Origin of the sequence: Shigella sp. FJ200513 (genome assembly GCF_040495915.1) — a bacterium.
Taxonomy (GTDB): Bacteria; Pseudomonadota; Gammaproteobacteria; order Enterobacterales; family Enterobacteriaceae; genus ECMA0423.
Genome location: NZ_JBDYCV010000020.1, coordinates 1 through 50,196 on the forward strand (window position 1 = coordinate 1; position 50,196 = coordinate 50,196).

The window sequence follows — 50,196 nt, forward strand, 5'->3', positions numbered from 1 at the left end:
TGCACGTCCGGTTCGGGGAGGAGAGGCAGGGAAATAGTCCGACTACGCCCTGCCTCTTACTCTACTCAGCACATGGCGGGGCTTCGTCTATGTGGCGTTCATCATTGATGTGTTTGCCGGATACATCGTGGGGTGGCGGGTCTCATCGTCCATGGAAACGACATTCGTGCTGGATGCACTGGAGCAGGCGTTATGGGCCCGTCGACCGTCCGGCACGGTCCATCACAGTGATAAAGGTTCTCAGTATGTATCGCTGGCCTACACACAGCGGCTTAAGGAAGCCGGATTACTGGCATCAACAGGAAGTACAGGCGACTCGTATGACAACGCGATGGCGGAGAGCATCAATGGTCTTTACAAAGCGGAGGTAATACACCGTAAGAGCTGGAAAAACCGTGCAGAAGTGGAACTGGCCACACTAACGTGGGTGGACTGGTATAACAATCGACGATTGCTGGAAAGGCTGGGCCACATCCCTCCGGCAGAAGCAGAAAAAGCTTATTATGCTTCCATCGGAAACGATGATCTGGCAGCCTGAGTTCACAGATAAAACACTCTCCAGGAAACCCGGGGCGGTTCAGCGGCAATCTACATAGCCTGCGAACGTGGATCAAAGAGCGCGGTCAGGATTACCCCGCCCAGACACTCACCACACATCTGTTTATTCCTCTGCGCCGACGGCTTCAGTGCCAACAACCGACTCTCCAGGCGCTGCTGGCGATCCTCGACGGCGTACTGATCAACTACATCGCCATTTGTCTGGCTTCGGCACGTAAAAAACAGGGTAAAGATGCGCTGGTGGTTGGCTGGAATATTCAGGATACCACCCGTCTGTGGCTGGAGGGCTGGATTGCCAGTCAACAAGGATGGCGCATTGATGTCCTCGCTCGCCCACTCGCTCAATCAACTACGCCCTGAACTATTCGAAGGCCGTACATTGCTGGTGTGGTGCGGTGAAAATCGAACCTCCGCCCAACAGCAGCAACTCACCAGTTGGCAAGAACAAGGCCATGATATTTTCCCACTCGGTATTTAATGATTCGTTAACAAATGCGCTTTACTGTACAATCCTTTCGTTAACATAAGGAGTGCATTATGCGCATAGCTAAAATTGGGGTCATCGCCCTGTTCCTGTTTATGGCGTTAGGCGGAATTGGTGGCGTCATGCTCGCAGGTTATACCTTTATTTTGCGTGCTGGCTAAGCGCCTGCACCAGCCTTTCAAACAGGCGGTCTGCGATGATCGCCGCCAGTGCCACCAGTAACGCCCCCTGGATCACATACGCGGTATTAAATCCGCTAAGCCCGATGATGATGGGCGTACCCAGCGTACTGGCCCCTACCGTTGAGGCGATCGTCGCCGTACCAATGTTGATAATCACCGAAGTTCGCACGCCCGCCAGAATCACCGGAGCCGCCAGCGGTAGCTCGACCTTACGCAGTCGCTGACCTCGACTCATTCCCATACCTTTCGCAACTTCTGTCACGCTGGGATCAATCGCTCCCAGCCCGGCAAGTGTCACCTGCAGGATGGGCAGCACACCGTAAAGGATCAAGGCGATAATCGCTGGTTGCAGACCAAAGCCGATCACCGGAACGGCAATCGCCAGCACTGCGACAGGCGGAAAAGTCTGTCCAACGGCGGCAATAGTTTCCACCAGTGGGCGAAATTCCGCGCCCCACGGGCGAGTAACAGCAATTCCGGCACCTGTGCCAATGATCACCGCAAACAAACTCGAAATTCCCACCAGCCAGAAATGAGCCAGTGCCAGAGCTGCAAAACTTTCTTGCTGATAAACGGGTCGTGGCAGTTGTGGGAACAAGGCAGCAAACAGCGGCTGGCTGTAAGGCAGCCAGAAAATCAGCGCCACAAAAAGAGCAATGAGCCAGAACAGCGGATCGCGCAACATCTTCATACGCTTACGCCTCCACCAGCAGATCCTGAAAATGCAGCGTGCCGCAAGGCTGGCCCTGCGTGTTCACCACCGGCAGCACCTCGCATCCCCGCGCGACAAACAGGGAGAGCGCATCGCGTAGCGTCATCTCTTCTGCCAGTGCCTCACCTTCTGCCCGTTCTTCGCGACGCACGTAATCCGCCACGCTACGTAACGAAAGCAGGTGCACCCCCAGTTCACTACGTCCAAAAAACTGGCGGACAAAATCATTCGCCGGACGAGTCAGCATCGTCAGCGGATTCCCCTGCTGCACCACTTCACCGTGATCCATCAATACCAGATGTTCTGCCAGCCGTAGCGCCTCATCAATATCATGAGTGACCAGCACAATAGTGCGCCCCAGCAAACGGTGAATGCGCGTCATCTCTTGTTGCAACGCGCCGCGCGTTACCGGGTCCAGTGCGCCAAAAGGTTCATCCATCAGTAAGACTTGCGGATCGGCAGCCAGTGCACGCGCCACTCCCACACGTTGCTGCTGACCACCGGAAAGCTGATGCGGATAACGCTCACGCAAATTTGACTCCAGCCCCAGTAGCGCCATTAATTCGTCGATACGATCGTCAATCCGCGCCCGCGACCATTTTTGTAATTGCGGCACGGTAGCGATGTTTTGCGCCACGCTCCAGTGGGGGAACAGGCCAATAGATTGAATGGCATAGCCCATCCGGCGGCGCAACTCCAGTACTGGCAGCGAGCGAATTTCTTCTCCGGCAAAGCGGATCACTCCGCTGTCATGCTCCACCAGGCGGTTAATCATTTTCAGGGTGGTGGATTTGCCGGAGCCAGATGTGCCAATCAGCACCGAAAAACTCCCTTCCTGAAAATTGAGATTGAGATCGTTAACGGCTTTTTGTGCGCCGAACAGTTTGCTGACATGGCTAAATTCAATCATTACGTTTCACCTTCAGCAGTGCGATAAGCAAATCGAACAGCGCGTCGGTAAGCACCGCCAGAACAATTACCGGGATCACCCCCAGCAACACTAAATCAATGGCGCTGCTTAGCAGCCCCTGGAAAACCAGCGCACCAAAACCGCCTGCGCCGATTAACGCCGCAATCACCGCCATACCTACAGTTTGCACCATCACCACCCGCAGGCTGCGCAGAAATACCGGTAACGCCAGCGGTAACTGAACATGCAGGAAACGCTGCGCCCCGCTCATCCCCATCGCTCTGGCGCTCTCCAGCACATCGCGCGGGATCTGGTTCAAACCGACTACCACGCCTCGCACCAGCGGCAGCAAGGCATAGAGCACCAGCGCAATCAGTGCGGGTGTCATTCCGGTTCCTGCTATGCCGAGCTTCCCCAGCCACGGAAAGGCCGTAACCAGCGCGGCAAGCGGCGCAATCAACAGGCCAAAGAGCGCCACCGAAGGCACGGTCTGAATGACATTGAGCAGAGAAAAAATTGCCCCCTGCCGCGCAGTGGAAAAGTAGCACCAGATGCCCAACGGCACACCAATCACTAACGCAGGCAGCACCGCACCAAACAGCAACGTCAGATGTTGTGCCAGCGCGTCGTCAAACACATCCTGACGGTTGGCGTATTCTTTCATTAGTGAGAGATCGTTAAGCGTGCCGGAGTACAGCAACCACAGCGGAATAATGGCAATCTGCATATGCAACAACCAGCGCCACAGCGGATGCGTGGAGATTCGGCGGATGGCATCGCTACAGGCCAGCAATGCCAGCGCCGCAGCCAGCCAGAAACCTCTGCCGAGGCTGGTACGCGCCAGCGCACTGCCATTTTGCGCCAGTTGGGTCGCCGCCTTTCCAGCTCCCCACACCAACAATACGAAGACGAATTGCGCCAGAATGAGTGCAAAAATGCTGCCTTTTTTAGCGGGGACAAAACAGGCTGTCAGCCAGGCGCAACCAACGCCCACCAGCATCCAGATCGTTTGCGGCCACAGTTGCCAGAGATGAAGCCCTTCACCCGAGACTAAACGATTAGGCGCGTAACTGATAAACGGCAGCGCCGCTGCGATTGCCGTCAGCAACAACAGCAGCGCCAGAACAGGATTAATACGTAGATAAGTCACGGGAAATTACTTCGCCCACCCTTTTTGTTTCAGGTAGTCGGCAGCCACTTTTTTGGCATCCAGTCCTTCCACTGCAATGCTGGCATTCAGTTGCTGCAATGTTTTTGCATCGAGGCTGGCGAAGACTGGCTGTAGCCACTGTGCCATTTGCGGATACTCCTTCAACACCGATTCACGCACCACTGGTGCAGGCGCGTAGATAGGTTGCACGCCTTGCGGATCGCTTAAGGTTTGCAGCCCCAGCGCCGCGACCGGACCGTCAGTGCCGTAAGCCATTGCGGCATTAACGCCAGAGGTTTGCTGGGCAGCGGCTTTAATCGTCACCGCCGTGTCGCCACCAGCCAGTGACAGCAACTGATCCTGACCGAGCTTAAAGCCATAGGCTTTTTCAAACGTGGGTAACGCATCGGCGCGTTCGATAAACTCTGCCGAGGCTGCCAGTTTGAAGGTGCCGCCCTCTTGCAGATAACGACTCAGGTCGGCAAGCGAAGTGAGTTTGTTTTTCTCTGCCACATCCTGACGCACGGCGATAGTCCAGGTGTTATTTGCAGGCGCGGGCGTCAGCCAGATTAACTTGTTGTGCTCCGCATCGAGCTTTTTGACTTTCTCGTAGCCCTGCCCGGCATTTTTCCACGCTGCATCGTTTTCATCTTTAAAGAAGAAAGCGCCATTGCCGGTATATTCCGGATAGATATCCAGTTCATCGGAAGTAATCGCCCCGCGCCCCACAGGAGTCGTTCCGAGTTGCACTTTATTCACCGTCGGTACGCCGTGGCTTTCGAGTACCTGCAAGATGATGTTGCCGAGCAGCGCGCCTTCGGTATCGATTTTTGAACCGACTTTAACGGGGGAAGCCGCCTGTAGCGGCAGGCTCACGGCTGCCAACATAACCAGTGAACCTGCCCAGAGCTTTAAGAGTGGCATGATGCTTTCCTCATTCTTTTACTGTTGTTTTCAGCGAATTAAGAGAAAAGCATAGTTGATAATGACAGAGTTAGCCTGAGCGGAAGGATTCAGTTGCAGAATCAGATAAATACTTAAGAGGCATATTCGGTCCGGCGTTTCCTGCCGGATGCGGCGCGAGCGCCTTATCCGGCCTACAAAGGGCGAAAATTCAGCAAGTTAAGATATGAACATCAGGCAAAGGGCGCAAACGTCGCGCCCTTACTAAAGCATTACAGCAACTCAAACTCGCCTTTCTTAACGCGTGCGGAATCAGTGCCGATAAATACATTGAACTTGCCAGGCTCGGCGTCATATTTCATCTGTTGATTCCAGAACTTCAGCGCCTCAATATCGATCGGGAAGCTGACAGTCTGAGTTTCGCCCGGTTTCAGGGTGATTTTCTCAAAGCCTTTCAGCTGTTTCACAGGGCGACTCATGGAAGCCGTCACATCCTGCAAGTACATCTGCACTACCGTGGCCCCCTCGCGCTTACCGGTGTTCGTCACCTGCACGCTGGCCGTCACTTTGCCGTCACGCTTCATGGTCGGCGCAGAAAGTTTCACATCAGAGACGGTGAAAGTGGTATAGCTCAGACCATAGCCGAACGGATAAAGCGCTCCGTTAGCTTCATCAAAATAACGCGAAGTATATTTGTTCGGCTTGTCGGCATTATACGGACGACCGGTGTTCAGATGGCTGTAGTACACCGGGATCTGCCCGACAGAACGCGGGAAGGAAATTGGCAGCTTGCCGGACGGGTTGTAATCGCCAAACAATACATCGGCAATTGCATTACCGCCTTCAGTCCCCGCAAACCAGGTTTCCAGAATCGCATCAGCCTGCTGATCTTCTTTCACCAGCGCCAGCGGACGCCCGTTCATCAGCACCAGCACCAGCGGTTTACCGGTGGCTTTCAGCGCCGCAATCAAGTCACGTTGGCCTTGCGGAATAGTGATATCGGTCCGGCTGGAGGCTTCGTGCGCCATCCCCTGTGCTTCACCGACTACAGCCACCACCACATCAGATTGTTTCGCCGTCTGCACCGCTTCATCAATCATCTCTTGCGGCGAACGCGGATCGACTTTGACCGCTTCTTCATACTGATTCAGGAAATCGATAATGCCTTTGTCACTGGTAACGTTCGCCCCTTTGGCATACAGCACTTTACCGTTTTCACCGACGGAATTTTTAATCCCGGTCAGTACGGTCACGGATTGATCGGCAACACCGGCTGCGGACCAGCTGCCCATCACGTCACGTTTACTGTCCGCCAGTGGCCCAACCACCGCAATGGTGGCCGATTTTTTCAGCGGTAACGTTTCGAGACGGTTTTTCAGCAACACCAGGCTTTCGCGCGCCACTTCACGCGCTTCTTTACGGTGCAGGCGGCTTTCGGCATTGGTATCCACCGGGTCAGACTCTTTCGGCCCCAAATGGCTGTATGGGTCGTTAAACAACCCCATATCATATTTAACGTTCAGTACATGGCGGGCAGCATCGTCCAGCTCTGCCATGGTCACTTTGCCGGATTTAATCAACCCAGGCAGATACTTCGAGTAGTACTCGTCGCTCATACTCATGTTGATTCCGGATTTCAGCGCCACGCGCACCGCATCTTCCGGGTCTGCCGCCGTGCCATGTTTAATCAGCTCTTTGATTGCACCGTGATCGGAAACGGTGATGCCTTTAAAGCCCCACTGGTCGCGCAGAACATCTTTCAGCAGCCAGGAATCGGAGGTGGCTGGCGTGCCGTTCAGCGAGTTCAGCGCCACCATCACCGCGCCGCTGCCTGCGTCCAGCCCCGCTTTGTACGGCGGCATATAATCATTAAACAGGCGCTGCGGACTCATATCGACGGTGTTGTACTCTTTACCGCCTTCTACCGCGCCGTATGCGGCAAAGTGTTTGACGCTGGTCATCACCGAGTAACGATCTGCCGGGCTTTTACCCTGCATCGCTTCCACCATGGTTTTACCCATTATTGAGGTGAGATACGTATCTTCGCCAAAACCTTCGGAAGCACGTCCCCAGCGCGGATCGCGCGAGACATCGACCATCGGTGCCCAGGTCATATTCAGGCCATCATCTGCCGCTTCATAAGCAGAGACACGCCCGACCGTTTTCACCGCATCGAGGTTAAAAGACGAGGCCAGACCGAGGCTAATCGGGAACACCGTGCGCTGACCGTGCAGCACGTCGTAAGCAAAGAAAAGAGGAATTTTCAGGCGGCTTAATTCCATCACCTGATCCTGCATGGCGCGGATATCCTGACGGGTTACGGTGTTGAAAATCGCCCCAACCTGACCGTCTTTGATCATCTCGCGGATCGCCTCTTTCGGATTATCCGGGCCTACGCTGATTAAGCGCAGCTGACCAATTTTCTCATCAACCGTCATTTTCTTGAGCAGATCGGTGACGAACGCATCCCGCGCTTCAGGCGTTAATGGATGGTTACCGAATAAATCATCCGCCAGTGCTGGCTGCAGGACCAGACTCACCGCGATTCCTACTGAACATAGCCATTTCATATGGATTTTTCTTCCTTTGTTGCCCGACGTGGCAGCGAAAATGGTGCAAAAACCGTAGTTTGCCATAAGCATGATGGAGAGAGAAAAAGAATGCTCAGTTTATTGTCTGAATTTTCAAAATATTCACTCGCTGAATTGTCATACAAGGCGCTATTCTAGTTTGTGATATTTTTTCGCCACCACAAGGAGTGGAAAATGTCTTCCATGACAACAACTGATAATAAAGCCTTTTTGAATGAACTTGCCCGTCTGGTCGGTCATTCACACCTGCTCACCGATCCCGCAAAAACGGCCCGCTATCGCAAGGGCTTCCGTTCTGGTCAGGGCGACGCGCTGGCTGTCGTTTTCCCTGGCTCACTACTGGAATTGTGGCGGGTGCTGAAAGCCTGCGTCACCGCCGACAAAATTATTCTGATGCAGGCTGCCAATACAGGCCTGACCGAAGGATCGACGCCAAACGGTAACGACTATGATCGCGATATCGTGATCATCAGCACCCTGCGTCTCGACAAGCTGCACGTTCTCGGCAAGGGCGAACAGGTGCTGGCCTATCCGGGCACCACGCTCTATTCGCTGGAAAAAGCCCTCAAACCGCTGGGACGCGAACCGCATTCGGTGATTGGATCATCGTGTATAGGCGCATCGGTCATCGGCGGTATTTGTAACAACTCCGGCGGCTCGCTGGTGCAACGTGGCCCGGCGTATACCGAAATGTCGTTATTCGCGCGTATAGATGAAGATGGCAAACTGACGCTGGTGAACCATCTGGGGATTGATCTGGGCGAAACGCCGGAGCAGATCCTTAGCAAGCTGGATGACGATCGCATCAAAGATGACGATGTGCGTCACGATGGTCGTCACGCCCACGATTATGACTATGTCCACCGCGTTCGTGATATTGAAGCCGACACGCCCGCACGTTATAACGCCGATCCGGATCGGTTATTTGAATCTTCTGGTTGCGCCGGGAAGCTGGCCGTCTTTGCGGTACGTCTTGATACCTTCGAAGCGGAAAAAAATCAGCAGGTGTTTTATATCGGCACCAACCAGCCGGAAGTGCTGACCGAAATCCGCCGTCATATTCTGGCTAACTTCGAAAATCTGCCGGTTGCCGGGGAATATATGCACCGGGATATCTACGATATTGCGGAAAAATACGGCAAAGACACCTTCCTGATGATTGATAAGTTAGGCACCGACAAGATGCCGTTCTTCTTTAATCTCAAGGGACGCACCGATGCGATGCTGGAGAAAGTGAAATTCTTCCGTCCGCATTTTACTGACCGTGCAATGCAAAAATTCGGTCACCTGTTCCCCAGCCATTTACCGCCGCGCATGAAAAACTGGCGCGATAAATACGAGCATCATCTGCTGTTAAAAATGGCAGGCGATGGCGTCGGTGAAGCCAAATCGTGGCTGGTGGATTATTTCAAACAGGCCGAGGGCGATTTCTTTGTCTGTACGCCGGAGGAAGGTAGCAAAGCGTTTTTACACCGTTTCGCCGCTGCGGGCGCAGCAATTCGTTATCAGGCGGTGCATTCCGATGAAGTCGAAGACATTCTGGCACTGGATATCGCTCTGCGGCGTAACGACACCGAGTGGTATGAGCATTTACCGCCGGAGATCGACAGCCAGCTGGTGCACAAGCTCTATTACGGCCATTTTATGTGCTATGTCTTCCATCAGGATTACATAGTGAAAAAAGGCGTGGATGTGCATGCGTTAAAAGAACAGATGCTGGAACTGCTACAGCAGCGCGGCGCGCAGTACCCTGCCGAGCATAACGTCGGTCATTTGTATAAAGCACCGGAGACGTTGCAGAAGTTCTATCGCGAGAATGATCCGACCAATAGCATGAATCCGGGGATCGGTAAAACCAGTAAACGGAAAAACTGGCAGGAAGTGGAGTAAAAATTACGGATGGCAGAGTATCGCCATCCGAATTCACTTAATCGTTCTGTGCCGTCTGCCCCGCCGCCGCCATTTGGGCGGCTTTTTGTTTTTTATAGCTCAACGCTGCTGCCGGCACAGGCATCACTTTACCGGTTTCAATCCAGGTACGCAGGCGGCTGGCATCGGCAAAATGGGTATATTTGCCAAACGCGTCCATCACTACCAGCGCCACCGGTTTATTATTGATAACCGTACGCATCACCAGACAATGGCCCGCCGCATTGGTAAAGCCGGTTTTGGTTAACTGAATATTCCAGTTATCGCGATACACCAGATGATTAGTATTGCGGAACGGCAGCGTATACGTCGGGTTAGAGAAGGTTGCCATATCTTCCCGGGTAGTACTTAACTGCCCGATCAACGGATATTGTTTGCTGGCAATGAGCAGTTTGGTTAAGTCACGGGCAGTTGAAACGTTATGCACCGACAATCCGGTAGGTTCAACAAAGCGCGTGTTGTTCATTCCGAGCGATTTCGCTTTCGCATTCATTGCCTTAATAAAGGCTTTGTAACCACCGGGATAATGGTGCGCAAGGCTTGCCGCCGCGCGGTTTTCTGAAGACATCAGCGCCAGCAACAGCATATCTTTACGGCTGATTTCGCTATTCAGTCGTACGCGCGAATAGACCCCTTTCATCTCCGGCGTCTGGCTGATATCCACTTTTAGTTTTTCATCCAGCGGCAGTCGTGCATCCAGCACAACCATCGCGGTCATTAATTTGCTGATAGACGCAATCGGACGCACCAGATCCGGGTGGTTCGAATAGATCACTTTGTTGGTATTCAGATCAACAATCATCGCGCTACCGGAGGCAATTTCCGGTTGTGAAGCGGTGGTAGCGGCTGCCGTTTTCGCAACGGCCTGCGGTGCAAAAGGCACAGCCAGCATCAGGGCCAAGCTAAATAAAGAAACTCGAAATTTCGGCATGATGAGCATTCAGATAGTGGTTCACGCGCACGGGTTGCGCACCGCCGGAGTAAGGATTTACTGAGGCTAGCGACGCCATCATAACGAGCAAAAAGTGCGATCGTCAAAGGAGAATCGTGAGTAAATGCTGCATTGCTGACATTTACGCCAGCAATGCAACGTCAAAGAACTTTCTAGAACAAACGATAACCGTAGCCCCATAGTATAACGGTTAGGGTGAGCAGCACTTCCAGTACCAGCACGCCAATCGCCAGCGTCGAACTGGAGAAGCTAAGGCCTTCCTCTTTGTTGATATTCAGGAAGCTCGGAATACCAAGGTAAAGCAGGTAGCCGGTGTAAAACAGCGCCACCGTGCCGACCAGCGCACACAACCAGACCAGTGGATAAAGCGCCACCAGACCGCTTAAAAACAGCGGAGTTGCAACGTAGCCCGCGAAGACCATGCAGTGCGCAAGAGACGGACGCTGCGGGTAATTGCGCGCCATCCACCAGATGACCCGCCCCATCACCGCAACCCCAGCCAGCATAACGCCGTAAAACAAGACAGCCAGCGCCAGTCCGGTAAACCAGGATAACTTCAGGATAGTGCCATCGCCAAAATTCCAGCCAATCTGTGTAGTGCCAATGAAGGCGCAAATCACCGGAATCGCCGCCATCAGCAAAACGTGGTGGGTGTAATGGTGAGAAATCGTTTCGTTTTCGCGATTAATCACCTGCATTTCACGATCGGGATGGGAAAACAGTCCCCAGACATGGCTCATACCGCCCCCTTGTTGTGAGTTCATGAACCTGACAGTTCAAGTATAAGCCAGCTTGTGATTATTTTTTGTTCATCCATGTAATTTGCACCGTCTGATGTATGTCCTTTTTCAGCGTGAATGATTCACAGGGTGTATGCTTACAGGCAACCAAAGGGAGACAAACTGGCCTATGGATCTCAATACACTCATCTCACAATATGGTTATGCCGCGCTGGTTATCGGTAGCCTGGCGGAAGGTGAAACCGTGACTTTGCTGGGAGGCGTTGCGGCACATCAGGGGCTATTAAAGTTCCCACTGGTGGTACTTTCTGTGGCGCTTGGTGGCATGATTGGCGACCAGGTGCTCTATCTGTGCGGGCGGCGGTTTGGCGGCAAGCTGTTACGCCGTTTCTCGAAACATCAGGATAAAATTGAGCGGGCACAGAAACTTATCCAACGCCATCCGTATCTGTTTGTCATTGGTACGCGCTTTATGTATGGCTTTCGGGTGATTGGCCCGACGCTGATTGGTGCCAGCCAGCTGCCGCCGAAAATCTTTCTGCCGCTGAATATTCTCGGCGCATTTGCCTGGGCGTTGATTTTTACCACTATTGGTTACGCTGGTGGTCAGGTGATTGCGCCGTGGTTGCACAATCTCGACCAGCATTTGAAGCACTGGGTCTGGTTGATTCTGGTCGTGGTTCTGGTGGTGGGCGTGCGCTGGTGGCTGAAACGGCGCGGGAAGAAAAAGCCGGATAATCAGGCGTAAAGCAGTTGCCACAGATAAGCATTCACTCCACATCCGGCACCGGGTGTTCCATGCCTGATGCGACGCTGGTGTCTTATCTGGCCTAACCCATTGAAATATCCACGCACCTCACTGCGCTATTCTGGGTTGAACTGCGGATTCGCCAACATAAAGCCGCCATCCACTATCAACGACTGCCCTGTCGTGTAATTTGCGCCCTCCGAACAAAGCCACACCACCAGGCTGGCAATCTCATGCGTTGCGCCAAAACGCCGTAGAGGAATCGAAGGCTCCGCGTCGGGCTTCACGTCGCTATCATCCATGCTGTTCATTGGCGTGGCTATCGCCCCAGGCGCGACTGCGTTCACCAAAATCTTATGCCTGACCAACTCCAGCGCCATCGTTTTGGTTAACCCGCCGAGCGCATGTTTAGCGGCTGTGTAGGCGCTGGCATCCGGCAGCGGCGTATGTTCATGTACCGACGTAATGTTGATGATGCGACCGCCCTGCCCTTATTTCACCATCTGACGAGCCGCAATTTGCGAGCATAAAAATGCACCATCAACATCAACGGTAAAAATCTTGCGCCACTCATCAAAAGCCATATCAAGAAACGGCGCTTTGGTCATTGCACCCGCATTATTCACCAGCACATCAATACGCCCAAATCGCTGGATGAGTGTCTCCAGCGCCTGCGCACCTTCTGGCAGATTGCCGAGATCCAGTTGCACGATCTCCGCACGTACGCCGTGGGTAACCACCTCACGCGCGGTATCTTTTGCCCCTTCTTCATCTGAGTGCCAGGTAATGCCAATATCAAACCCCTGCTGCGCCAGTAATAACGCGCACTCTTTGCCGATCCCCGAATCGGAAGCGGTAATTATCGCGACCTATGCCATCGAGTTCTCCACTTAACGCTGAATAAACGTTAAGTATAGAAGGCGCATATCATCAGCGTTTGTAACCCCCGCCCAGCGCACCGGTGAGTCGAATGGAGGCATCCAGCCACTGCCCTTGCAATAACAGGCCATTGGCCCGCTCACGCAGCGCCGGGATTCTGGCTTCGCTGACGCGGGAACCAGCAATGATGCCCGCGTTAAAGCGGGCCTGCGCAAGACCTACCACACGCAAGGCATCGCGCTCAATTTGCGCCTGATGCTGGTTTTTCTCCGCCAGTGTCTGAACCTGACTGGCTGCCCGCGCCACGTCATTCACTGCTTCAACCACCGCTTTGTTGTAGCTGGCGATAGACAAGTTGCTTTCGGCTTTTGCGATATCGAGATTGGCGTTAAGACGACCACTATCGAAAATAGGTAGCGTCAGGCCTGCCGTAACGCCCATTTGCTGCGCGGAATGACGGAACAGATCGCTTAAGTGCAACGCATCCTGTTGCAGGAAGGCCATCAGGTTGATGTCAGGATAAAATGCCGCTTTTGCCGCATCAATAGTGCTTAACGATGACTCAACGTACCAGTGCGCCGCCTGCAAATCTGCCCGCCGGGCCAGTAAGGAGTACCCCAGTTCATCAGGAAGCTGGCTTGCCACTTTCGGCAACGCGACCGGTTTAAGCTTCAATGACTTAGTCTGGTGATTTGTGAGTGCATTTAACCGTGCCTCAATAATTTTCATTTTCCCCGCGACATCGTTGAGCTGCTGCCGGGTTTTGCTGGCATTAATATCGGTTTCCACACCGTCAACTGAAGAAGTAATCCCGTTCTGATATAGCTGGCGATCGGTCGCGATAATGGTGTTCTGCTCTTTTTCTATTTGCTGCAAGACCGTGTTTAACGCCGCCTGGGTTTGCCACTCCCAGTACAGGCGGGCTACGCTGCCAGCCAGCAATTGGCGGGTTTGCTCGCGTTCCGCCGCCCGTGCTTTAACCGTACCCAGGCGGGCAGTAACCTCCGCCCGATTCTTTCCCCAGATATCGAGATGCCAGCCCGCCGTTAAGCCAAAAGTTCCGTTGGTGTACCACGGACCGGTCGTACCTGCGGCCGGATCGTTCAGAGCAAACGGCCCCATTAGCCCTTCTGCCGACATTTTTTGCCGCTCCATATCCGCCGAAAAGTCGATCTGCGGACCATCCTGAGTGGCAACTGCCTTCGCCTGGGCTTCAGCTAGCTAAATGCGCTGTTCAGCCACCTGCATATCCGGTGCGTTCTGTAGTGCATTGTTAATTAATGAAGTGAGCTGATTATCGTGATACTCCAGCCACCATTGGCTGTCTGGCCAACCATTTTTCAGCGCCGTGGGTAATGCGGTGTCAACTTGTGCAGCGGGCGTTTGCTGGCTTAACGCCTGGCGGGTTTCATGCATAGGCGCACACCCGGCCAGCATCAGTAACAGCGGAAAACAGGCGATGGCTGGATAAAAGGAATCACGATTCATGGGGGAATAATCAGGTAAGAAACGGTGCGCGGAGATTACCGTGTGTTGCGATATATTTTTTAGTTTCGCGTGGCAATACATCAGTAGCAATAAAACGACATACCCAGAAAAATATAGACTAAGTAAATGATATCTTCCGATTTATCTTAATCGTTTATGGATAACGGCAAAGGGCTTCGTTTTTTCCTATACTTATTCAGCACTCACAAATAAAGGAACGCCAATGAAAATTATACTCTGGGCTGTATTGATTATTTTCCTGATTGGGCTACTGGTGGTGACTGGCGTATTTAAGATGATATTTTAAAATTAATTAATGTCATCAGATCCGAAAATAACGAGAATATTTCAGTCTCTCATCCTGTTGCGCTCCTGTCATGTGCATTGCTTCATATAATCACTGGCGCAAGGAGCGCGCAGGGGGCGACCAATCGCCGCCGCCCCCTGCCCCCCCGGGCTCTGGCGAACAAAATCGCCGCTGCGCGGTGCCCTCGGCTTATCCCTTACGGCTACCGGGTCGGGCGCGAGGTAACATCCCTGTAAAACGCGCCCTCAGCCCACATCCATGTGGGCTGCCCCGGCCTTCAGGGAACGCCTCGGCGATTTTGACGCCACCAAACAACCGTGCGGCCTATTGATAAAGAGCTAACACATTGTCAAAAACATCACTATGGTTTTTAGAGTTTCTCGATATCAATTGCCTGAATAGCCCTTGCAATATCAGGGGAGTTATTCAACACCCGAACATGCTGAAATAATTCCGTTGCTTCATCGTATTCTTTACGCAAATAACTCAACCACTGTTTAATCCGCGCAACGTGATATAACCCGGTATCGCCCTGCTTTTCCAGACGGGTATATTTTTGCAGCAAAGCAACCACCTCCGGCCACGGCATTCGCGGTTCGTTATATTTTACCACCCGGCTCAGGTTGGGAATATTGAGCGCCCCGCGACCAATCATCACTGCGTCGCAGCCGCTGATCGCCATGCATTGTTGCGCGCTCTGCCAGTCCCAGATTTCACCGTTGGCAATCACCGGAATATTCAGCCGCTGGCGAATCTCGCCAATCGCCTGCCAGTCAATATGCTCCGCGCGGTAACCCTGCTCTTTCGTCCGCCCATGCACCACCAGCTCCGTAGCGCCAGCCTGTTGAACCGCATCGGCGATTTCAAATTTCTTCTCACCGCTGTCCCAGCCCAGACGCACTTTCACGCTGACAGGCAAATGCGCCGGTACAGCTTCACGCATCGCTTTTGCCCCCTGGTAGATGAGTTCAGGATCTTTGAGTAACGTCGCCCCGCCGCCGCTACCGTTAACCGTTTTCGACGGGCAGCCGCAATTGAGATCCACGCCCCAGAAACCTAACTCCACCGCACGGGCGGCGTTCTCTGCCAGCCATTGTGGGAACTGACCTAACAACTGCACGCGCACCAGCGTACCAGATGGTGTCCGGCTGGCGTTTTGTAGCTCAGGGCAAATGCGATGAAAGACTTTTACCGGCAGCAGTTGATCCACCACGCGGACAAACTCGGTGATGCACAGATCGTAGTCGTTAACTTCGGTCAGCAATTCACGCACCAGAGAGTCAAGCACTCCCTCCATCGGTGCCAGTAACACACGCATATCATCACCCGCAAAAAAATGAGGCGCTATGTTAGCGCCTATGGTCAGCGGATTAAAGGTCTGCAAAGAGGGATTGCTGCAAACTGCAATCCCTCTCTATGCTTGATGTATGCCTGAGTTCGCTGCTCATTGCGTAATACCGGGTAGCGAAAAAATAAGCGCTGATTTCTTAATGTGATCGGTAGCACGTTTTACGAATTAATTGTATGATGAATCCATCTCATCTGGGGTGTTGATTATGAGTAAGACACTGAACATTATCTGGCAATATTTACGCGCTTTCGTCCTGATTTATGCCTGCCTGTATGCAGGCATTTTCATTGCTTCCCTGCTACCGGTAACCATTCCGGGCAGCATCATCGGGATGCTGATCCTGTTTGTCCTGCTGGCCTTGCAAATTCTTCCGGCGAAATGGGTCAATCCGGGGTGCTACGTACTGATTCGCTATATGGCGCTATTGTTTGTGCCGATTGGCGTAGGCGTCATGCAATATTTTGATTTGCTCCGCGCGCAGTTTGGCCCGGTAGTGGTTTCCTGTGCTGTCAGTACGCTGGTGGTTTTTCTGGTGGTGAGCTGGAGTTCACAACTGGTACACGGTGAACGTAAAGTCGTAGGTCAGAAAGGATCAGAAGAATGATGGCGAATATCTGGTGGTCATTACCGCTGACGTTGATTGTCTTTTTTGCCGCCCGCAAACTGGCGGCACGGTATAAGTTTCCCCTGCTTAACCCGTTGCTGGTAGCAATGGTGGTGATCATTCCTTTTTTAATGCTGACCGGCATCTCTTACGACAGTTACTTTAAAGGTAGCGAAGTGCTAAACGATCTGCTGCAACCGGCGGTCGTCGCGCTGGCCTATCCTTTATATGAGCAGCTACACCAGATCCGCGCGCGCTGGAAATCGATCATCACCATCTGTTTTATCGGCAGCGTGGTTGCGATGGTGACGGGGACTTCCGTGGCATTGTTGATGGGCGCTTCACCGGAAATCGCCGCGTCAATCCTGCCGAAATCAGTCACCACGCCTATTGCAATGGCGGTTGGCGGCAGTATTGGCGGTATTCCGGCAATCAGCGCAGTTTGCGTGATTTTCGTCGGCATCCTCGGCGCGGTATTTGGCCATACATTGCTTAATGCGATGCGTATTCGTACCAAAGCTGCGCGCGGTCTGGCAATGGGGACTGCCTCGCACGCCCTCGGTACGGCGCGCTGCGCCGAGCTGGATTATCAGGAAGGTGCATTTAGTTCGCTAGCGCTGGTGTTATGCGGGATAATTACTTCGCTGATCGCACCGTTCCTTTTCCCGATTATTCTGGCAGTAATGGGCTAAAATTTGCGATACGTCGCGCATTTTTGATGTAAGTTTCACGTGTTGCATAATTAATGAGATTCAGATCACATATAAAGCCATAACGGGTTCGTAAACTGTTATCCCATTACATGATTATGAGGCAACGCCATGCATCCACGTTTTCAAACCGCTTTTGCCCAACTTGCGGATAACTTGCAATCTGCACTGGAACCTATTCTGGCAGACAAGTACTTCCCCGCTTTGTTGACCGGGGAGCAAGTCTCATCGCTGAAGAGCGCAACGGGACTGGACGAAGACGCGCTGGCATTCGCACTACTTCCGCTGGCGGCGGCCTGTGCGCGTACGCCATTGTCGAATTTTAATGTTGGCGCAATTGCGCGCGGTGTGAGCGGAACCTGGTATTTTGGTGCCAATATGGAATTTATTGGTGCAACAATGCAGCAAACCGTTCATGCCGAACAAAGCGCGATCAGCCACGCTTGGTTGAGTGGTGAAAAAGCGCTTGCAGCCATCACCGTTAACTATACGCCTTGTGGTCACTGCCGTCAGTTTATGAATGAACTGAACAGCGGTCTGGATCTGCGTATTCATTTGCCGGGCCGCGAGGCACACGCGCTGCGTGACTATCTGCCGGATGCCTTTGGGCCGAAAGATCTGGAGATTAAAACGCTGCTGATGGACGAGCAGGATCACGGCTATGCGCTGACTGGTGATGCGCTTTCTCAGGCGGCGATTGCAGCGGCAAACCGTTCGCACATGCCTTACAGTAAGTCACCAAGCGGTGTCGCGCTGGAATGTAAAGACGGTCGTATTTTCAGCGGCAGCTACGCTGAAAACGCCGCATTCAACCCGACTCTGCCGCCGTTGCAGGGGGCGTTAATTCTGTTGAATCTCAAGGGTTATGATTACCCGGATATCCAGCGCGCGGTTCTGGCAGAAAAAGCCGATGCGCCGTTGATTCAGTGGGATGCCACCTCCGCAACGCTGAAAGCTCTCGGCTGTCACAGTATCGACCGCGTGCTTCTCGCTTAAGCCTGGTGCCGGATGCGGCGTGAACGCCTTGTCCGGCTTGCCAGCCCTCTCCTGGTGTCGAAATTCCCGGCAAACAGTTTGCCGTTTCTTGCGCAAAACCAGCGGGTAAAGTAGCCTGATGGAAATTTTCCTTAGCTCGAGTCTCCTGCATGTTAAAGCGCGTGTTCCTCAGCCTGTTAGTCCTGATCGGCTTGCTGCTGTTGACTGTGCTCGGCCTCGATCGCTGGATGAGCTGGAAAACCGCGCCTTATATCTACGACGAATTGCAGGATCTCCCCTACCGCCAGGTCGGCGTGGTGCTCGGCACAGCAAAATATTATCGTACCGGCGTTATTAATCAGTATTATCGCTACCGCATTCAAGGAGCGATTAATGCCTATAACAGCGGTAAGGTAAATTATCTATTACTGAGCGGCGATAACGCATTGCAAAGTTATAACGAGCCGATGACCATGCGCAAAGATTTAATCGCTGCTGGTGTCGACCCATCAGATATTGTTCTCGATTACGCAGGCTTTCGTACGCTGGATTCCATCGTGCGTACACGCAAAGTTTTCGATACTAATGATTTCATTATTATCACCCAACGTTTCCACTGTGAGCGAGCATTATTTATTGCGCTGCATATGGGGATTCAGGCTCAGTGTTATGCCGTACCGTCACCGAAAGATATGCTGTCAGTACGTATTCGCGAATTTGCCGCCCGTTTCGGTGCGCTGGCTGACCTTTATATTTTTAAACGTGAACCGCGTTTTTTAGGGCCGCTGGTCCCTATTCCGGCTATGCACCAGGTGCCGGAAGATGCGCAGGGGTATCCCGCCGTTACACCCGAACAGTTACTTGAATTACAAAAGAAACAAGGAAAGTAGTTATGGATGTACAGCAGTTTTTTGTCGTTGCCGTTTTTTTCCTTATCCCGATATTTTGTTTCCGCGAAGCATGGAAAGGCTGGCGCGCAGGCGCGATTGATAAACGGGTTAAAAATGCACCGGAACCGGTGTATGTCTGGCGAGCAAAAAATCCCGGACTCTTCTTCGCTTATATGGTGGCATATATTGGCTTCGGAATTTTATCTATCGGCATGATTGTTTATCTTATTTTCTATCGTTAATATTTTCTCTTTTCTGTTAATTATTGAGAATAATTATTACTTCACTCAATAAGCTGCGGATATAACATTCTGAACCGCAGCTATTTGTGAATCCTTTCACAGCTTAAATTTCCCCACGCGCATAGCCTTAATATCAGCACGCAATATTTATTTAGCGTTCGCCATAATTACTCATAGCATTAAGGAAGATCACATGCCGCAACAAAATTATCTGGATGAACTCACTCCGGCTTTTACGCCGTTACTGGCGATTAAAGAAGCCTCTCGCTGTTTATTATGTCACGACGCTCCCTGTAGTCAGGCTTGCCCGGCACAGACCGATCCGGGGAAATTTATTCGCTCAATCTACTTTCGTAATTTTAAAGGCGCTGCCGAGACAATTCGCGAAAATAATGCCCTCGGTGCCGTTTGTGCCAGAGTGTGCCCGACGGAGAAATTATGCCAAAGCGGTTGTACCCGTGCCGGTGTTGATGCTCCCATTGATATCGGCCGCTTACAGCGTTTTGTTACTGATTTTGAACAACAAACCGGGATGGAAATTTATCAGCCCGGTACTAAAACGCTCGGCAAAGTCGCGATTATTGGCGCAGGTCCTGCCGGATTGCAGGCCAGTGTGACACTGACAAACCAGGGTTATGACGTCACGATTTATGAGAAAGAAGCGCACCCCGGTGGCTGGTTGCGTAACGGTATTCCGCAATTCCGGTTACCGCAATCAGTGCTGGATGCAGAGATCGCCCGTATTGAAAAAATGGGCGTGACCATTAAGTGCAATAACGAAATCGGTAAAACACTCACCCTGGAGCAACTGAAAGCGGAAAACCGCGCGGTACTGGTCACCGTGGGGTTATCAAGCGGTTCCGGGCTACCGCTGTTTGAGCATAGCGACGTTGAGATTGCCGTCGACTTCCTGCAACGTGTACGACAGGCGCAAGGCGATATCAGCATTCCACAAAGCGCATTAATTATCGGCGGCGGTGATGTCGCGATGGACGTAGCCAGCACGCTGAAAGTTCTCGGCTGTCAGGCGGTAACTTGCGTAGCACGTGAAGAGTTAGATGAGTTTCCGGCAAGCGAAAAAGAGTTTGCCAGCGCCCGGGAGCTGGGCGTTTCGATCATCGATGGATTCACGCCAGTAGCCGTGGAAGGCAATAAAGTCACGTTTAAGCATGTACGGTTATCAGGCGAACTGACGATGGCGGCAGATAAAATTATTCTCGCCGTCGGTCAGCATGCCAGACTGGATGCCTTTGCGGAGTTAGAGCAGCAGCGTAACACCATCAAAACACAAAATTATCAGATCCGCGATCCGCAAGTCTTTGCTGCTGGCGATATTGTTGAGGGTGACAAAACCGTGGTCTATGCCGTGAAAACCGGGAAAGAAGCCGCCGAGGCGATTCATCACTATTTAGAGGGAGCTTGCTCATGTTAACGAAAGATCTTTCGATTACTTTTTGCGGCGTGAACTTTCCCAACCCGTTCTGCCTCTCTTCTTCGCCGGTAGGCAACTGCTATGAGATGTGTGCCAAAGCCTACGACACAGGTTGGGGCGGTGTGGTGTTTAAAACGATCGGCTTTTTTATCGCCAACGAAGTCTCGCCGCGTTTTGATCATCTGGTGAAAGAAGATACCGGTTTTATCGGCTTCAAAAATATGGAGCAGATTGCTGAACATCCGTTGGAAGAGAATCTGACCGCCCTGCGTCGGCTGAAGGAAGATTACCCGGACAAAGTATTGATCGCTTCGATCATGGGGGAAAATGAGCAGCAATGGGAGCAGCTGGCGCGGATATGATCGAGTGTAACTTCTCCTGTCCGCAAATGACTTCTCATGCGATGGGTAGCGATGTCGGGCAAAGCCCGGAGCTGGTAGAAAAATATTGTCGGGCAGTGAAACGGGGTTCCACGCTGCCAATGCTGGCGAAGATGACGCCGAATATCGGTGATATGTGCGAAGTGGCGCTGGCGGCGAAGCGCGGCGGCGCAGATGGCATTGCGGCAATTAACACCGTTAAATCCATCACCAATATCGATCTTAATCAGAAAATCGGTATGCCGATCGTTAACGGTAAATCGAGTATTTCCGGATATTCCGGTAAAGCGGTAAAACCGATCGCCCTGCGCTTCATTCAGCAAATGCGCACCCATCCAGAACTGCGCGATTTCCCAATCAGCGGTATCGGCGGCATTGAAACCTGGGAAGATGCGGCGGAGTTTTTATTGCTCGGCGCAGCAACGTTACAGGTCACCACCGGCATTATGCAGTACGGCTATCGCATCGTAGAAGATATGGCGAGCGGGTTATCGCATTATCTCGCCGATCAGGGATTTGATTCGTTGCAGGAGATGGTAGGTCTGGCGAATAACAATATTGTCCCGGCGGAAGATTTAGACCGCAGTTATATTGTCTATCCCCGTATCAATCTTGACAAATGTGTTGGCTGTGGACGCTGTTATATTTCCTGTTACGACGGCGGTCACCAGGCGATGGAATGGAGCGAGAAAACCCGCACACCGCATTGTAATACCGAGAAATGTGTGGGTTGTCTGCTTTGTGGTCACGTCTGCCCGGTGGGTTGTATTGAGCTCGGGGAAGTGAAGTTTAAGAAAGGCGAGAAAGAACACCCGGTAACGTTGTAAAACCAGAGACGCATCCGGCAATATCCGCAATCACATCACTTCTTACGCGCGTATTTCAGTGAATCCAGCGCTACGGCGAAGATAATAATCGCCCCTTTGATGATGTACTGCCAGTATGGGTTTACGCCGATATACGTCAGGCCATAGTTGATGACGGTAAAAATAATTACCCCGGTCACCACGCCAATCACCGTCCCCACACCGCCGCTGAACGATACACCGCCTACCACGCACGCCGCGATAGCATCCAGCTCATACATAAAGCCGAGGTTGTTGGTGGCAGAGCCGATACGTCCGGCTTCTAACATCCCGCCAAAGGCATAGAACACGCCAGACAACGCGTAGATCATCAGCAGGTTCAGGCCGACGTTGACACCAGATATTTTTGCCGCTTCCGGGTTACCGCCAATGGCAAAAATGTTCTTACCGAAGCGGGTTTTGTTCCACAACACCCAGACGAACGCCACCGCAATCAACGCGTAGAAGGTGATGTAAGAGAGACGGAAACTCCCCAGCGCGACAAAGCCCTGAGCAAAGGTAGAGAAGCCACTGTCAAAACCAGAAATTGGCGACGCCCCGACAAAGTCGTAATAGAGCGAGTTGATGCCATAGACGATGATCATCGTGCCGAGCGTGGTAATGAACGGCGTCACGTTGAGATAAGCGATAATCAGACCGTTGATCAAACCGATCACCGCACCAATGGCACAGACAATCAGAATAACCAGCGCAATCGGCATCGTCGCCATTTCCGGGAACACTTTGTTGGCGTTATCCATGGACTGCAATAATGTCGCAGCCACCACTGCCGCCAGCCCTACCTGACGACCAGCAGAAAGATCGGTCCCCTGGGTGACAATTAACCCTGCCACACCGAGCGCGATAATAATACGCACCGATGACTGGGTGAGAATATTACTTAAGTTCAACAGACTTAAAAATGTTGGGTCCTGGAAAATAATAATCGCCAGCAAAACTAAAAGAACGACGTAAATACCGCCCTCTTTCAGGTAAGTAAGAAAACTTTTCTTATTTAACGCACTCATGGGAAGCCCCTAATCTTAAAGGTGCAAAGACGCAAGACGCAGAATTTCGTTTTGCGTTGTTGTTTTTGTATCGACAATTCCGGAAACGAGACCATTGCTCATGACCAGAATACGGTCTGTTATCCCTAACAACTCAGGCATTTCAGAGGAGATAATAATAATCCCCTTGCCTTTCTTCGCCAGTTCGGCAATTAACTGATAAATTTCAAACTTCGCCCCGACATCAATACCGCGCGTCGGTTCATCGAGCATTAATATTTCTGGTTGCGTTAGTAGCCAGCGACCAATAATCACCTTTTGCTGATTACCACCGGAGAGCGAACCAATTTGCGTCCGATGACCCGGCGTTTTTACCCGCATCGAATCAATCACCCACTGGGTATCGCTTTTCATCCGCGAGTTATCCAGTAAACCAACTTTATTTTTGTAGTTGCGAATATTGGAAATTAACGAGTTAAAACCAATATCCAGATAGGCATAAATTCCCGTTGAGCGGCGCTCCTCAGTTACCAGTGCAAATCCGTGGTTTATGGCTTCGTTGGCATTATGGTTATTGATCTGTTTGCCGTGCAACGTAATGGTGCCAGCCGATTTCTCGCGAATACCAAATAACGTCTCAACAATATCGGTACGTTTCGCCCCCACCAGCCCGGCAATACCGAGGATCTCCCCTTTATGCAGATCAAACGAGACATCGCGAATCGACGGCTGGCGCAGTGACGTTAGGTTACGCACCTCGAGGATGACTTCGCCCGGCTTGTTTTCTTTGTCAGGAAAACGCTGATTAAGAGAACGCCCAACCATCATGGCGATGATCTTGTCCATCGTCAGTCCTGCCAGCGGTTCGGTGGCGATCCACTGACCGTCGCGCAATACGGTAACTTCATCACATAACTGGAAGATTTCTTCCATTTTATGCGAGATATAAACAATACCGCAGCCGCGCTCTTTTAATTTACGAATAATAGTGAACAGATGATTGACCTCTTTTTCGGTTAACGAAGAAGTCGGTTCATCCATAATCACAATTTTCGCGTTATAGGAAAACGCTTTGGCGATTTCGATCATCTGCATTTGCGAAACGGATAATGTGCCGACGCGCGCACGCGGATCGATATCAATATCCAGTTCATCAAAAATCGCTTTGGTTTCGCGGTACATTTTGTCCTGATCGACAAACATGCCTTTGGTGGGATATCGCCCCAGCCACATGTTATCCATCACCGAACGTTGTAATACCAGGTTTAACTCCTGGTGTACCATCGAAATACCATTTTCCAGTGCCTCTTTGGCGGAATGGAAATCGATCTCTTTACCCTGGAATAAAATGGTGCCGGAGTCTTTTTGATAAATACCAAACAGGCATTTTAATAATGTCGATTTTCCTGCACCGTTTTCCCCCATTAATGCATGGATAGAATGTGGCCGGACTTTTAAATTAACGTTATCAAGTGCCTTAACACCAGGAAAGGACTTGTTGATACCGCTCATTTCCAACAAGTATTCCCCGGAAGACGGAGTCGTTGAGCTGACCATATAATTTTACCTTGTTGGCCATACAATAAGGGCGCAGTAAACGACTGCGCCCAATCAGTCTTATTTCTTGCTGAATTCAGCCAAGTTGTCTTTATCTACGCCAACATAAGGTACGCGGACCACTTTGTTGTCGATTTTCCAGTTGGTGCCATCAGCCGCACCTTTGCCATCGGCCAGGTTTTTCGCCAGATCAAAGGTCGCTTTCGCCTGGTTGTTAGCATCGTTCAGTACTGTGCCCGCCAGTGCACCGGATTTCACCAGCGCCAGCGCTTCTGGCAGCGCATCGACGCCAAACACCGGAATGCTGGACTTGTTGTGTGCTTTCAGTGCTTCTACCGCGCCCATTGCCATCGCATCGTTGTTGGCGATAACCACTTCGATTTTGTTGGCGTTCGGGCCAGACAGCCAGGCGTCCATCTTATCTTTCGCCTGAGCGGTGTCCCACATTGCGGTATCTAACTGTAACTGTTCAGTTTTGATGCCTTTATCGTTCAATTCTTTAATCACGTAAGTGGTACGTGCTTCTGCATCCGGATGGCCCGGTTCACCTTTCAGCAGTACGAACTGAATCTGACCGTCTTTGTTCAGATCCCAACCCTGATTCGCCGCCCAGTGTTTAGCAATCAAATCGCCCTGAATAATGCCGGACTCTTTGGAGTCAGTGCCAACGTAGTAGGCTTTGTCGTAGCTATCCAGCGCCTTACGAGACGGTTCTTTGTTGAAGAAAACCACCGGCACGTTTTGCCCACGCGCTTTCTCAATCACCGTACCCGCAGCTGCCGGGTCAACCAGGTTGATTGCCAGTGCCTTCACCCCTTTCGCCAGCAATACGTCGATCTGATCGTTCTGCTTGGACTGGTCATTCTGAGAATCATTCATCAGCAGCTGAACATCTGGCGCGGCTTTCGCATCTTGCTCAATAGCCTTGCGCACTACAGACATAAAGTTATCGTCGTACTTATAGATTGTTACACCAATGCGAGTATCAGCAGCGTGTGCAGCGGCACCGAATAACATGCTGGCCATCACAGCAGACAGGGTTAACACCTTCTTATTCATGGTATCTCCGGTTTTTCTTATGCAGGGTAGTGCTTGAGATAAATGCTCGGCGGGGCAGTAGAGTTAATGAAGTGTTACTGAACGCCGAAGCTCACTTTTTAAAATTCGTTCTTCCATGCCCGGTAACGCTCCAGAAAACGGCTTTAATTGTTGTTATGACGCTATTACCTCGGTGAAAGTGATTATTCACTGTTACATACGGGTTACAACATTAAAACGGTGCAATCATAGCTATCACATTGTTAAGATACTGTGAAATCACTCACAGATTGAAAGCGGTTACATCGCCTGATTTGTTGAGTTAGTGATCGCCGCCGCATTCTGGCGCGTTGCGACAGAATGGCGACGCACTAACGTCGGCATAAAACAGTGGCTGGCACGAGGATCAATATTGCCTGCTGCCCCCTGCAAGGCCAGTTCGGTGGCTAATTTAGCCATTGAAGCAATGGGATAACGCACGGTCGTTAATTGCGGGTCGGTGTAACGGGCGATGGGAATATCATCGAAACCGATGATTGAGAGATGTAACGGAATCGCAATGCCATTATCTTTTAATGCTGTCAGTGCGCCAGCGGCCATATTGTCGTTATAAGCAAATACAGCGGTAAGTTGTAGATTGCGCCCCAGCAGTTCAACCATCGCCGCCTCACCGCCCGGCATGTCCGGCGTACCAGTGCCAATCCAGCTTTCCGGCGGAATAATATCCTGCTCTTTCAACGCACTCATCCAGCCTGCTTTACGCATGGCGTCATCTTCAATGCCGTGGCTGGAAGAAAGATAACCAATACGTTGATGACCGTTATTCAGCAACATGCGCGTCGCCATTCGGGCACCGCTGAGATTATCCAGGCAAACGCAACGATGGGCGTACCCCGGCACAACGCGGTTGATTAACACCATACCGGGAATGTTATCCATAAATTGCGCCAGTTCATCGTCACTCAATGCTTTTGAGTGAACAATCAACGCATTACAACGCTGGCGAATTAACACCTCAATGGCGTGACGCTCTTTTTCCGCTTCATGATAGCTATTGCCGATTAGCACGTATTTCTGATGCTGCTGGGCGACCAGATCCACCGCTTTTACCAGCGCGCCGAAAAACGCATCAGAAACGTCCATCACCACCACGCCAATGGTGTCGCTAACCTGAGTTGCCAGCGCCTGGGCATTGGCGTTTGGCCGATAATCCAGCTCACTCACGGCTTTCATTACTGCTTCACGCGTGTCGGCACTGACCAGCGTGCTGTTATTGAGCACCCGGGAAACCGTTGCCACAGAGACGCCAGCCTGACGCGCTACATCACGAATGGTGATCATATTCACTACCTGTTATGAGATTGCAGTAAATGACTGCTTGCTGGCGGCTATTTTGTCAGCACTGAATACAGGACTTCGTGAATCGAGTCACAGCAATGGAAACGGTTACAGCCGTTTTGTTAACGAATGTAATCCAGATCGTTATCTTGATGTTTTAGATATTGCCGGTCCGGCAGCACGCAAAGTTAACTGACGCCAGAGCCATTCCACCGGCCCCTGGCGGAAGTAACGCAGCCAGATAACAGAGAAGAGGATATTCGCCAGCCATACCGGAATAACAAACGCCAGCAGCTCCAGGCGGTCAAAATGCATAAACAAACCGAGGTGGTAAAAAAGCGTGGTACAAATCAGCGTTTGCAATAGATAGTTGGTCAGCGCCATCCGTCCGACGCAGGCGATCGCAAGCACCAGCTTAAAGCGGCTCAATTGCGGCCAGAAGCCATAAAACAGCGACGCATAGCCAATCGCCTGAAACGGCGCACTCAGTTCCCGCGGCATTTGAAGTAAGAAGGCACACCAGCGATACGCCCAGTCCAGCTGCCATTGCAGGGCGATGGCAGGAAGGTTAATGGTCACCCCAATCGCCACCAGCACAAAACCAGTACGACGATAGTGACGTAAGCTGAACTGCCCTTTCAGCCAGCCGCTGCGCATCAGCGCCGCACCAATGAGCATCATCCCTGCCAGTTGCCAGCCATACTGTGCGCCCAGTGCCAGTAAACTGTTGCCAACACCATCGGCACGATTACTGATCGCTTCAACGCCGCCGTGAAGCTTCCAGTATTTTTCATACAAAATAGCCGATGCATCCGGCGTCCAGGCGCGGCTGGTCTGGCTGTCGGAAATCAGCCCCAATAACAGCAAAACGCCAAGCCCCACCAGCCCGTAAGCCAGCAGAATATCGCCGTCCCAGAACAATAAACCGTGAATAAAGCCCAACAAGACTAACAGCGTTAACCGCGACTGGATCCAGCGTCTGCCACGGGGCAGCAACATTTGCAGGCCAGCACCAAACAGCAGCGCAAAAAGCGTGAGGAATTTCACCTGGCCGATGAGATCGAGAAATGCCCAGGTCCATGCATCCTGCGGCGTAATAGCATCGTACCAGGCGGGATTGAGATAAGCCGCCTTTGGTAGCCCAAAGGCGCTGATGTTTAATAGCAGGATCCCCAGAATGGCGACGCCGCGAACAAAATCGAGCGTGACGTTGCGCTCCATGGTTCCTGCCTTTTAATCAGTTGTGATGGCGCACAGCGCGCAGAAACTCGTGGCGCGTATTCTGACTGGATTTGAACAATCCACCAAGAGAGGTCGTTGTCGTGGCACTGGTTGCATCGCGGATGCCACGCGCCTTCACGCAGTAATGCACCGCGTCGATCGAGACAGCCACGTTATTGGTGCCCAGCAGCGTTTGTAGCGCAATAAGAATTTGCTGCGTCAGACGTTCCTGCACCTGCGGACGCTGGGCAAAGAACTGCACGATACGGTTAATTTTTGACAGACCGATCACCGAATCTTTCGGGATATAAGCCACCGTCGCTTTGCCATCGATGGTAACAAAATGGTGTTCACAGGTACTGGTCAGAGTGATATCGCGCACGGTGACCATTTCATCGACCTTCATTTTGTTTTCAATGAGGGTGATTTTCGGGAAATTGGCGTAATCCAGACCGGAGAAAATTTCATCGACATACATTTTAGCGATGCGATGCGGCGTTTCCATCAAACTGTCATCAGCCAGGTCGAGATTCAGCAGCTGCATGATTTCGGTCATATGACCAGCAATAAGGCTTTTGCGCGTTTCGTTATCCATTTCATGCACGGGCGGGCGCAGCGGTGTTTCCAGTCCTCTCGCAACTAACGCTTCATGAACCAGGGCCGCTTCTTTACTGAGTGATGGCATTTATGATTTCTCCTGCAGGTGTGACGCCTCCACCCTGCGTGGGGGCAAAGTTATTAAGCTGATTTACAGCTTGATTATTGTGCGTGAGGCGGCGCACATAATCCAGTATTCACAGCGATAATTATTGTAATTGCCGCTGCCTTTCATCAGCAGATGTTAAAACATCGTTATGCAAATACGGAAGTGAAAGTTACTCACAGCACATTGAATAAACGGTATGATGAAGAAATTGCAAACAACACAACAAGGAGCCACGCATGGAAATGCTCGAAGAGCACCGCTGTTTTGAAGGCTGGCAGCAACGCTGGCGACACGACTCCAGTACCTTAAACTGCCCGATGACGTTCAGTATCTTTCTCCCCCCCCCTCGTGATCACACCCCGCCACCAGTGCTGTACTGGCTTTCCGGATTAACCTGCAATGACGAGAACTTCACCACCAAGGCGGGTGCCCAGCGGGTAGCGGCGGAACTGGGGATTGTACTGGTGATGCCAGACACCAGCCCGCGCGGCGAAAAGGTTGCCAACGACGATGGCTACGATTTAGGCCAGGGCGCAGGCTTTTATCTTAATGCCACGCAACCGCCGTGGGCGACGCATTACCGGATGTATGATTATCTGCGCGATGAATTACCGGCGCTGGTTCAGTCGCAATTTAATGTCAGCGACCGCTGCGCCATTAGCGGTCACTCAATGGGTGGTCACGGTGCGCTGATTATGGCGCTGAAAAATCCGGGTAAATACACCAGCGTTTCGGCCTTTGCGCCCATTGTGAATCCGTGCAGCGTCCCGTGGGGAATCAAAGCGTTTAGCACCTATTTAGGTGAGGACAAAAATGCATGCTGGAATGGGATAGTTGCGCGCTGATGTATGCCAGTAACGCGCAGGATGCGATCCCGACGCTTATCGATCAGGGCGATAATGATCAGTTTCTTGCCGACCAGTTGCAACCTGCGGTATTGGCAGAAGCCGCGCGCCAGAAAGCGTGGCCGATGACGCTGCGTATTCAGCCGGGATATGATCACAGTTACTACTTCATCGCCTCTTTTATAGAGGATCACCTGCGCTTCCATGCGCAGTATTTACTGAAGTGAAAGTCCGCCCGGTTCGCCGGGCATCTTCTCATCAGAAGCGATAATCCACTGCCATAAAGTAACGACGTCCGTCTTCGTTATAGCTGTAGTCGTCACGACTGAGATCCTTGTCGCCAAGGTTCAGCACGCCTGCGCGCAGTTTGACGTCTTTAGTCACCTGCCAGGCCGCGCCGGTATTCCAGATGGTATAACCGCCCGGTGTTTTAGCCGTCGCGCTGTCGGCGCGTTTCTGCCCGGTATAGTGACCAGAAACATAGAATGACCAGTCTTCCAGCGCCAGCGGTTTCCAGTCCAGCGTACCGTTAGCAGTATGGAACGGCAGATCGGATAGCGGTTTGTTTTCGCCGTTGCTGACATCACGACCATCGTTGTAGGTGTAGTTGATCGACAGTTTCCATTCATCGTTGAACGGAATTTTCAGTTCGGTTTCCACGCCCTGAATACGAGCTTTGTTAACGCTGTAGTAGCTAAATACCGGTATGCGCCGTCCGTTAGCGCCCGTCTCAAAACCAACAAAGTTTTGGTAGCCCGGTGCAGCGTTGACGTCAGACGTACGGCTGATGCTGATACGATCTTTCACATCGTTACGGAAAACGATAACGCTGGATTCACCCCCTTCCAGCCAGCCTTCTTCACCCATGTAGTAAAGCCCCAGCTCCCAACTTTCGCTGGTTTCTGGTTTCAGATCCGGGCTACCCACAATCTTACATGCGCCACGGCAGGAATTGCTCGTCCAGTCAGGGCTAAGTTGCAACAGAGAAGGTGCTTTAAATGCCGTCGCCCAGCCCCCTTTCACCGTTACGGTGTCGGTGGCGTTATAAACCATGTAGGCACGCGGACTCCAGTGTTCACCGTAGGTTTCGTGATCGTCCATACGCACGCCGGTCGTCAGCGCCAGCGGCTCGAAGATCCGCCATTCATCTTCCACAAACAGCGCGTACTGGCTGGCAGACGTTTTGGAGCTGGTTCCCCCGGTCAGGTTCACCGCATCGCTAAGTTTGTCGTGACGCCATTCACCGCCAACCGTGAGAAACTGATTAATCGCCGTCAGCGGCAACGTGTATTTGCCGTCGACCGTATTGCTTTCGGAAGTTATCGGGCTGCTGTTGCCAGGGTTTTTGTTCTCGACTTTCTCACCGTAGGATTTCAGTTCGCTGGTGCCGTAATCCCAACGCCCATTATGGCTGACGCAGTAGTTCTGGCGTTCCAGGCGGTTTTTGTCCAGCGAATCGGAATCACGATCCTGACGGTCGAAACCGTATCCGGCAGTAAAATCGTGATTTTGATTCGGTGTCTAGGCAAATTCGACATTGCCGTCGCGGCTGGAGAATCCTTCAATACGCGGCGTTTCTCCGGTATCGGTGGTCGTTGAGTTTTGCGGGTCATCCTTTTCACGTTTTGCCAGGCTGCCGTAAGCTTTCATTCCCAGCACACCATCAATTAATGGTCCACTGGTAAAGAACTGACCGTTATAGGTATCACCGCGATCGCGATGTTCCTGAATGGTGGTATCGACGGTAACGGTACCCGACCATTTCTGACCGATTTTTTTGGTGATGATATTCACTACACCGCCGAGCGCATCGGAGCCGTATAGCGACGACATCGGGCCACGAACCACTTCAATACGTTCGATGGAATCGACCGGGATCCAGTTCAGATCGAAATCATTGTGGCGGAAGACGGCATTGCGGGAGTTAACGCGTTTACCGTCGACAAGAATCAGGGTGTAGCTGCTGTCCAGACCACGAATACTAACGCCCTTACGGTTATCCCCTTCGTTCGTCAGTTGTACGCCAGGCACTTCTTTGAGGACATCCTTCAGATTCTGTACCGGTTTTCGCTGCAGGTCTTCCTGGGTAATGACGCTGATACTGGCGGGTGCATCTTTAAGATTTTGTTCCACGGAAGATGCAGTGACAACCATCGTTTCGCCATCATCATCGACCGCTAACACAGGCCATGCACAAGAAATAGCGGACAAACACAGCCCGACCCGTACGAAAGGGTTCAACCTAAACATTCCATATCTCCATGAGGTAACTACGAAAATAAAATGGGTATCGCTCACATCTTCTTTACGTCCCCTTGCGTACGGCAGCATCGCGGTGGACTTATTTGTATGCAGGTGATCATCCCAGAAAGCCGGAACAGCCTCTGATTTGTCAGCCTTTTTTGATTGCGTCGTAACGATAATGCAAACGATAACAATTATCAATCCAAATGTTAAATTTTATATCCGCATGATTTGTCAGGGAAATGGAATTGAAAAAGCCCTCTCGGTTGAGAGGGCTTAGCAAGGAAGGGAGGAAACTTATTTCTTATCGTTCTGCGGGAACTTCATTTCGCTGTAGCGTACGAAGTGAGTTCCTTTAATCAGCTTGTAGCCGAACCAAATAATCAGGAACAGCGGGATACCAATATACGTTGCCGCTACGCCGCCCCAGTCAATGGTATCTTTCAGGAACGCTTCGTAGTTCTGGCCCAAAGTGATAATCAGACACAGAATGAATGCGAAGATCGGCCCCAGTGGGAAGAAACCTGAACGGTACGGCAGATCGTTAATGTCGTGTCCCTGCAATACGTAACCGCGACGGAAGCGATAGTGGCTAATGGCAATCCCCAGCCAGGCGATAAAACCCGTCATCCCGGAGGTGTTCAGCAGCCACAGGTATACCGTCTGGTTGCCAAACATGGAGGTCAGGAAGCACAAACCGGCAATCACCGTCGTCGCATACAGCGCATTACGCGGCACGCCACCACGCGACAATTTAGCGAAAATGCGCGGCGCTTTACCGTCACACGCCAGGGTGTACAGCATACGAGTAGACGCATACATACCGGAGTTACCTGCTGACAGCACCGCCGTCAGAATAACTGCGTTCATCACCGCCGCCGCAGAGAGCAGACCCGCGTGCTGGAACACCAGGGTGAACGGACTGACGCTGATGTCTTTAACATCGTTACGCAGCAGGCTCGGATCGGTATACGGAATAATCAGGCTGATAATCAGGATCGCGAACACATAGAACAACAGGATTCGCCAGAATACCTGACGTACCGCGCGTGGAATGTTTTTCGCCGGATCTTCGGACTCGCCTGCAGCAATACCGATCAGCTCGGTTCCCTGGAAAGAGAAGCCGACAATCATAGCTACGCCGATCATCGCCGCAAAACCACCAGCAAACGGCGCTTCGCCGATTGTCCAGTTGCTCCAGCCCGCAGGCTGCGCGCCTTTGAAGATACCGATAATCATCAGCACACCAACGATGATAAAGACAATAACTGTCGTGACTTTGATCAGTGAGAACCAGTATTCCGCTTCACCAAAGCCGCGAACAGAGATGTAGTTCAACAGGAAGATAACGCCGAGGAACAACGCACTCCAGATCCAGCCCGGTGTATCCGGGAACCACCAGCTCATGACCAGCTGTGCTGCAACCAGGTCAACGGCAATAGTCACCGCCCAGTTGTACCAGTAGTTCCAGCCCAGCGCGAAGCCAAAGCCTTCTTCAACATAGTTCTGACCGTAAGTGGCAAACGAACCGGAAACCGGCATATATGCAGCCAATTCACCGAGACTGGTCATCAGGAAGTAAACCATCAGGCCAATCAGCATATACGAGAGCAATGCCCCGCCCGGACCTGCCTGAGAAATCGTTGCGCCAGAGGCAACAAAAAGACCTGTACCGATGGAACCGCCAATGGCAATCATCGTCAGGTGACGCGCCTTTAATTCACGGCGTAAGCCCGGCGCTTCTGTAGTTTTAGTTTCGGAACCCATACAAAAATGCTATCCATCTTAAAAATGATGGCGCGATTGTAGCAGACGATTGGCAATCCTTCCGGCAGAAATACACGGTTATAAGACACCTTCATGATCGCCCAGGGATTATAAGTAAAGCAGCCAATCTCTTTTCTGGCGAATGCATGCTGAAGGCGCTGCGTCACGAAATCGACACAGCACCAGCATGTTCTTGTACAGCAACTTAACGCGGCACATTTGCGGGATCGCAATAGTCCAGAAAGCGCCGTAGCGCGTTGGAAAGGTGTTTTTGCCGATGATGTATACGCCACAACGTACGCATCAGGCGCGGCAGAGGGACCGCAACTTCACTTAATGTGCCTGCCTGCAATTGATCTTCAATCACACGTCGCGACAGGCAACTAATTCCCAACCCATGACGCACCGCATGTTTGATTGCCTCGGAGTTACCTAATTCCATCGCCATCTCAAACTTCGGTAAATGTGACAGCAACAGATAATCGACAATATCCCGCGTGCCGGAACCGCGTTCACGCAGGATCCACGGCGCAGCGGCCAGCTGTTCTAAGGTGACCGGACCACGAGCCAACGGCGAAGTCGGCGCGGCGAAAACCACCAGCTCGTCTTCCAGCCACGGTTCAGAAATGATTTCAGTGCTGTGGCACGGTCCTTCAATAAAGCCAATATCAACGCGGAAATCCAGCACCGCTTGCATCACGTCCTGGCTGTTCCCAACGCTAAGTTCAATCGGCAACTGCGGATAATCATGGCGATAACGGGCGATAACTGCAGGCAGAATGTAGTTACCGATGGTACTACTGGCATAGATACGAATCGCGCCGTTGTCTTCGCGAAACAGTTGTTCGATTTCAACCGCCTGTTCAAGCAGTGCCAACGCTCGCGGATAGAGCAGCCGCCCGTGTTCATTAACAACCAGTCTTTTCCCCACGCGATCAAACAGTTGAACGCCAAGCTGCCCTTCCAGGTCAGTCAAGGCTGCGCTCACTGCTGATTGCGACAACGCCAGCATCACCGACGCCTGGGTGGTTGATCCACTTTTCAATACTTCTGCAAAAACTTCCAACTGCCGGAGGGTGATGTGCATAGTCGCTTACCACTTATAAAGATTAATTATAAATATATAATCAATTTTATTTTTAAACCAGTTAGTCGTAACCTTATGCCCGGTTAAAGGAGAGGGTTATGACGAATATCACCTTACAGAAACAACATCGTACACTGTGGCATTTTATTCCGGGGTTAGCCCTGAGTGCAGTTATCACCGGGGTCGCCCTGTGGGGTGGTTCCATTCCCGCGGTTGCGGGTGCCGGGTTTAGTGCCCTCACCCTCGCAATCTTGTTGGGGATGGTTTTAGGCAACACCATCTATCCGCACATCTGGAAAAGCTGTGACGGTGGTGTGCTGTTTGCCAAGCAATATTTATTACGTCTGGGTATCATTCTTTATGGCTTCCGTCTGACGTTCTCGCAAATTGCCGATGTCGGTATCAGTGGGATCATCATTGACGTGCTGACGCTGTCCAGTACCTTCCTGCTGGCTTGCTTCCTGGGGCAGAAAGTGTTTGGTCTGGATAAGCACACCAGTTGGTTGATCGGTGCCGGTAGCAGTATCTGTGGTGCTGCCGCGGTACTGGCGACTGAGCCGGTAGTGAAAGCGGAAGCCAGTAAAGTAACCGTGGCTGTTGCAACCGTTGTTATCTTCGGGACCGTCACGATTTTCCTCTACCCGGCGATATATCCGCTGATGTCTCAATGGTTTAGTCCGGAAACTTTCGGTATCTACATTGGTTCTACTGTGCACGAAGTGGCGCAGGTGGTGGCGGCAGGTCATGCCATCAGCCCGGATGCAGAAAACGCAGCAGTTATTTCCAAAATGCTGCGCGTGATGATGCTGGCTCCGTTCCTCATCCTGCTGGCGGCGCGTGTTAAACAGCTGTCTGGGGCGAACAGCGGCGAGAAAAGCAAAATCACTATTCCGTGGTTTGCCATCTTGTTCATCGTAGTTGCCATCTTTAACTCGTTCCACCTGTTACCGCAGAGCGTGGTGAACATGCTGGTAACGCTGGATACCTTCCTGCTGGCAATGGCGATGGCGGCGCTGGGTCTGACCACTCACGTCAGCGCGCTGAAAAAAGCTGGGGCGAAACCTCTGCTGATGGCACTGGTACTGTTTGCCTGGCTGATTGTTGGTGGTGGTGCGATTAACTATGTGATTCAAAGCGTCATCGCATAAACCACTACTTCTTGCTCCTGTTAACCCGCTATCATTACCGTTTTCCTCCAGCGGGTTTAACAGGAGTCCTCGCATGAAATACATTGGAGCGCACGTTAGTGCTGCTGGCGGTCTGGCAAATGCCGCAATTCGCGCCGCCGAAATCGACGCAACCGCGTTTGCCTTGTTCACCAAAAACCAACGTCAGTGGCGTGCCGCACCGCTCACGACGCAAACCATCGATGAATTCAAAGCCGCCTGTGAAAAATATCACTACACATCGGCGCAAATTCTTCCCCACGACAGTTATCTGATCAACCTCGGACATCCGGTCACTGAAGCTCTGGAAAAATCGCGCGATGCCTTTATAGATGAAATGCAGCGTTGCGAACAACTGGGGCTTTCTTTGCTCAACTTCCACCCTGGCAGCCATCTGATGCAGATTTCAGAAGAGGATTGCCTTGCGCGTATTGCCGAATCCATCAACATTGCGCTGGATAAAACTCAAGGTGTAACAGCGGTGATTGAAAACACCGCCGGTCAGGGCAGTAACTTAGGGTTTAAATTCGAACATCTCGCGGCGATTATCGACGGCGTGGAAGATAAATCCCGCGTCGGCGTCTGCATTGATACCTGCCATGCTTTCGCTGCCGGGTATGATTTGCGTACTCCAGCCGAATGCGAAAAAACGTTCGCTGATTTTGCCCGTATTGTCGGCTTTAAGTATTTGCGCGGGATGCACCTTAACGATGCGAAAAGTACCTTTGGCAGCCGCGTTGACCGCCATCATAGCCTCGGTGAAGGCAATATCGGTCATGATGCGTTCCGCTGGATTATGCAGAACGACCGTTTCGACGGCATTCCGCTGATCCTTGAAACCATCAACCCGGATATCTGGGCAGAAGAGATCGCCTGGCTGAAAGCGCAACAAACTGAAAAAGCGGTAGCCTGAAGATAAATAACCGGGAAAAGGAGATCCTTGCAATTTTACGGCGTAACCCGCTGATTCAGCAGAACGAAATTGCGGACATGCTGCAAATCAGTCGTTCGCGCGTTGCGGCGCATATTATGGATTTAATGCGCAAAGGCCGGATTAAAGACAAAGGTTACATTCTCACCGAGCAGGAATACTGCGTAGTGGTGGGGACAATCAATATGGATATTCGCGGGATGGCGGATATCCATTACCCGCAAGCGGCTTCTCATCCCGGTACAATTCATTGTTCGGCAGGCGGCGTTGGACGCAATATCGCCCACAATCTGGCGCTGTTAGGCCGTGACGTCCATTTGCTTTCAGTGATTGGCGATGACTTTTATGGCGAAATGCTCCTGGAAGAAACGCGCCGTGCCGGCGTGAATGTCTCCGGCTGCGTTCGTTTGCATGGTCAAAGCACATCGACGTATCTGGCAATTGCCAATCGAGACGATCAAACCGTGCTGGCAATTAACGATACCCATCTGCTGGAACAGTTGACACCGCAACTACTGAACGGGTCGCGCGATTTACTTCGTCATGCGGGCGTGGTACTGGCTGATTGCAACCTGACAGCCGAGGCGCTGGAATGGGTCTTTACCCTCGCTGATGAGATCCCGGTGTTTGTCGATACCGTTTCAGAATTCAAAGCGGGCAAAATCAAACACTGGCTGGCGCATATTCACACCCTGAAACCCACTTTACCGGAGCTGGAAATTTTATGGGGACAGGCGATCACCAGCGATGCTGACCGTAATGCCGCAGTGAATGCATTGCATCAGCAAGGTGTTCAGCAACTGTTTGTTTATTTGCCCGATGAGTCAGTTTATTGCAGCGAAAAGGATGGTGAACAATTTTTGCTGACTGTGCCAGCGCATACGACGGTAGACAGTTTTGGTGCTGACGATGGTTTTATGGCGGGTCTGGTATATAGCTTTCTGGAGGGAAACAATTTCCGTGACAGCGCCCGTTTTGCGATGGCCTGCGCGGCAATTTCACGCGCCAGCGGCAGCTTAAACAACCCTACCCTGTCTGCCGATAACGCGCTGTCATTAGTGCCAATGGTGTAACAATGTTGCCGGATTCGACGCTTGACCGCATCTAATCCGGCTCATAAATTGCACACTACGCTAAACCAATAAAGAACCCGGCAATGGTGGCACTCATCAGATTAGAAAGTGTCGCCGCCGCCAGCGCGCGTAAACCAAGCTGGGCGATTTCCGGCGCACGGTGTGGCGCAACCGCAGAAAACGCCCCCACCACCACCCCGATAGAACCAAAGTTAGCGAAACCGCACAACGCGAAGGAAATAATCGCCACGGTTTTAGCATCCAGAGTGCCAGCCGTTTGCAGATAGGGTGAGAAATTGAGATAAGCGACAAATTCATTTATTGCCAGTTTCTGTCCAATCAAACTCCCGGCAAGATTTGCATCACTCCAGTCAACACCCATTACCCACGCAAGTGGGGCCAGCAGGTAACCTAAAATGGACTCCAGCGAGGCATGTTCAAAACCAAACCAGCCGCCAACGCCGCCGATAATACCGTTAATTAACGCAATGATGGCGACAAATGCCATAACAACTGTCGCTACACCGGCGGCGATTTTCAGCCCGGTCATTGCCCCTGTCGCATCGGCTTCAATAATGCTTTTTGGCGGTGTTTCGGTGAAAGAGAGGTTATTAAAAGAAACCTGCGAAGATTCCGTAGCCGGGCTTAACAGGCGGGCAAACAAGATCCCGCCAGGGATCGCCATTAACGATGCCGCCAGCAAATATTCCACAGGTACGCCCAGTGCGGCGTAACCAATCATTGTCGAACCAGCAATCGAGGCCATGCCACTACAAATCGCTGTAAATAATTCATTGCGATTCAGACGATCGATAAAGGGTTTGACGATCGCCGGAATTTCGTTTTGCCCGAGGAAAATGGTGGTGACCGCGACGAATGACTCGATCTTGCTGATATTTAAAGCTTTCTGGAAGATACCGCCGAGAATGCGAATTAAGATCCCCATCACACCGATGTAGTAGAGAATACTCACCAGTGCAGTGACGAAGATAATTGCCGGTAATACCCTGAAACCAAAGATAAATCCTGCGCCATCAAATAAGGTATCCATTTTCGGTCCGACCAGAGAACCGAAGATAAATGCGCTACCTGCGTCGCTGTACGCCATCACTTTGTGGACGCCAAAAGCGACTTTTTCTGCGACCCAACGCCCTGGCGGTAACCAAAGCATAATCCCGCCAATCACGACCTGTAACACTAACGCCGCGCCAACGGTACGCAGGCTGATCTTCTTCTTGTTTACTGACAGTAAAAACGCAATTGCCAGCAGTACCACCATTCCCAGAACACTTCTCATGACATCCATAGTGATTATCTCTTCATGTCATTTTGGGCGACGGCTTTCTGCCCATCAGAAATAGCCGGGCCTGCATCTTGCGATACTGTCCCGGCTTGTTATCAACACTTAATGGGTTTTGATGTAGCCGCGCACGCACTCTTCGACTAAGCCCCAGAACCAGTCGGTATCAATAGTGATGCCGACTTTGGTATTAGCGGGCTTGCCAAGAACGCCCAGTTCGTCGCAGACCGTACGCCCGTAGCAAGGGCCGCTGTTGACGTCCACTTCGACGTACATATCCTGGGTTTTAATGCCATCAGGGTTGATCAGATAACCAATGCAGGTGGCGTCATGCACCGGGCCGCCAGCCAGGCCGTAGTATTCGAACTGCGTTTTGAGAGTGAAGTTCATGATGTCGCTGAACAGCTCTCCGGCAGGGCCGCCTACCCTTTCCATCCGAGCAATTACATCCGGGGTGCAAACGGTCTGGTTGGTAAGATCGAGGCCCATCATCACTAATGGAACGCCGGAGGTGAACACCACGCGGGCGGCTTCCGGGTCGGCAAAGATATTGAACTCGGCAGATGGGGTGAAGTTGCCTGTACCGTAAGCGCCGCCCATTAGCACAATTTCACGGATTTTGGGCAGGATTGCGGGTTGCATACGCATTGCCACCGCGATATTTGAAAGCGGACCAACCGGCACCAGAGTGATATCGCCATCGCTTGCCATCAGGGTATCGATGATATATTTCACCGCATGGGTACTTTCTGCCTGGCGGGTCAGCGGCTCGAATACCGGGCCATCCAGTCCGGTTTCACCGTGAATATTATCGGCAACGATTTGTTTACGCATAATGGGTTGCGGCATCCCCGCATAAACCGGAACATTAATCTCCAGTTTCTGGCAAACATTCAGGCCATTAATTAATGTTTTATCAAGCGTCTGATTACCCGCTACAATAGTGATGCCTAATAAATCTATTGCCGGATGTTTCGCTGCCATCATCATTGCAATAGCATCATCATGACCCGGCTCACAATCCAGAATAATTTTTCTCTTTTCCATTGTTTATTTCCTCTGTTTCCAGTTGCGTTATTTTTTTCTACAGCAAAGAAAATTCGACCGGGCCAATGATTGAATCTTAACAACAGCGTACGTATGCTAAATATGAGAAATCTCATAGCGGATAAACATCGTGAAAGAAATCCACAATAATGACCTTAAGCAGCAATTGATGAGTGAATCTGCGTTTAAGGATTGCTTTTCAACGGATGTTTCAGCCGATACGCGGCTGTTTCATTTTTTAGCGCGTGACTACATTGTGCAGGAAGGGCAACAGCCGTCATGGCTGTTTTATCTGACGCGAGGCCGCGCCAGGCTTTACGCCACGCTTGCCAATGGTCGCGTGTCGCTGATCGATTTCTTTGCCGCTCCCTGTTTTATTGGCGAGATTGAGTTAATCGACAAAGACCATGAACCGCGTGCGGTGCAGGCTATTGAAGAGTGTTGGTGCCTTGCGCTCCCTATGAAACATTACCGTCCGCTGTTATTAAACGACACCCTATTTTTACGAAAACTTTGCGTCACCTTAAGTCATAAAAATTATCGTAATATTGTTTCTTTAACTCAGAATCAATCATTTCCGTTAGTGAATCGCCTGGCAGCATTTATATTACTCTCACAAGAAGGTGATCTTTATCACGAAAAGCATACGCAAGCGGCAGAGTATTTAGGCGTTTCTTATCGACATCTTTTATATGTTCTCGCGCAATTCATTCACGACGGTTTATTAATTAAAAGAAAGGATATCTAATTAAAAACAGAAAGCAGTTGTCAGGACTGGCGCTGGAGATGGACCCGGAGAATAAATTCTCCGGGATGATGCAGTAAAAATTATTTGCAATAGCGCGATTGCCGGATGCAACGCTTAATACGTTTTATCCGGTCTACAAATCGAGCATTACGCCAGACCAATAAAGAACCCGGCAATAGTCGCACTCATCAGGTTGGAAAGCGTTGCTGCTGCCAGCGCCCGTAAACCAAGCTGGGCGATTTCTGGAGCACGTTTTGGCGAAATAGCCGAAAATGCGCCAACGACAACACCGATAGAACCAAAGTTAGCAAAACCACAAAGCGCAAAGGATATAATCGCCACGGTTTTCACTTCCAGCGTGCCGCCCGTTTGCAGGTATGGGGAGAAACTCAGGTAAGCGACGAATTCGTTAATCGCCAGTTTCTGCCCAATCAGGCTACCAGCAAGGTTGGCATCACTCCAGTCCACACCCATGATCCACGCCAGCGGTGCCAGCACATAGCCAAAAATACTTTCCAGAGAGGCATTGGCGAAACCAAACCAGCCGCCAATTCCGCCGATAATGCCGTTGATCAGCGCAATAATTGCGACAAACGCCATTACCACCGTCGCTACACCAGCGGCGATTTTCAGCCCGGTCATCGCACCGCTCGCCGCCGCTTCGATAAAGCTTTTTGGCGGCGTTTCGCTGAACGACAGATTTTCAAATGTGACCTGCGAAGGCTCGGTTGCCGGGCTAAGAATACGTGCAAACAAAATACCGCCGGGGATCGCCATCAGCGATGCCGCTAACAGGTAGTCAATTGGTACGCCCATTCCGGCATAACCAATCATCACCGAACCAGCAATGGACGCCATCCCGCTACAAATTGCGGTAAACAACTCGTTGCGATTCACGCGATCGATAAACGGTTTAACGATCGCCGGGATCTCATTTTGCCCGAGGAAAATAGTGGTAACCGCAACAAAAGATTCGATTTTGCTGATGTTGAGGGCTTTCTGGAAAATGCTGCCAAGGATGCGAATCAGCAGCCCCATCACGCCAATGTAGTACAGCAGACTGATGAGCGCAGTAACGAAAATAATCGCCGGAAGTACGCGAAAGGCGAAGATAAAACCCGCACCGTCAAACAGGACATCCATTTTCGGCCCAACCAGCGAACCAAAAATGAAGGCGCTACCGGCATCACTGTAAGACATCACTTTATGAACGCCTAATGCCGCCTGTTCTACTGCCCATTTTCCCGGTGGGAAGTAGAGCATGATGCCACCAATAGCGATTTGCAGCAGCAGTGCGGCTCCAACCGTGCGCAAACTGATGCTCTTTTTATTCACTGACAACAGAAATGCTATTGCCAGTAACACCACCATCCCCACAACACTTCTCATTATATCCATAATGATTTTCCCTTCATGCCAGTAAACCCGGCGTCAGCGCCAGGTTTTGGTATGCTTGATGAGTACGGGCGACGGCTTTCTGCCCGTCAGAAATTAACCCGCGAGACGCTGGTATTCTTTGGCAATTTCACTCGCCAGAATGGCGTTGTTGAACACCAGCTGGATATTGGATTTCAGGCTGTCACCGCTGGTCAGCTCAGCAACGCGCGCCAGCAGGAACGGTGTACTTTCTTTACCAATAACGCCCTGCTCTTCGGCTTCGGCGACGGCTTGATCTATGGCTGCATTGATAGATTCCTCCGGCATCGCAAACTGTTCCGGGATCGGGTTCGCTACCACGAGGCCACCGTTCAGCCCGCTTTGCCATTTCACCGCCATTGCACGGGCAATTTCACTGGCGCTGTCGAGACGAATGCTGACGTCAAACGAGCTGGTACGGCAGAAAAACGCAGGCAGCGCTTTAGTCTGATAGCCAATTAACGGCACACCGAAGGTTTCTAAATACTCAGTGGTTAATCCTAAATCGAGAATAGATTTCGCCCCGGCACAAACAACGGTGACATTAGTATTTGCCAGTTCTTGCAAATCGGCAGAAATATCGAAGGTATGTTCCGCCCCGCGATGCACACCACCAATTCCCCCGGTGGCAAATACTTTAATTCCGGCAAGCGCCGCAATAATCATCGTTGAAGCCACAGTGGTTGCGCCATTTTTTCCGGCGGCAACAACAAAAGGTAAATCGCGACGACTAACTTTGGTCACGTTATGCCCTTCACGACCCAGTAATTCAATTTTTTCTTTGCTTAAACCCACTTTCATCACGCCGCCAATAATGGCGATAGTGGCAGGTACTGCGCCCTGTTTACGAATAGTTTCTTCTACTTCAATTGCGGTCTGGGCATTTTGTGGGAACGGCATCCCGTGAGAAATAATGGTCGATTCCAGCGCCACAACCGGTTTTTTGTTTTTTAAAGCGTCCTGCACTTCCGGAGAAATTTGTAATAATTCAGGGGAAATTTTTAATTCAGACATTCTGCGTTCTCCACTAACGATATAACGTTGGCAATCGATAAATCGGGGTTATTGGTGTATTCACAGGAGAGCGCCATTGACGAACATCCCTGTGCGAAACGAACAGATTCGGCAAACGGCATTCCGTCTACCCAACACGAAGCAAGTCCCGCCATCATGGCATCGCCCGCTCCGGTAACATTAATAACATTGGTTTTGATCGGCGCAGACCAGCCATTTTCACCGCTGATATCGCTGTAATAAACGCCGTCGCCGCCCATGCTCAATACCAGTCGGTTCAGGCCATGTTGATGGAACCAGGCAGCAACTTTTGCCACATCGTCACGCCCTGACAGCGCAATCCCACTCAGGGTTTCCGCTTCAAGGCGGTTTGGCTTCAGAGTGTGGTTCTGATTTAGACGGTCGCGCACTTTGACACATTTCCACGCTGAAACCGGATCGACAAATACGGGTACGTTGGCGGCATTATCCAGAATCCATGCCAGTGCCTCTTCACTGATATTACAGTCCGCGACAATGACCTTTGCCCTCTGAATAAATTCACGGTGCTGTGCGAGATATTCAGCTGTAATAGCGTTGCTAATATTCATGTCATTTATAGCAACCAGCATTTCACCGGTATTATCGAGTAATGATAAATAACTCGACGTATTTTCTCCCGGCACAATCAGGCATTTATCGACATAAACACCAGATTGATTGGTTTGCGTTAGCAGCGATTGACCATAAAAATCACTGCCTACGGCGCTCAGTAGCCAGGCTTTGTTACCCAGCAACGCCAGGTTTTGTGCAATATTGCGCCCTACTCCACCAGGCGTAAATTTTATTTTACCTGGATTTGAATCCGCATAATTTAATGATTCATGTGAATATCCGGCGACATCAATATTCGCCGAACCTATAATTACGACATAATCCTTTTCGCGCATAGCACGTCCTCTGGTAAAAAATTACCAACCCTGTCAATCCACAAGAATATAGATACTGCAAAGACGGTTTAAACATGTGTTCATATTTAAACATGTGCTCATAGTATGCATGTTTTACGTAAAGTAAATTACCGCCAGAGAGGCAAAATGGGCAGATTTGAGCAGGCTCACAAAATGCGATTAAATGCCTGAATTACAAAAGCGAGGAATTTGTGACGGGATGCACAGAACAGGAACACTAAAAAAGGGCAGAAAATAATCTGCCCTTGAGGAAATAACCTTAGTGTTTGATGAACGTTTGAAGTTTCTACTGAAAGATAAAACCATTTAAATTCATAAAATTACATTCACAAGCTGGTCATTCTCTTTGCGCTCATCAAATGTTACAGGGCAGGAAATTTCTGCCCTGTAACACACCTTTTATTACGCTGCTTTCGCTACTGCGTCCACTTCCGGACGTTTCAGGAAGGCATAGGCCAAACCCGCCACCAGCGTACCGGCAATAATTGCTACCAGGTAACCCAATACCGGCGTAATAGCGCCAGGGATCAGCAGAACAAACAGACCACCGTGCGGTGCCATCAGTTTCGCACCAATCGCCATTGAGATTGCGCCAGTCAGCGCCCCACCCACGATACAGCACGGCAGCACACGCATCGGATCACGAGCAGCAAACGGAATTGCACCTTCCGAAATGAAGCACAGTCCCAATACCAGAGCGGCTTTGCCACCTTCCTGCTGCGCTTTGTCGAATTTGCGACGCGCCACCATTGTTGCCAGGCCCATTGCCAGCGGTGGCACCATACCTGCCGCCATAATCGCCGCCATCGGGCCATAGGTTTGAGTACTCAGCAGACCCACACCGAATGCGTACGCTGCTTTGTTTACCGGACCGCCCATGTCAGTACACATCATGCCACCGAGGATCGCCCCCAGCAGAACCGCATTCGCAGTCCCCATGGTCTGCAGCCAGTGAGTCAGCCCTTCGAGAATGCCAGCAACTGGTTTACCGATCAGGTAGATCATCGCCAGACCGACCACCAGACTGGAAATTAGCGGAATGATCAGGATCGGTTTCAGCGCCTCCATACTCTGCGGCAGTTTCAGTTGCGTACTGATTAACTTCGCAATGTAACCAGCCAGGAAGCCCGCAATAATACCGCCAATGAAGCCAGAACCGGTGCTGACCGCCAGCATACCGCCAATCAGACCCGGCGTGAGGCCCGGACGATCGGCAATGGAGAAGGCAATATAACCTGCCAGTACCGGCACCATCAGCGCAAAGGCTGAACCACCACCAATCTGCATCAGCGCCGCTGCCAACGTACCCGGCTCTTTAAACGCTTCGATACCAAAAGCAAAAGAAAGCGCGATACACAGACCACCAGCAACGACCATCGGCAGCATGTAAGAGACGCCCGTTAGCAAGTGACGATAAGCGCCTGCACTCTCTTTCTTACCTTCAGTGGTCGCCGTTTGAGCTTTGCCCGCCGGTTCATACGGCGTTGCTTCAGCAACCGCTTTATCCAGTTCCTGCGAGGTTTTCTTCAGCGCCAGACCGGTAGAGGTACGATACATCGGTTTACCAGCAAATTTCGCCAGATCCACTTCGATATCTGCCGCCACAATCACCAGATCCGCTGCGGCTACTTCCTCGGGAGTGATTGCATTACCCGCGCCAACAGAACCACGGGTTTCAACTTTCACCCACCAGCCACGTTTTTTCGCTTCGGTTTCAATGGCTTCAGCCGCCATAAAGGTGTGTGCTACGCCAGTCGGGCAAGCAGTCACCGCAACTACGCGTTTCGGACCGCTGGCGGCAACCGGTGCTGTCGCAGTGACCGGCGCAGTGTAAGGTTTCGCATGGCCTTTGGCTTCACTCAGGAACAGCTCAGGGTGCGCAACTGCCCGGGAAATATCACCCAGCCAGACATTTTTACCGTTCAGCGCGCTGTCATTCGGGATGGAATCACCGAGAACAATCGCCATTTCTGCGTCGTTCGGATTGTCGATGATTTCCAGTTTTGCTTTTCGCGCCGCCGCGCCCAGCAGGGTCTTCGCCATATAGGCGCGTGCCTGACCGAGATTAGCGTCAATAATCAGCAGCGTTTTCATTATGCCTCTCCTGCTGTCAGTTAAAAGGTTGTAAGTCGACGCGCGCCATCATTGCGGCCAACTGCGGACGATCGGTAATACCCACATTGCTTTGACTTACCGCCAGGGCTGCAACAGCTGTCGCCAGACGCAGTGTGTGTTCACTGGATTCACGCATCAGCAAGCCATAAATCAGGCCACCAACCATAGAATCCCCTGCGCCAACGGTGCTTACGACATCGACTGACGGTGGTTTAGCGATCCATTCGCCGGAGGCATTAACCCAAAGCGCGCCTTCGGCACCCAGTGAAATAACAACATGCGCAATACCTTGTTCACGTAGCGCATGTGCAGCTTCAATCACATCTTTCATTTCAGGCAGTTTACGGCCTGCCCAGATTTCCAACTCGCGGCGGTTAGGTTTCACCAGCCACGGTGCCGCTTTCAAACCTGCTACTAACGCTTCACGGCTACTATCAAAGATAATGCAAGGACACTGACTACGCAGGCGAGTCATCCAGTCGGTGAACGCTTCCGGGCTGACGCCTGACGGTAAGCTTCCGCTGACACAGACCATATCGAACTGACCGAGCCAGCTCAGAGAATCAGTCACAAAGCGTTCCCAGTCGGCGGGGGTGACTTCGAAACCCGAGAAGTTGAAGTCGGTCACTTCGCCGTCTTTTTCCGTCAGCTTAACGTTAATTCGGGTGCGCCCCTGTACAACCTGGAAACGGTTGGCAATGCCCAGCTCGCTGAACAGTTGCTGAAAACCATCCTGATTGTCTTTACCCAGGAAGCCGCCAACGGTGACATCAATTCCCAGGTCTTTTAATACTTTGGCCACGTTGATGCCTTTACCCGCCGCATGCAGACCGGTGGTTTTCACCAGGTTCACTTCGCCGCGTTCAATTTCCGGGCAGAAACCAACAAGGTCATAAGCCGGATTAAGGGTGATCGTAGCAACACGTCTGCTCATTATGCGCCCTCCCCAAGACCAGCAGCGATAGCGTCGCCAATGGCTTTCAGCGCCTGTTCAGCATCTGCACCCTGGGCGGTAAAGCGTAGGCGATGACCTTTCTTAACGCCAAGTGCCACAACTTTCATCAGACTACGTCCGTTTGCCGGTTTGCCGGTGCCATCAAGGTTTGTCACGGTAATATCACTGTTAAATTGTTTAATGGTATTGACCAGCATGGTACCTGGACGAGCATGCAGGCCGTGTTCATTGCGCACCACAAACTCCGCGCTTAACACGTCGTCGGTCGGCGCATCATCGCTGGTCAGCAGCGCCAGCAACGTTGCCGCATCCGCTTTCAGCAAGCGGTCAGCTTTATTGTCGAGCAACAAATCAGCGAGACGCTTAAGAACCGCGATGGGCTGATCGTCATTCATCGCCACACTCACCAGCATGGCTGCCGTTTCGCCGTCCACATCAAAAGCATTTGCCGCACGGCTTACCGCAATCGCACTACGCAGATTGCCTTCGGCGCTATCGCTCAGCCAGATACCCTGTCCGAGATTCAGCGGTTGTTCATTGATGGCTTTGGTGACGAAAGTGGCGTCAACTGCCCTCGCCTCTTTCAGACGCGCAGCGTTCAGCGCCTGAAGAGTCAGCAGATCGCTGGCGACGATATCCAGCGTCAGCATTTCGTTGTCGAGCTTCAGCTGCTCACTCTGCTTTTCGCCCATCAGTAATGCGCGAAGTTCTTCTGCTGTTGTTGCTGACTTCAGTTGTTCAGCAACGGAATCATCGCTCAGTACGTGGGTCAGCTGGCGTAGCAGGCCCAGATGTTTATCCGAGCTGGCAGCAATACCGATTGCCACGTACGCTACCTGACCGTCACCCCAGGTGACGCCTTCCGGGAACTGAAATACCTGAACGCCGGTTTTCAGCACCTGATCGCGGGTGTCGGTAGTGCCGTGTGGAATAGCAATACCATTGCCGAGGAACGTTGAGGTTTGCTGTTCGCGCGCCAGCATGCCATTGACGTAGCCTTCTGCTACATTACCGGCCTGCACCAGCGCCGCAGCGACCTGGCGAATCGCCTCTTCTTTGTCTCCGGCCTTTTCGCCCGGATGGATGTCCTGTACGGATAACTGGAACATAGTTCTCCTCTCTTGCTGAATTGAAACGATTCAGCCTCTATGAGAAAAAAAGCGCCAACCTAGCTTAGGGTTAAAGACAAGATCGCGCTGAAACGTTTCAAGAAAGCATAATACTTCTGTTTCAGCACGCAAGGAAAGCCGTAAAGTTATGAGCAAAAGTTTGATGTGCTGCACAATTTTTTGTCATTTTTCCTAATTGCTGATGGGAAAATCCGTTATCAGCAATTTCATTTCAGCAGCGTCAGCAGCCAATCAGCAACAGTGAAATGGCATTTTGATTATTCGTGGCGCTTTTGATTTCGCTGTCTGTTTATTTTCTGACAAGCAGCGTAAACTCCGCGTCTTCCTCTTCCAGTGATCGACCAGCATGCATAACTCCCCCGCAGTCTCCAGCGCGAAATCGTTTGACCTGACCTCGACGGCGTTTTTAATCGTTGCCTTTCTCACCGGTATTGCGGGTGCTCTGCAAACCCCGACACTCAGTATTTTCCTTACCGATGAAGTACATGCCCGTCCGGCGATGGTGGGATTCTTCTTTACCGGCAGCGCTGTCATTGGGATTCTGGTAAGTCAGTTTCTCGCTGGGCGCTCTGATAAGCGCGGCGATCGCAAATCGCTGATTGTCTTTTGCTGCCTGTTAGGCGTGCTGGCCTGCACCCTTTTTGCTTGGAATCGCAACTACTTTGTTTTGCTATTCGTTGGCGTCTTTCTTAGCAGCTTTGGCTCGACCGCTAACCCGCAAATGTTTGCCCTTGCCCGTGAACATGCCGACAAAACCGGACGTGAGGCGGTGATGTTCAGCTCTTTTTTACGCGCTCAGGTTTCACTGGCATGGGTCATTGGCCCACCGCTGGCTTATGCGTTAGCGATGGGTTTCAGCTTTACGGTAATGTATCTGAGCGCAGCGGTAGCGTTTATTGTTTGCGGCGTGATGGTGTGGCTGTTTTTACCGTCGATGCAAAAAGAGCTTCCGCTGGCGACCGGCACGGTTGAAGCGCCGCGCCGTAACCGTCGCGATACGCTACTGCTGTTTGTCATTTGTACATTGATGTGGGGCTCGAACAGCCTGTACATCATCAACATGCCGCTATTTATTATCAACGAACTGCATCTTCCCGAGAAACTGGCCGGTGTGATGATGGGGACCGCCGCCGGGCTGGAAATCCCGACGATGTTGATTGCCGGATATTTCGCCAAACGTCTGGGTAAGCGTTTCTTAATGCGCGTTGCTGCCGTGGGTGGCGTCTGTTTTTACGCAGGAATGCTGATGGCGCATTCACCTGCCATTCTGTTGGGCTTGCAGCTGCTAAATGCTATTTTTATTGGCATTCTGGGCGGCATCGGGATGCTCTATTTTCAGGATTTGATGCCCGGTCAGGCAGGTTCAGCCACCACGCTCTATACCAACACGTCGCGCGTGGGCTGGATCATCGCAGGATCAGTGGCGGGCATCGTCGCCGAGATCTGGAATTATCACGCTGTGTTCTGGTTTGCGATGGTGATGATTATCGCCACTCTGTTTTGGGTAATGACTCCAACTTACTGATAGTGTTTTATGTTCAGATAATGCCCGATGACCTTGTCATGCAGCTCCACCGAT

General features: G+C 51.5%; 39 protein-coding genes and 8 pseudogenes. 19 read left to right on the forward strand and 28 right to left on the reverse strand.

The genetic code is table 11. From position 1 onward, the window contains the following. Positions 1–58 precede the first annotated feature (58 nt). From ABZJ92_RS06695 to ABZJ92_RS06705, 3 genes and pseudogenes are all read left to right on the forward strand, one after another. Positions 59–538, forward strand: a pseudogene (locus ABZJ92_RS06695) (IS3 family transposase); the annotation flags it as partial. A gap of 41 nt (positions 539–579) precedes the next feature. Continuing rightward, positions 580–1,036: pseudogene (locus tag ABZJ92_RS06700) on the forward strand (transcriptional regulator); the annotation flags it as partial. A 59-nt stretch (positions 1,037–1,095) separates the two neighbouring features. Beyond that, positions 1,096–1,203, forward strand: a complete 108-nt coding sequence (locus tag ABZJ92_RS06705; protein ID WP_001216963.1) for a protein YohO — start codon at positions 1,096–1,098, stop codon at positions 1,201–1,203. Here the strand turns inward: ABZJ92_RS06705 and yehW are convergent. The 5 genes from yehW to bglX all read right to left on the reverse strand — a co-directional run bounded on the left by yehW (position 1,184) and on the right by bglX (position 7,469). Further along, entirely contained in the window at positions 1,184–1,915 is a 732-nt protein-coding gene (yehW, locus tag ABZJ92_RS06710; protein ID WP_000783112.1) for a glycine betaine ABC transporter permease YehW, read from the reverse strand. The two genes, ABZJ92_RS06705 and yehW, sit on opposite strands and share 20 nt — an antisense overlap. A 4-nt stretch (positions 1,916–1,919) precedes the next feature. Then, positions 1,920–2,846: a glycine betaine ABC transporter ATP binding protein YehX gene (gene yehX / locus ABZJ92_RS06715; protein WP_000569352.1), complete on the reverse strand. Its 927-nt coding sequence runs from the start codon at positions 2,844–2,846 to the stop codon at positions 1,920–1,922. Continuing rightward, positions 2,839–3,996 carry a glycine betaine ABC transporter permease YehY gene (yehY, locus tag ABZJ92_RS06720; RefSeq protein WP_000221768.1) on the reverse strand — a complete coding sequence of 386 codons (1,158 nt, stop codon included), beginning with the start codon at positions 3,994–3,996 and terminating at the stop codon, positions 2,839–2,841. The genes yehX and yehY overlap by 8 nt, the downstream gene beginning before the upstream one ends. A 6-nt stretch (positions 3,997–4,002) precedes the next feature. Continuing rightward, positions 4,003–4,920: a glycine betaine ABC transporter substrate-binding protein OsmF gene (gene osmF / locus ABZJ92_RS06725; protein WP_001130292.1), complete on the reverse strand. Its 918-nt coding sequence runs from the start codon at positions 4,918–4,920 to the stop codon at positions 4,003–4,005. A 251-nt stretch (positions 4,921–5,171) separates the two neighbouring features. Beyond that, positions 5,172–7,469, reverse strand: a complete 2,298-nt coding sequence (gene bglX / locus ABZJ92_RS06730) for a beta-glucosidase BglX (protein ID WP_000871533.1) — start codon at positions 7,467–7,469, stop codon at positions 5,172–5,174. A gap of 195 nt (positions 7,470–7,664) precedes the next feature. Here bglX and dld point away from each other — a divergent pair, with 195 nt between their 5' ends. Next, entirely contained in the window at positions 7,665–9,380 is a 1,716-nt protein-coding gene (gene dld, locus ABZJ92_RS06735) for a D-lactate dehydrogenase (RefSeq protein WP_000097356.1), read from the forward strand. A 37-nt stretch (positions 9,381–9,417) separates the two neighbouring features. Here the strand turns inward: dld and pbpG are convergent, their stop codons facing one another. Both pbpG and ABZJ92_RS06745 read right to left on the reverse strand, forming a co-directional pair. After that, a complete protein-coding gene (gene pbpG / locus ABZJ92_RS06740) occupies positions 9,418–10,350 on the reverse strand; it encodes a D-alanyl-D-alanine endopeptidase (protein ID WP_001319943.1) in 933 nt (310 codons plus the stop codon). A 173-nt stretch (positions 10,351–10,523) separates the two neighbouring features. Continuing rightward, positions 10,524–11,111: a Yip1 family protein gene (locus tag ABZJ92_RS06745; RefSeq protein WP_005063535.1), complete on the reverse strand. Its 588-nt coding sequence runs from the start codon at positions 11,109–11,111 to the stop codon at positions 10,524–10,526. A gap of 169 nt (positions 11,112–11,280) precedes the next feature. Here ABZJ92_RS06745 and ABZJ92_RS06750 point away from each other — a divergent pair, with 169 nt between their 5' ends. After that, positions 11,281–11,859, forward strand: coding sequence for a DedA family protein (locus tag ABZJ92_RS06750; RefSeq protein ID WP_000365433.1), 579 nt, complete (start codon positions 11,281–11,283; stop codon positions 11,857–11,859). Positions 11,860–11,975: 116 nt separating this feature from the next. Here the strand turns inward: ABZJ92_RS06750 and ABZJ92_RS06755 are convergent. Continuing rightward, positions 11,976–12,698 (reverse strand): annotated as a pseudogene (locus ABZJ92_RS06755) (SDR family oxidoreductase). A 91-nt stretch (positions 12,699–12,789) separates the two neighbouring features. Continuing rightward, a pseudogene (gene mdtQ / locus ABZJ92_RS06760) lies at positions 12,790–14,226 on the reverse strand (multidrug resistance outer membrane protein MdtQ). A gap of 223 nt (positions 14,227–14,449) precedes the next feature. Between mdtQ and yohP the strand changes: the two are divergent. Further along, a complete protein-coding gene (yohP, locus tag ABZJ92_RS06765; protein WP_000691708.1) occupies positions 14,450–14,533 on the forward strand; it encodes a small membrane protein YohP in 84 nt (27 codons plus the stop codon). A 370-nt stretch (positions 14,534–14,903) separates the two neighbouring features. Here the strand turns inward: yohP and dusC are convergent, their stop codons facing one another. Continuing rightward, positions 14,904–15,851 carry a tRNA dihydrouridine(16) synthase DusC gene (gene dusC, locus ABZJ92_RS06770; protein ID WP_005085206.1) on the reverse strand — a complete coding sequence of 316 codons (948 nt, stop codon included), beginning with the start codon at positions 15,849–15,851 and terminating at the stop codon, positions 14,904–14,906. Positions 15,852–16,089: 238 nt separating this feature from the next. Between dusC and ABZJ92_RS06775 the strand changes: the two genes are divergently transcribed. The 7 genes and pseudogenes from ABZJ92_RS06775 (at position 16,090) to preA (ending at position 21,944) form a co-directional block, all read left to right on the forward strand. Then, the gene (locus ABZJ92_RS06775) at positions 16,090–16,488 is read left to right on the forward strand and encodes a CidA/LrgA family protein (RefSeq protein ID WP_001295452.1); all 399 of its coding nucleotides are present in this window, start codon (positions 16,090–16,092) and stop codon (positions 16,486–16,488) included. Beyond that, positions 16,485–17,180 carry a CidB/LrgB family autolysis modulator gene (locus tag ABZJ92_RS06780; RefSeq protein ID WP_000968208.1) on the forward strand — a complete coding sequence of 232 codons (696 nt, stop codon included), beginning with the start codon at positions 16,485–16,487 and terminating at the stop codon, positions 17,178–17,180. Before ABZJ92_RS06775 ends, ABZJ92_RS06780 begins: the two co-directional genes overlap by 4 nt. 129 nt (positions 17,181–17,309) lie before the next feature. Next, entirely contained in the window at positions 17,310–18,194 is an 885-nt protein-coding gene (gene cdd / locus ABZJ92_RS06785; protein WP_000553555.1) for a cytidine deaminase, read from the forward strand. 149 nt (positions 18,195–18,343) lie between these two features. Beyond that, entirely contained in the window at positions 18,344–19,063 is a 720-nt protein-coding gene (gene sanA, locus ABZJ92_RS06790; protein ID WP_000920064.1) for an outer membrane permeability protein SanA, read from the forward strand. Positions 19,064–19,065: 2 nt separating this feature from the next. Next, complete coding sequence (locus ABZJ92_RS06795; protein WP_000383096.1) at positions 19,066–19,305, forward strand: DUF2542 family protein; 240 nt, start codon at positions 19,066–19,068, stop codon at positions 19,303–19,305. A gap of 193 nt (positions 19,306–19,498) precedes the next feature. After that, positions 19,499–20,737: an NAD-dependent dihydropyrimidine dehydrogenase subunit PreT gene (gene preT / locus ABZJ92_RS06800; RefSeq protein WP_001136324.1), complete on the forward strand. Its 1,239-nt coding sequence runs from the start codon at positions 19,499–19,501 to the stop codon at positions 20,735–20,737. After that, positions 20,731–21,944: pseudogene (gene preA, locus ABZJ92_RS06805) on the forward strand (NAD-dependent dihydropyrimidine dehydrogenase subunit PreA). Before preT ends, preA begins: the two are co-directional and overlap by 7 nt. A gap of 35 nt (positions 21,945–21,979) precedes the next feature. Here the strand turns inward: preA and mglC are convergent. The 6 genes from mglC to folE form a co-directional block, all read right to left on the reverse strand. Then, complete coding sequence (gene mglC, locus ABZJ92_RS06810) at positions 21,980–22,990, reverse strand: galactose/methyl galactoside ABC transporter permease MglC (protein ID WP_001275115.1); 1,011 nt, start codon at positions 22,988–22,990, stop codon at positions 21,980–21,982. 15 nt (positions 22,991–23,005) lie between these two features. Then, positions 23,006–24,526: a galactose/methyl galactoside ABC transporter ATP-binding protein MglA gene (gene mglA, locus ABZJ92_RS06815; protein WP_000255039.1), complete on the reverse strand. Its 1,521-nt coding sequence runs from the start codon at positions 24,524–24,526 to the stop codon at positions 23,006–23,008. Positions 24,527–24,586: 60 nt separating this feature from the next. Then, positions 24,587–25,585, reverse strand: coding sequence for a galactose/glucose ABC transporter substrate-binding protein MglB (gene mglB / locus ABZJ92_RS06820; protein ID WP_001036964.1), 999 nt, complete (start codon positions 25,583–25,585; stop codon positions 24,587–24,589). A 279-nt stretch (positions 25,586–25,864) separates the two neighbouring features. Then, on the reverse strand, positions 25,865–26,905 hold the full coding sequence (galS, locus tag ABZJ92_RS06825) for an HTH-type transcriptional regulator GalS (protein WP_000628659.1): 1,041 nt from the start codon (positions 26,903–26,905) through the stop codon (positions 25,865–25,867). Between the two features lie 141 nt (positions 26,906–27,046). Continuing rightward, entirely contained in the window at positions 27,047–28,123 is a 1,077-nt protein-coding gene (gene yeiB / locus ABZJ92_RS06830) for a DUF418 domain-containing protein YeiB (protein ID WP_000440871.1), read from the reverse strand. 16 nt (positions 28,124–28,139) lie between these two features. Beyond that, positions 28,140–28,808 carry a GTP cyclohydrolase I FolE gene (gene folE, locus ABZJ92_RS06835; RefSeq protein ID WP_001139613.1) on the reverse strand — a complete coding sequence of 223 codons (669 nt, stop codon included), beginning with the start codon at positions 28,806–28,808 and terminating at the stop codon, positions 28,140–28,142. A gap of 257 nt (positions 28,809–29,065) precedes the next feature. Between folE and yeiG the strand changes: the two are divergent. After that, a pseudogene (yeiG, locus tag ABZJ92_RS06840) lies at positions 29,066–29,901 on the forward strand (S-formylglutathione hydrolase). Positions 29,902–29,932: 31 nt separating this feature from the next. Here the strand turns inward: yeiG and cirA are convergent. From cirA to yieE, 3 genes and pseudogenes are all read right to left on the reverse strand, one after another. After that, positions 29,933–31,924, reverse strand: a pseudogene (gene cirA / locus ABZJ92_RS06845) (catecholate siderophore receptor CirA). A 291-nt stretch (positions 31,925–32,215) separates the two neighbouring features. Then, positions 32,216–33,685: a lysine-specific permease gene (gene lysP, locus ABZJ92_RS06850; protein WP_000534384.1), complete on the reverse strand. Its 1,470-nt coding sequence runs from the start codon at positions 33,683–33,685 to the stop codon at positions 32,216–32,218. A 205-nt stretch (positions 33,686–33,890) separates the two neighbouring features. Then, on the reverse strand, positions 33,891–34,772 hold the full coding sequence (yieE, locus tag ABZJ92_RS06855) for a DNA-binding transcriptional regulator YeiE (RefSeq protein WP_000548291.1): 882 nt from the start codon (positions 34,770–34,772) through the stop codon (positions 33,891–33,893). A 98-nt stretch (positions 34,773–34,870) separates the two neighbouring features. Here yieE and ABZJ92_RS06860 point away from each other — a divergent pair, with 98 nt between their 5' ends. From ABZJ92_RS06860 to ABZJ92_RS06870, 3 genes are all read left to right on the forward strand, one after another. Continuing rightward, complete coding sequence (locus ABZJ92_RS06860) at positions 34,871–35,920, forward strand: YeiH family protein (protein ID WP_353765432.1); 1,050 nt, start codon at positions 34,871–34,873, stop codon at positions 35,918–35,920. Positions 35,921–35,993: 73 nt separating this feature from the next. Further along, entirely contained in the window at positions 35,994–36,851 is an 858-nt protein-coding gene (gene nfo, locus ABZJ92_RS06865; protein ID WP_000873892.1) for a deoxyribonuclease IV, read from the forward strand. 2 nt (positions 36,852–36,853) lie between these two features. Continuing rightward, positions 36,854–37,942, forward strand: coding sequence for a sugar kinase (locus ABZJ92_RS06870; protein WP_001064964.1), 1,089 nt, complete (start codon positions 36,854–36,856; stop codon positions 37,940–37,942). Positions 37,943–37,997: 55 nt separating this feature from the next. Here ABZJ92_RS06870 and ABZJ92_RS06875 read toward each other — a convergent pair whose 3' ends face one another. Beyond that, complete coding sequence (locus ABZJ92_RS06875) at positions 37,998–39,248, reverse strand: NupC/NupG family nucleoside CNT transporter (RefSeq protein WP_000382946.1); 1,251 nt, start codon at positions 39,246–39,248, stop codon at positions 37,998–38,000. A gap of 99 nt (positions 39,249–39,347) precedes the next feature. Next, complete coding sequence (gene rihB / locus ABZJ92_RS06880; RefSeq protein WP_000415462.1) at positions 39,348–40,289, reverse strand: ribosylpyrimidine nucleosidase; 942 nt, start codon at positions 40,287–40,289, stop codon at positions 39,348–39,350. 130 nt (positions 40,290–40,419) lie between these two features. On the opposite strand from rihB, the pseudogene ABZJ92_RS06885 reads away from it, so the two are divergent. Further along, positions 40,420–41,114 (forward strand): annotated as a pseudogene (locus tag ABZJ92_RS06885) (transcriptional regulator YeiL). A gap of 70 nt (positions 41,115–41,184) precedes the next feature. Here the strand turns inward: ABZJ92_RS06885 and ABZJ92_RS06890 are convergent. From ABZJ92_RS06890 to fruB, 6 genes are all read right to left on the reverse strand, one after another. Then, positions 41,185–42,435, reverse strand: a complete 1,251-nt coding sequence (locus ABZJ92_RS06890; protein WP_000353886.1) for a NupC/NupG family nucleoside CNT transporter — start codon at positions 42,433–42,435, stop codon at positions 41,185–41,187. Positions 42,436–42,528: 93 nt separating this feature from the next. Beyond that, positions 42,529–43,467 carry a pseudouridine-5'-phosphate glycosidase gene (gene psuG / locus ABZJ92_RS06895; protein ID WP_001292480.1) on the reverse strand — a complete coding sequence of 313 codons (939 nt, stop codon included), beginning with the start codon at positions 43,465–43,467 and terminating at the stop codon, positions 42,529–42,531. Continuing rightward, positions 43,455–44,396 (reverse strand): pseudouridine kinase, encoded by a 942-nt coding sequence (locus ABZJ92_RS06900; RefSeq protein WP_001208143.1) that lies wholly within the window; start codon positions 44,394–44,396, stop codon positions 43,455–43,457. Before ABZJ92_RS06900 ends, psuG begins: the two co-directional genes overlap by 13 nt. A 423-nt stretch (positions 44,397–44,819) precedes the next feature. Beyond that, positions 44,820–46,511: a PTS fructose transporter subunit IIBC gene (gene fruA / locus ABZJ92_RS06905; RefSeq protein WP_000854472.1), complete on the reverse strand. Its 1,692-nt coding sequence runs from the start codon at positions 46,509–46,511 to the stop codon at positions 44,820–44,822. A gap of 16 nt (positions 46,512–46,527) precedes the next feature. Beyond that, complete coding sequence (gene fruK, locus ABZJ92_RS06910; RefSeq protein ID WP_000091263.1) at positions 46,528–47,466, reverse strand: 1-phosphofructokinase; 939 nt, start codon at positions 47,464–47,466, stop codon at positions 46,528–46,530. Next, complete coding sequence (gene fruB, locus ABZJ92_RS06915; protein ID WP_000487263.1) at positions 47,466–48,596, reverse strand: fused PTS fructose transporter subunit IIA/HPr protein; 1,131 nt, start codon at positions 48,594–48,596, stop codon at positions 47,466–47,468. The genes fruK and fruB overlap by 1 nt, the downstream gene beginning before the upstream one ends. Before the next feature lie 367 nt (positions 48,597–48,963). Between fruB and setB the strand changes: the two genes are divergently transcribed. Then, complete coding sequence (setB, locus tag ABZJ92_RS06920) at positions 48,964–50,142, forward strand: sugar efflux transporter SetB (RefSeq protein ID WP_000551975.1); 1,179 nt, start codon at positions 48,964–48,966, stop codon at positions 50,140–50,142. Here the strand turns inward: setB and ABZJ92_RS06925 are convergent. Beyond that, positions 50,136–50,192 (reverse strand): IS1 family transposase, encoded by a 57-nt coding sequence (locus ABZJ92_RS06925; RefSeq protein WP_003032489.1) that lies wholly within the window; start codon positions 50,190–50,192, stop codon positions 50,136–50,138. The two genes, setB and ABZJ92_RS06925, sit on opposite strands and share 7 nt — an antisense overlap. Positions 50,193–50,196: the final 4 nt, after the last annotated feature.

Coding starts and splice junctions, on each gene's coding strand:
- ABZJ92_RS06705 (WP_001216963.1), top strand. CDS start 1,096: ATGCGCATAGCTAAAATTGGGGTCATCGCCCTGTTCCTGTTTATGGCG.
- yehW (WP_000783112.1), bottom strand. CDS start 1,915: ATGAAGATGTTGCGCGATCCGCTGTTCTGGCTCATTGCTCTTTTTGTG.
- yehX (WP_000569352.1), bottom strand. CDS start 2,846: ATGATTGAATTTAGCCATGTCAGCAAACTGTTCGGCGCACAAAAAGCC.
- osmF (WP_001130292.1), bottom strand. CDS start 4,920: ATGCCACTCTTAAAGCTCTGGGCAGGTTCACTGGTTATGTTGGCAGCC.
- bglX (WP_000871533.1), bottom strand. CDS start 7,469: ATGAAATGGCTATGTTCAGTAGGAATCGCGGTGAGTCTGGTCCTGCAG.
- dld (WP_000097356.1), top strand. CDS start 7,665: ATGTCTTCCATGACAACAACTGATAATAAAGCCTTTTTGAATGAACTT.
- pbpG (WP_001319943.1), bottom strand. CDS start 10,350: ATGCCGAAATTTCGAGTTTCTTTATTTAGCTTGGCCCTGATGCTGGCT.
- ABZJ92_RS06745 (WP_005063535.1), bottom strand. CDS start 11,111: ATGAGCCATGTCTGGGGACTGTTTTCCCATCCCGATCGTGAAATGCAG.
- ABZJ92_RS06750 (WP_000365433.1), top strand. CDS start 11,281: ATGGATCTCAATACACTCATCTCACAATATGGTTATGCCGCGCTGGTT.
- yohP (WP_000691708.1), top strand. CDS start 14,450: ATGAAAATTATACTCTGGGCTGTATTGATTATTTTCCTGATTGGGCTA.
- dusC (WP_005085206.1), bottom strand. CDS start 15,851: ATGCGTGTGTTACTGGCACCGATGGAGGGAGTGCTTGACTCTCTGGTG.
- ABZJ92_RS06775 (WP_001295452.1), top strand. CDS start 16,090: ATGAGTAAGACACTGAACATTATCTGGCAATATTTACGCGCTTTCGTC.
- ABZJ92_RS06780 (WP_000968208.1), top strand. CDS start 16,485: ATGATGGCGAATATCTGGTGGTCATTACCGCTGACGTTGATTGTCTTT.
- cdd (WP_000553555.1), top strand. CDS start 17,310: ATGCATCCACGTTTTCAAACCGCTTTTGCCCAACTTGCGGATAACTTG.
- sanA (WP_000920064.1), top strand. CDS start 18,344: ATGTTAAAGCGCGTGTTCCTCAGCCTGTTAGTCCTGATCGGCTTGCTG.
- ABZJ92_RS06795 (WP_000383096.1), top strand. CDS start 19,066: ATGGATGTACAGCAGTTTTTTGTCGTTGCCGTTTTTTTCCTTATCCCG.
- preT (WP_001136324.1), top strand. CDS start 19,499: ATGCCGCAACAAAATTATCTGGATGAACTCACTCCGGCTTTTACGCCG.
- mglC (WP_001275115.1), bottom strand. CDS start 22,990: ATGAGTGCGTTAAATAAGAAAAGTTTTCTTACTTACCTGAAAGAGGGC.
- mglA (WP_000255039.1), bottom strand. CDS start 24,526: ATGGTCAGCTCAACGACTCCGTCTTCCGGGGAATACTTGTTGGAAATG.
- mglB (WP_001036964.1), bottom strand. CDS start 25,585: ATGAATAAGAAGGTGTTAACCCTGTCTGCTGTGATGGCCAGCATGTTA.
- galS (WP_000628659.1), bottom strand. CDS start 26,905: ATGATCACCATTCGTGATGTAGCGCGTCAGGCTGGCGTCTCTGTGGCA.
- yeiB (WP_000440871.1), bottom strand. CDS start 28,123: ATGGAGCGCAACGTCACGCTCGATTTTGTTCGCGGCGTCGCCATTCTG.
- folE (WP_001139613.1), bottom strand. CDS start 28,808: ATGCCATCACTCAGTAAAGAAGCGGCCCTGGTTCATGAAGCGTTAGTT.
- lysP (WP_000534384.1), bottom strand. CDS start 33,685: ATGGGTTCCGAAACTAAAACTACAGAAGCGCCGGGCTTACGCCGTGAA.
- yieE (WP_000548291.1), bottom strand. CDS start 34,772: ATGCACATCACCCTCCGGCAGTTGGAAGTTTTTGCAGAAGTATTGAAA.
- ABZJ92_RS06860 (WP_353765432.1), top strand. CDS start 34,871: ATGACGAATATCACCTTACAGAAACAACATCGTACACTGTGGCATTTT.
- nfo (WP_000873892.1), top strand. CDS start 35,994: ATGAAATACATTGGAGCGCACGTTAGTGCTGCTGGCGGTCTGGCAAAT.
- ABZJ92_RS06875 (WP_000382946.1), bottom strand. CDS start 39,248: ATGGATGTCATGAGAAGTGTTCTGGGAATGGTGGTACTGCTGGCAATT.
- rihB (WP_000415462.1), bottom strand. CDS start 40,289: ATGGAAAAGAGAAAAATTATTCTGGATTGTGAGCCGGGTCATGATGAT.
- ABZJ92_RS06890 (WP_000353886.1), bottom strand. CDS start 42,435: ATGGATATAATGAGAAGTGTTGTGGGGATGGTGGTGTTACTGGCAATA.
- psuG (WP_001292480.1), bottom strand. CDS start 43,467: ATGTCTGAATTAAAAATTTCCCCTGAATTATTACAAATTTCTCCGGAA.
- ABZJ92_RS06900 (WP_001208143.1), bottom strand. CDS start 44,396: ATGCGCGAAAAGGATTATGTCGTAATTATAGGTTCGGCGAATATTGAT.
- fruA (WP_000854472.1), bottom strand. CDS start 46,511: ATGAAAACGCTGCTGATTATTGACGCTAATCTCGGTCAGGCACGCGCC.
- fruK (WP_000091263.1), bottom strand. CDS start 47,466: ATGAGCAGACGTGTTGCTACGATCACCCTTAATCCGGCTTATGACCTT.
- fruB (WP_000487263.1), bottom strand. CDS start 48,596: ATGTTCCAGTTATCCGTACAGGACATCCATCCGGGCGAAAAGGCCGGA.
- setB (WP_000551975.1), top strand. CDS start 48,964: ATGCATAACTCCCCCGCAGTCTCCAGCGCGAAATCGTTTGACCTGACC.